The sequence below is a fragment of the Escherichia sp. E4385 genome (assembly GCF_963883145.1).
In the GTDB taxonomy this organism is placed as follows: Bacteria; Pseudomonadota; Gammaproteobacteria; order Enterobacterales; family Enterobacteriaceae; genus Escherichia.
In genome coordinates this window covers 57,672-115,342 of the sequence record NZ_CAWOOJ010000013.1, presented here as the reverse complement: position 1 = coordinate 115,342, position 57,671 = coordinate 57,672, and the positions used below count along the sequence as shown (strand labels likewise).

At 51.1% G+C, this 57,671-nt stretch carries 39 protein-coding genes and 3 pseudogenes (2 of these 42 cut by a window edge); 23 read left to right on the top strand and 19 right to left on the bottom strand.

Features of this window, described 5'->3' with window-relative positions; genetic code table 11:
* The 3 genes from ada to ompC all read right to left on the bottom strand — a co-directional run.
* Positions 1-952 carry the 5' portion of a bifunctional DNA-binding transcriptional regulator/O6-methylguanine-DNA methyltransferase Ada gene (gene ada / locus AACS80_RS12625; RefSeq protein ID WP_135410184.1) on the bottom strand. It extends 113 nt beyond the left edge of the window, so only the first 952 of its 1,065 coding nucleotides appear in the window; it begins with the start codon at positions 950-952; the stop codon falls past the left edge of the window.
* A 73-nt stretch (positions 953-1,025) separates the two neighbouring features.
* The gene (gene apbE, locus AACS80_RS12620; protein ID WP_138183812.1) at positions 1,026-2,081 is read right to left on the bottom strand and encodes an FAD:protein FMN transferase ApbE; all 1,056 of its coding nucleotides are present in this window, start codon (positions 2,079-2,081) and stop codon (positions 1,026-1,028) included.
* Between the two features lie 110 nt (positions 2,082-2,191).
* The gene (gene ompC / locus AACS80_RS12615) at positions 2,192-3,295 is read right to left on the bottom strand and encodes a porin OmpC (RefSeq protein WP_130207146.1); all 1,104 of its coding nucleotides are present in this window, start codon (positions 3,293-3,295) and stop codon (positions 2,192-2,194) included.
* Between the two features lie 736 nt (positions 3,296-4,031).
* On the opposite strand from ompC, the gene rcsD reads away from it, so the two are divergent.
* A complete protein-coding gene (rcsD, locus tag AACS80_RS12610; protein ID WP_135410185.1) occupies positions 4,032-6,704 on the top strand; it encodes a phosphotransferase RcsD in 2,673 nt (890 codons plus the stop codon).
* Between the two features lie 16 nt (positions 6,705-6,720).
* The gene (rcsB, locus tag AACS80_RS12605; RefSeq protein WP_042290573.1) at positions 6,721-7,371 is read left to right on the top strand and encodes a response regulator transcription factor RcsB; all 651 of its coding nucleotides are present in this window, start codon (positions 6,721-6,723) and stop codon (positions 7,369-7,371) included.
* A 172-nt stretch (positions 7,372-7,543) separates the two neighbouring features.
* Here the strand turns inward: rcsB and rcsC are convergent, their stop codons facing one another.
* Positions 7,544-10,393 (bottom strand): two-component system sensor histidine kinase RcsC, encoded by a 2,850-nt coding sequence (gene rcsC / locus AACS80_RS12600; RefSeq protein WP_130260524.1) that lies wholly within the window; start codon positions 10,391-10,393, stop codon positions 7,544-7,546.
* Positions 10,394-10,561: 168 nt separating this feature from the next.
* On the opposite strand from rcsC, the gene atoS reads away from it, so the two are divergent.
* From atoS to atoB, 6 genes are all read left to right on the top strand, one after another.
* Positions 10,562-12,388 (top strand): two-component system sensor histidine kinase AtoS, encoded by a 1,827-nt coding sequence (atoS, locus tag AACS80_RS12595; RefSeq protein ID WP_130207149.1) that lies wholly within the window; start codon positions 10,562-10,564, stop codon positions 12,386-12,388.
* A complete protein-coding gene (gene atoC / locus AACS80_RS12590) occupies positions 12,385-13,770 on the top strand; it encodes an acetoacetate metabolism transcriptional regulator AtoC (RefSeq protein WP_130207150.1) in 1,386 nt (461 codons plus the stop codon). The genes atoS and atoC overlap by 4 nt, the downstream gene beginning before the upstream one ends.
* Positions 13,771-13,964: 194 nt before the next feature.
* Complete coding sequence (gene atoD / locus AACS80_RS12585) at positions 13,965-14,627, top strand: acetate CoA-transferase subunit alpha (protein WP_000850521.1); 663 nt, start codon at positions 13,965-13,967, stop codon at positions 14,625-14,627.
* On the top strand, positions 14,627-15,277 hold the full coding sequence (locus AACS80_RS12580) for a 3-oxoacid CoA-transferase subunit B (protein ID WP_130207151.1): 651 nt from the start codon (positions 14,627-14,629) through the stop codon (positions 15,275-15,277). The genes atoD and AACS80_RS12580 overlap by 1 nt, the downstream gene beginning before the upstream one ends.
* On the top strand, positions 15,274-16,596 hold the full coding sequence (locus AACS80_RS12575; RefSeq protein ID WP_135410186.1) for a TIGR00366 family protein: 1,323 nt from the start codon (positions 15,274-15,276) through the stop codon (positions 16,594-16,596). The genes AACS80_RS12580 and AACS80_RS12575 overlap by 4 nt, the downstream gene beginning before the upstream one ends.
* A 24-nt stretch (positions 16,597-16,620) precedes the next feature.
* A complete protein-coding gene (gene atoB / locus AACS80_RS12570; RefSeq protein WP_135492829.1) occupies positions 16,621-17,805 on the top strand; it encodes an acetyl-CoA acetyltransferase in 1,185 nt (394 codons plus the stop codon).
* 73 nt (positions 17,806-17,878) lie between these two features.
* Here atoB and AACS80_RS12565 read toward each other — a convergent pair whose 3' ends face one another.
* The 6 genes from AACS80_RS12565 to gyrA form a co-directional block, all read right to left on the bottom strand.
* Positions 17,879-18,655: a YfaP family protein gene (locus AACS80_RS12565; protein WP_135410187.1), complete on the bottom strand. Its 777-nt coding sequence runs from the start codon at positions 18,653-18,655 to the stop codon at positions 17,879-17,881.
* Between the two features lie 4 nt (positions 18,656-18,659).
* On the bottom strand, positions 18,660-20,309 hold the full coding sequence (locus AACS80_RS12560; protein ID WP_138183811.1) for a YfaQ family protein: 1,650 nt from the start codon (positions 20,307-20,309) through the stop codon (positions 18,660-18,662).
* Positions 20,310-24,824 (bottom strand): alpha-2-macroglobulin family protein, encoded by a 4,515-nt coding sequence (locus AACS80_RS12555; protein ID WP_205714142.1) that lies wholly within the window; start codon positions 24,822-24,824, stop codon positions 20,310-20,312.
* A 23-nt stretch (positions 24,825-24,847) separates the two neighbouring features.
* Positions 24,848-25,471, bottom strand: a complete 624-nt coding sequence (locus AACS80_RS12550) for a DUF1175 domain-containing protein (protein ID WP_131162018.1) — start codon at positions 25,469-25,471, stop codon at positions 24,848-24,850.
* Positions 25,468-27,156, bottom strand: a complete 1,689-nt coding sequence (locus AACS80_RS12545; RefSeq protein WP_138183810.1) for a DUF2138 domain-containing protein — start codon at positions 27,154-27,156, stop codon at positions 25,468-25,470. The genes AACS80_RS12550 and AACS80_RS12545 overlap by 4 nt, the downstream gene beginning before the upstream one ends.
* Positions 27,157-27,304: 148 nt before the next feature.
* Positions 27,305-29,932 (bottom strand): DNA topoisomerase (ATP-hydrolyzing) subunit A, encoded by a 2,628-nt coding sequence (gene gyrA / locus AACS80_RS12540; protein WP_001281237.1) that lies wholly within the window; start codon positions 29,930-29,932, stop codon positions 27,305-27,307.
* Positions 29,933-30,078: 146 nt separating this feature from the next.
* Here gyrA and ubiG point away from each other — a divergent pair, with 146 nt between their 5' ends.
* Positions 30,079-30,801 (top strand): bifunctional 2-polyprenyl-6-hydroxyphenol methylase/3-demethylubiquinol 3-O-methyltransferase UbiG, encoded by a 723-nt coding sequence (ubiG, locus tag AACS80_RS12535; RefSeq protein WP_130207157.1) that lies wholly within the window; start codon positions 30,079-30,081, stop codon positions 30,799-30,801.
* A 138-nt stretch (positions 30,802-30,939) separates the two neighbouring features.
* Here ubiG and yfaL read toward each other — a convergent pair whose 3' ends face one another.
* The gene (gene yfaL / locus AACS80_RS12530) at positions 30,940-34,680 is read right to left on the bottom strand and encodes an AIDA-I family autotransporter adhesin YfaL/EhaC (RefSeq protein WP_138183809.1); all 3,741 of its coding nucleotides are present in this window, start codon (positions 34,678-34,680) and stop codon (positions 30,940-30,942) included.
* A 688-nt stretch (positions 34,681-35,368) separates the two neighbouring features.
* Here yfaL and nrdA point away from each other — a divergent pair.
* The 3 genes from nrdA (at position 35,369) to yfaE (ending at position 39,194) form a co-directional block, all read left to right on the top strand.
* Positions 35,369-37,654 (top strand): class 1a ribonucleoside-diphosphate reductase subunit alpha, encoded by a 2,286-nt coding sequence (gene nrdA / locus AACS80_RS12525; RefSeq protein WP_130207159.1) that lies wholly within the window; start codon positions 35,369-35,371, stop codon positions 37,652-37,654.
* Between the two features lie 155 nt (positions 37,655-37,809).
* Positions 37,810-38,940, top strand: a complete 1,131-nt coding sequence (gene nrdB, locus AACS80_RS12515) for a class Ia ribonucleoside-diphosphate reductase subunit beta (protein WP_130207160.1) — start codon at positions 37,810-37,812, stop codon at positions 38,938-38,940.
* The gene (gene yfaE / locus AACS80_RS12510) at positions 38,940-39,194 is read left to right on the top strand and encodes a ferredoxin-like diferric-tyrosyl radical cofactor maintenance protein YfaE (RefSeq protein ID WP_130207161.1); all 255 of its coding nucleotides are present in this window, start codon (positions 38,940-38,942) and stop codon (positions 39,192-39,194) included. Before nrdB ends, yfaE begins: the two co-directional genes overlap by 1 nt.
* A 53-nt stretch (positions 39,195-39,247) precedes the next feature.
* On the opposite strand, the pseudogene inaA reads toward yfaE, so the two are convergent.
* The 3 genes and pseudogenes from inaA to glpT form a co-directional block, all read right to left on the bottom strand.
* Positions 39,248-39,897 (bottom strand): annotated as a pseudogene (inaA, locus tag AACS80_RS12505) (lipopolysaccharide kinase InaA).
* Between the two features lie 151 nt (positions 39,898-40,048).
* Positions 40,049-41,128, bottom strand: coding sequence for a glycerophosphodiester phosphodiesterase (gene glpQ / locus AACS80_RS12500; RefSeq protein WP_135410191.1), 1,080 nt, complete (start codon positions 41,126-41,128; stop codon positions 40,049-40,051).
* A gap of 4 nt (positions 41,129-41,132) precedes the next feature.
* Positions 41,133-42,491, bottom strand: coding sequence for a glycerol-3-phosphate transporter (gene glpT, locus AACS80_RS12495; protein WP_064526704.1), 1,359 nt, complete (start codon positions 42,489-42,491; stop codon positions 41,133-41,135).
* Between the two features lie 271 nt (positions 42,492-42,762).
* Here glpT and glpA point away from each other — a divergent pair, with 271 nt between their 5' ends.
* From glpA to AACS80_RS12470, 5 genes are all read left to right on the top strand, one after another.
* Positions 42,763-44,391 (top strand): anaerobic glycerol-3-phosphate dehydrogenase subunit A, encoded by a 1,629-nt coding sequence (gene glpA / locus AACS80_RS12490; protein WP_135410192.1) that lies wholly within the window; start codon positions 42,763-42,765, stop codon positions 44,389-44,391.
* Positions 44,381-45,637, top strand: a complete 1,257-nt coding sequence (gene glpB, locus AACS80_RS12485; RefSeq protein ID WP_135410193.1) for a glycerol-3-phosphate dehydrogenase subunit GlpB — start codon at positions 44,381-44,383, stop codon at positions 45,635-45,637. The genes glpA and glpB overlap by 11 nt, the downstream gene beginning before the upstream one ends.
* Entirely contained in the window at positions 45,637-46,827 is a 1,191-nt protein-coding gene (gene glpC / locus AACS80_RS12480; RefSeq protein ID WP_135407434.1) for an anaerobic glycerol-3-phosphate dehydrogenase subunit GlpC, read from the top strand. The genes glpB and glpC overlap by 1 nt, the downstream gene beginning before the upstream one ends.
* 193 nt (positions 46,828-47,020) lie before the next feature.
* Positions 47,021-47,920: an ISNCY family transposase gene (locus AACS80_RS12475; protein ID WP_135410194.1), complete on the top strand. Its 900-nt coding sequence runs from the start codon at positions 47,021-47,023 to the stop codon at positions 47,918-47,920.
* Positions 47,921-47,932: 12 nt separating this feature from the next.
* Positions 47,933-48,154, top strand: coding sequence for a hypothetical protein (locus AACS80_RS12470; protein WP_135410195.1), 222 nt, complete (start codon positions 47,933-47,935; stop codon positions 48,152-48,154).
* Positions 48,155-48,196: 42 nt separating this feature from the next.
* Here the strand turns inward: AACS80_RS12470 and AACS80_RS12465 are convergent.
* The 4 genes and pseudogenes from AACS80_RS12465 to AACS80_RS12450 all read right to left on the bottom strand — a co-directional run.
* Positions 48,197-48,397 (bottom strand): annotated as a pseudogene (locus AACS80_RS12465) (aldolase/citrate lyase family protein); the annotation flags it as partial.
* Positions 48,396-48,545: pseudogene (locus AACS80_RS12460) on the bottom strand (helix-turn-helix domain-containing protein); the annotation flags it as partial. The pseudogenes AACS80_RS12465 and AACS80_RS12460, both read right to left, overlap by 2 nt.
* Positions 48,546-48,761: 216 nt before the next feature.
* Entirely contained in the window at positions 48,762-49,964 is a 1,203-nt protein-coding gene (locus AACS80_RS12455; protein ID WP_135410196.1) for a nicotinamide mononucleotide deamidase-related protein YfaY, read from the bottom strand.
* A gap of 99 nt (positions 49,965-50,063) precedes the next feature.
* Positions 50,064-50,606 (bottom strand): YfaZ family outer membrane protein, encoded by a 543-nt coding sequence (locus tag AACS80_RS12450; protein ID WP_135492837.1) that lies wholly within the window; start codon positions 50,604-50,606, stop codon positions 50,064-50,066.
* A gap of 279 nt (positions 50,607-50,885) precedes the next feature.
* Here AACS80_RS12450 and nudI point away from each other — a divergent pair, with 279 nt between their 5' ends.
* Positions 50,886-51,311 (top strand): nucleoside triphosphatase NudI, encoded by a 426-nt coding sequence (nudI, locus tag AACS80_RS12445; RefSeq protein ID WP_130207172.1) that lies wholly within the window; start codon positions 50,886-50,888, stop codon positions 51,309-51,311.
* A gap of 38 nt (positions 51,312-51,349) precedes the next feature.
* Here nudI and ais read toward each other — a convergent pair whose 3' ends face one another.
* Positions 51,350-51,952 carry a lipopolysaccharide core heptose(II)-phosphate phosphatase Ais gene (gene ais / locus AACS80_RS12440; RefSeq protein ID WP_130260545.1) on the bottom strand — a complete coding sequence of 201 codons (603 nt, stop codon included), beginning with the start codon at positions 51,950-51,952 and terminating at the stop codon, positions 51,350-51,352.
* A 318-nt stretch (positions 51,953-52,270) separates the two neighbouring features.
* Between ais and arnB the strand changes: the two genes are divergently transcribed.
* The 5 genes in view from arnB to arnT are tightly spaced (at most 3 nt apart) and all read left to right on the top strand, a layout consistent with a single transcriptional unit that may run on beyond the window.
* Positions 52,271-53,410, top strand: coding sequence for a UDP-4-amino-4-deoxy-L-arabinose aminotransferase (gene arnB, locus AACS80_RS12435; RefSeq protein WP_130260546.1), 1,140 nt, complete (start codon positions 52,271-52,273; stop codon positions 53,408-53,410).
* Between the two features lie 3 nt (positions 53,411-53,413).
* A complete protein-coding gene (arnC, locus tag AACS80_RS12430; RefSeq protein WP_130257477.1) occupies positions 53,414-54,382 on the top strand; it encodes an undecaprenyl-phosphate 4-deoxy-4-formamido-L-arabinose transferase in 969 nt (322 codons plus the stop codon).
* Entirely contained in the window at positions 54,382-56,364 is a 1,983-nt protein-coding gene (gene arnA, locus AACS80_RS12425; protein ID WP_130207176.1) for a bifunctional UDP-4-amino-4-deoxy-L-arabinose formyltransferase/UDP-glucuronic acid oxidase ArnA, read from the top strand. Before arnC ends, arnA begins: the two co-directional genes overlap by 1 nt.
* Entirely contained in the window at positions 56,361-57,254 is an 894-nt protein-coding gene (gene arnD, locus AACS80_RS12420; RefSeq protein WP_130207178.1) for a 4-deoxy-4-formamido-L-arabinose-phosphoundecaprenol deformylase, read from the top strand. Before arnA ends, arnD begins: the two co-directional genes overlap by 4 nt.
* On the top strand, positions 57,251-57,671 hold the start of the coding sequence (gene arnT, locus AACS80_RS12415) for a lipid IV(A) 4-amino-4-deoxy-L-arabinosyltransferase (RefSeq protein ID WP_130207180.1). The gene runs 1,232 nt beyond the window's last position; the window shows 421 of its 1,653 coding nt (coding positions 1-421); its start codon is at positions 57,251-57,253; its stop codon lies off the right edge, out of view. Before arnD ends, arnT begins: the two co-directional genes overlap by 4 nt.

Below are 57,671 nucleotides of genomic sequence, written 5' to 3'. Positions count from 1 at the left end.
TAATAGCTAATCTATTGGCGGCGCAGGCACTGGCTACGGCGCGAACGGCTTTTGGTTTGCCAATCGCGTTCGCCAGTTGCTGGTAACTCACCGTTTCGCCACAAGGTATAGTGCGAAGCGCCTGCCAGACTTGTTGTTGAAAAGCGGTGCCGCGAATATCCAGCGGTAACGTCAGCGGCGTATCGCGGTTATTGAGGCTGGCGATAACCTCACGTATATGTTGCTGAAACGTCAGGTCAGCTGGCGCGTTGTCAGCGGCAGGAAACATCTGACGGAGTTCGCTAATCAACGTCCCGTCATCGTCGCCCAGCAGAATCGCGCAAATCCCCCGCTCGCTTTCCGCCACCAGGCAACGCCCCAGTTCACAATCGGCCAGCGCATAACGCACAGCCAGGTTTTCGCCACCGTGACGAAACTGTTTAGCCGTCATACCCAACGTTTCGTCGGCTTTGCGGTAGTAACTGCTGCCGTCGGGGAATCCTGCGTTCAGAATTGCCTGGGTGACACTCTCCCCTTTCGCCAGCGATTCGCGCAAGCGACGAGCGCGCCAGGCCTGTTGCCAGGCTTTTGGCGTCATTCCGGTGGTGGCTTTAAATAAACGATGCAGATGGAATGGACTCATCGCCACCTGGTCGGCTAAGGCTTCCAGCGTTACAGGCGTTTCCTGTTCCAGCAGTCGACACGCGTGGGTGATTTTATCCAACCGGTGTTGCTGGGCATTGGCTTTATCAGGTTGGCAGCGTTTGCAGGGGCGAAATCCGGCAGCAAGCGCTTCGCTGGCATTTGCGTAGAAGGAGACGTTTTCCCGCAAGGCATGTCTCGCGCGGCAAGACGGACGGCAAAAGATACCCGTGGTGCGCACGGCGAAAACGAATTCGCCGTCGGCATTCGGGTCGCGGGCTAAGACCAATTGCCAGCGTTGATCGTCAGTTAAGCGTGTGGCGTTTTTCATAATCAGCTCCCTGGTTAAGGATAGCCTTTAGTCTGCCCGGTCACCATCACGCAAAAACCAACAATCTTGCGCTTTAATTTTTTTCGCTCACCAGGAAACTTTTAAACTGCGGCGACATCCAGGTTTTAAAACTATCGCCTTCTTTGGTGATCATATAAACCGCCAGCCCTTCCCGGCGAACGACTTCTTTGGCTTTCTCTGGCCCGAGCACCATTAGACCTGTATCCCAGGCGTCAGCTTCCAGCGCCGTCGGAGCAATCACCGTCACGGATACCAGATTATGTTCGATAGGTCGTCCGGTTTGCGGATCGATAACATGGGAAAGGCGTTTGCCGTCCAGTTCGTAATAGTTACGGTAGCTGCCAGAGGTGCTGATACCGTGGCCGTTGATATCCACCACCGCCTGAACTGCGTTTTCTTTATCGGTTGGTTTTTGAATCGCCACTCGCCACGGTTGGCCTTCGCCATTCATACCGCGGCTGTTCAGCGCACCACCCACCGACACCAGATAGCGGGAAATCCCTTCCTGCTCCATCAAGCGTGCCAGATGATCGGCTGCATAGCCTTCGCCGACGGTGGAGAGATCGACATATAAATCCGGAAGATCTTTTTGCAGGTACTGCTGATGATACTGATTGATGACCGTCAGGTGCTGTAAGCCGGTTTTGGCTTTCATTGCGTCGATCTGTTCCTGGCTCGGAATTTGTACCGGTTGTTGTTCCGGACCAAAGCCCCACAGATTCACCAGTGGCCCGACAGTAATATCCATCGCGCCATCGGTCTTTGCGCCAATACGTAGCGAAGTGGTGATGATATCGGCCATCGCTTCACTTACCGGCCACGGCGACAAACTTTTCGAGTCGTTAAAGCGCATCAGCGCGGAGTCTTTTTTATAGGTCGAAAGCAGCTGATCGTCAGCGTCCAGCTGGGTCTGAATCTTCTCTTTAAGTTCAGCACTACGTTTGGCGTCAATGCCCGGGATGCTGGCACGCCAGAAGGTTCCCATGGTTTTACCTTCAAGAACAGTCACTTCAGTAGCGTGGGAGTTGGCGGTTTGTGGTTTTTGATCGCAACCGACAAAGAAGAGCGTGGCAGCCAGCAATGCCACGCGGGTAAAGTTTATTTCCATATGTGATTATCCTCATGCGAACGGTCGCAAGAGTACACCAAAAAAACGCGTTTGTACGCTGAAAACAATGAAAAAAGGGCCCGAAGGCCCTTTGTCGATAGAAATCGAAATTAGAACTGGTAAACCAGACCCAGAGCTACGATGTCATCAGTGTTGATGCCAGCAGCGCGGGTGAACTGGTTGTCGTCCAGCAGGTTGATTTTGTAGTCAACGTAGGTGGACATGTTTTTGTTGAAGTAGTAGGTAGCACCAACATCAACATATTTCAGGATATCTTCGTCGTCGTAGTTACGACCAGCAACGACACCCAGGTTTTTACCTTTAGACTGCAGGTATGCTACAGACGGACGCAGACCGAAGTCGAACTGGTACTGAGCAACAGCTTCGAAGTTCTGTGCTTTGTTCGCCCAACCCAGGGAACCTACGCGAGTTGCGTTGTAGGTCTGGGTGTACTGAGCAGCCAGGTAGATGTTGTTAGCGTCGTATTTCAGACCACCAGTGTAGGTTTCAGCACGGTCGCCGTTACCGATGTAAGCAATGCTGTTCTGATCATCAGTACGTTTGGAGCTGGAAACTGCAGCACCGATACCGAAGCCTTCGTAATCATAAGTGATAGAACCGCCGACACCGTCGCCGTTCTGACGCAGAGCGCCACGACCGTTGTTGGTCATGCCTTCGCCGCTTACGCTACCGTTTTTGCCCTGGTACTGAACTGCAAAGTTCAGGCCGTCAACCAGACCGAAGAAGTCGGTGTTACGGTAGGTCGCGAAGCCGTTACCACGCTGCTGCATGAAGTTGTCAGAACCGTAAGTATCGCCACCGAATTCTGGCAGTACGTCGGTCCAGGAAGTTACGTCGTAAACAACGCCGTAGTTACGACCGTAGTCGAAAGAACCGATGTCCTGGAATTTCAGACCAGCAAATGCCACACGGGTCCAGGAGTTGTTTTCGCTTTCCGGAGCGTTGCCCTGGATCTGATATTCCCACTGGCCGTAACCGGTCAGCTGGTCAGTAACCTGAGTTTCACCTTTGAAGCCAAGACGCATGTAGGTCTGGTCGCCATCTACAGACTTGTCGTCAGAGAAATAGTGCAGGCCGTCTACTTTACCGTACAGATCTAATTTGTTGCCGTCTTTGTTGTAAACTTCAGCAGCATTTGCTGCGCCTGCTACCAGCAGAGCTGGGACCAGGAGGGACAGTACTTTAACTTTCATGTTATTAACCCTCTGTTATATGCCTTTATTTGCTTTTTTATGCCACTGCATACTGATTAACCCTCATTAATCAGTCGGCAGGTCCATTCTCCCCAAAAATGCAGAATAATCCAACACGAATATGATACTAAAACTTTTAAGATGTTTCAAATATCCACATAGGTATTTCAAAATGTAAATGTGATGGAACTTTTTCAAATTCTAATGGTTGAGCAAATAACGCACTAAACATCAAGTAAGATTATTTCAACCTTTAAAACAATAACTTAATCTTAAGTCTTTGACCGCACTGAATGTTAAAACAAATTCTTCACTCGCAACTAAAATATCTCTCGCTATCATCATTAACTTTATTTATTACCGTCATTCATTTCTGAATGTCTGTTTACCCCTATTTCGGCCGGATGCATCGCATCCGGTTTTTTTTACCCTTCTTTACACATCTTTTATTTTCCTGTGCTACCGTAGCAAAATTATAACAATCGTTAACTATTTCGTAAAAAACGACAACAATTACCGACAAAATCTATCTGCACTATTTTCCTGATAATTTTCTTCATGCCTGTGGGTTATTTGTACATTAACAACGCATTTGTACATTTATTTACCGCAGCGCAAAATGTGAAATATCGTCGGCTAATGCCTTAACATCAATCAGGTAAGAGTCTGGAATTTCACACTGTACCCTTTATACTGCCCTATCACTTTGCGAAGTTTTAACAGGTCATAAACACGAATGCGTCAGAAAGAGACAACGGCCACGACCCGCTTTTCACTCCTACCGGGGAGCATTACCCGCTTCTTTTTACTGCTGATCATCGTGTTACTGGTGACGATGGGTGTAATGGTACAAAGCGCCGTTAACGCCTGGCTGAAAGATAAAAGCTACCAGATCGTTGATATTACCCATGCCATACAAAAGCGCGTCGATACATGGCGTTATGTGACCTGGCAAATCTACGACAACATTGCCGCGACGGCCTCTACCTCCTCCAGCGAAGGGTTGCAGGAGACACGCCTGAAACAGGATGTCTATTATCTGGAAAAACCGCGCCGCAAAACGGAAGCCCTGATCTTTGGTTCTCACGACAACTCAACGCTTGAAATGACCCAAAGAATGTCCACTTATCTGGACACATTGTGGGGCGCAGAGAATGTACCCTGGTCGATGTACTATCTGAACGGCCAGGATAACAGCCTGGTTTTGATCTCCACCCTACCGCTAAAAGATCTCACCTCGGGATTTAAAGAGTCGACCGTCAGTGACATTGTTGATTCTCGTCGCGCAGAGATGTTGCAGCAGGCCAACGCCCTGGATGAACGCGAAAGTTTTTCTAACCTGCGCCGCCTGGCCTGGCAGAACGGACATTATTTTACCCTGCGCACCACCTTTAACCAGCCGGGGCATCTGGCGACGGTAGTCGCTTTTGATCTGCCTATTAATGATTTGATCCCGCCGGGGATGCCGCTGGATAGTTTCCGTCTGGAGCCAGACGCGACAGCTGCGGGAACCAATAATAATGAGAAAGAAGCGACGGATAGCGTCAGTATCCACTTTAATAGTTCGAAGATTGAAATCTCTTCGGCGCTAAACTCCACGGATATGCGTCTGGTCTGGCAGGTTCCTTATGGCACATTGCTGCTGGATACGTTGCAAAACATTCTCCTGCCGCTGCTGCTGAACATCGGTTTGCTGGCGCTGGCGCTGTTTGGCTATACCACCTTCCGCCATTTCTCTGGCCGCACCACCGAAAGCGTACCCAGCACGGCAGTGAACAATGAACTGCGCGTTTTGCGGGCCATCAATGAAGAGATCGTGTCACTGCTGCCGCTCGGCCTGCTGGTTCACGATCAGGAATCGAATCGCACAGTAATAAGCAACAAAATTGCCGACCACCTGCTGCCGCATTTGAATCTGCAAAACATCACCACTATGGCAGAGCAGCATCAGGGCATCATTCAGGCGACGATCAATAACGAACTGTATGAGATCCGTATGTTCCGCAGCCAGGTCGCGCCGCGTACACAAATCTTCATTATTCGCGATCAAGATCGCGAAGTACTGGTGAACAAGAAACTCAAGCAGGCGCAGCGTCTGTACGAGAAAAATCAGCAAGGCCGGATGGCCTTTATGAAAAATATTGGCGATGCACTAAAAGAACCTGCTCGCTCCCTGGCGGCAAGCGCAGCCAAACTCAACACACCGGAAAGCAAACAACTGGCGAATCAGGCTGATGTGCTGGTGCGCCTGGTCGATGAAATCCAGTTAGCAAATATGCTTGCCGACGATAGCTGGAAAAGCGAGAGCGAGCTTTTCTCCGTGCAGGATTTAATTGATGAAGTCGTGCCTTCCGTGTTGCCAGCCATCAAGCGTAAAGGTTTGCAGCTATTGATTAACAATCATCTAAAAGCACACGATATGCGCTGCGGCGATCGCGATGCCCTACGCCGTATTTTGCTGTTACTGATGCAATATGCTGTCACCTCAACGCAAATGGGGAAAATTACCCTTGAGGTTGACCAGGACGAATCTTCCGAAGAACGTCTGACTTTCCGCATTCTGGACACCGGAGATGGCATAAGCATTCATGAAATGGATAATTTGCACTTCCCGTTCATCAACCAGACCCAAAGCGATCGCTACGGTAAGGCGGATCCGTTAGCATTTTGGTTGAGCGATCAACTGGCGCGCAAGCTAGGCGGTCATTTAAACATCAAAACGCGCGACGAGCTTGGTACACGTTATTCCGTGCATATCAAAATGCCCACTGCGGAACCGGAAGTAGAAGAGGAAGAAGAGCGTTTACTGGATGATGTTAGCGTGATGATGGACATAACTTCCGCAGAAATTCGGAATATTGTCACTCGCCAGTTAGAAAATTGGGGGGCAACCTGCATCACACCGGATGAAAGATTAATTAGTCAAGATTATGATATCTTTTTAACGGATAATCCGTCTAATCTTACTGCCTCTGGCTTGCTTTTAAGCGATGATGAGTCTGGCGTACGGGAAATTGGACCTGGTCAATTGTGCGTCAACTTCAATATGAGCAACGCTATGCAGGAAGCGGTCTTACAATTGATCGAAGTGCAACTGGCGCAGGAAGAGGTGACAGAATCGCCTCTGGGCGGAGATGAAAATGCACAACTCCATGCCAGCGGCTATTATGCGCTCTTTGTAGACACAGTACCGGATGATGTTAAGAGGCTATATACTGAGGCAGCAACCAGTGACTTTGCTGCGTTAGCCCAAACGGCTCATCGTCTGAAAGGCGTGTTTGCCATGCTTAATCTGGTACCCGGCAAGCAGTTATGTGAAACGCTGGAACATCTTATTCGCGAGAAGGATGTCCCAGGAATAGAAAAATACATCAGCGACATTGACAGCTATGTCAAGAGCTTGCTGTAGCAAGGTAGCCTATTACATGAACAATATGAACGTAATTATTGCTGATGACCATCCGATAGTCTTGTTCGGTATTCGCAAATCACTTGAGCAAATCGAGTGGGTGAATGTTGTCGGCGAATTTGAGGACTCTACAGCACTGATCAATAACCTGCCGAAGCTGGATGCGCATGTTTTGATTACCGATCTCTCCATGCCTGGCGATAAATACGGCGATGGCATTACCTTAATCAAGTACATCAAGCGCCACTTCCCAAGTCTGTCGATTATTGTTCTGACCATGAACAACAACCCGGCTATTCTTAGCGCGGTACTGGACCTGGATATCGAAGGGATCGTTCTGAAACAAGGTGCGCCGACCGACCTGCCGAAAGCGCTCGCCGCGCTACAGAAAGGTAAGAAATTTACTCCGGAAAGCGTTTCTCGGCTGTTAGAGAAAATCAGTGCTGGCGGTTACGGTGACAAGCGCCTCTCACCAAAAGAGAGTGAAGTTCTGCGCCTGTTTGCCGAAGGCTTCCTGGTTACCGAGATTGCTAAAAAGCTAAACCGAAGCATTAAAACCATCAGTAGCCAGAAAAAATCCGCAATGATGAAGCTGGGAGTCGAGAACGATATCGCTCTGTTGAATTATCTCTCTTCTGTGACGTTAAGTCCGGCGGATAAAGAGTAATTTCCCGCATTCCCGATAAACTCCGATTACCGGATGCAGCGTAAACACCTTATCCGGCCTACAAATCCCATTATTTCAATGGATTTCGATAATGTAGGCCAGATAAGACGCGTCAGCGTCGCATCTGGCATTTGCACCGATTACCGGATGCAGCGTAAACGCCTTATCCGGCTTACGATTCTCGCGCTTTCCTGACCCTCTCGGCATACATCGTCAGCGTCTGTTTGATGACATCCAACGTCACTGGCTTAGACAGACAGCTATCCATACCGGACTCCAGACACCGCTGTTTCTCTTCAGCCAACGCATTGGCCGTTACCCCTATTACCGGCAACGTCAGTCCCAGCTGGCGGATACGTTGCGTTAACCGATAGCCATCCATATTCGGCATGTTGACATCACTTAACACGATATCAATGTGATTCTTACTAAGAACATTAAGCGCATCAACACCATCATTCGCCGTCTTACACTGATAGCCCAACGAGCCAAGCTGATCGGCCAACAGACGACGGTTAATTGGATGATCGTCCACGACCAGAATCATCATATCGTCGTTATTGCTGACCACTTTGTCGGTCGACGGCAGAGAGTTAGCAGGATCGTCGCTCTCCATTTCTATCAGATAGATGCGCGCCAGCAATGTCGGTAGCTCGTGCGGAGCTGCCACACTGTGTACCCATTCACCAGGCGCTTTCTCAAGAGGGATACCGATATGGCGACGACAGAAAGTCACAACCGCCCTGCCCTGCCATTTTTTACTCATCACATCATCGGTGATCAACACATCTTCGGAAGTCGGCTCCTGCCCTTCGTATGTAGCAACGACTATGCCGCTACGCTGCAAACTGGTTTCAAGGAACTGACAGAGCGACGCATTGCGTACCGCCAGCCAGCAACGTTTACCCGTTAATCCTTCGACACCTTTTTTCTGCGGATACTGCGCGCCATACAGTGGAATACGCACCGCAAACTGGCTGCCCATTCCCGGTTCAGAATCCACCGAGATGTCACCGTCCATCATGCTGATCAGTTTTTCACAAATCGCCAGCCCCAGACCAGTACCCTGGAAGTTACGCTGTACGCCCGTCCCTACCTGGAAGAACGGATCAAATAACCGCACCACTTCTTTAGCTGGAATGCCCACCCCGGTATCGCGTACGCGAATAGAAAGATAATCACCATCAACGCGAACATGCAGAACAATGCAGCCGGTATCGGTAAATTTAATAGCATTACTCAACAGGTTGGAGATCACCTGCTGTAAGCGCATTGGGTCGCCATTGAGCGCCATCGGTACATCTGGCTCAATAAAACAGTACAAACCAAGTTGCTTGCGTACCACCAGCGGCAAATAGTTGGCGGTGATGTGGTTCATGACTTCGCGCGGTGAAAACTCGCGAGGTTCGATTTTCAACTGTTCCGATTCAATCTTCGAGAAATCGAGAATGTCGCTAATAATTTTCAATAACAGGCTGGAAGAGTTATTCATTGCCGTCACCAGACGGTCGACACCTTTTGGTAACTCTTTGGTTTGTAATAGATCCAGGTTGCCGATAATGCCATAAAGCGGCGTTCGCAGTTCGTGGCTGACGGTAGCAAGGAACATCGATTTTGACTGGCTCGCCTGTTCTGCTGCCTGCGCCATTTCTTGCAGCGACTCTTCCATCTTCACACGTGAAGACACATCTACCAGTACGCAAATTGCCACGTTTTCATTACGATAGCGCGAATGAACAAAGCTGATTTGCAGGTTGGTATTGTTACTGGTAAGGACATCGACAAAATTGACCTGCTGGCCACAAATAATTTGCGTCAGCCGTTGGCGATCCTCATGCGTAAGCATGTTGAGATAGGTATGCGCCAGTTCGTTACTCAAAATATTAACGCCATCGACAGTTCGCAAAATGCAGATCCCCACAGGCGCTGAGGCGACTATCTTGCGGTTAAACTGCTCATGCTCTTCCAGTCGCTGGGCGTCACTTTCCGCCGGAATAAAAATACGTCGCTCATACATCCGTGCGAGGGTAAACAATGCAGCACCCGCAATCACGTTCAGCAAAATCGCGTTAAGTATCAACATGCGAATACGTTCCAGCACCTGATCAACAGGCACGGAATAGACAATACTTAGCGAAGACGGCGGTAGATTTTTTTTCAGCACCAGCTCACGGAAACCTGGCGTATAGCCAAACCAGGATCGCTCCTGCATCCAACGCGGTTCGGCTTTAATCTTACTTTCCGGTCCGGTCAGCGAAATCAGGGTATGGCCATTTTCATCAAGAATGGTGACGCCCATCGGCAACGTCCCCGGCAGGAAGAAGTTCTCCATCCGAATTGTCTGTTCTACGCCTAAAAGCGCTTGCAAACGGTTTGCCAGATAAACCGGCGTCAGCGCGTAGAAATATCCCACCCCAGGACGCGGCCCTTCACTGATCCAGAAAAGATTACTGCCACTGTCATCCTGTGGCGCGTTACGATATTTGTTAATGCGTTCATGCAGGGCTTTCAGAGCGGTGTCACGTTCGACGGGCATATCACGCAGGCCAAAGTTAGCCATACAGAGGTTATCGCTGCCGATTAAAAACACGCGGTTGAGATCGTAAGCCGCAGAGAAATTATCGCGCCAGTAGCGCATAAACCACGCCAGTGACTCCAGGGAGCCTCGCCAGGTATTGCTCATTGCGGAACAATCGGAATCAGCAAACAGCGGTTCGAAAACCGGCACATCTGCTTGCGTTTCACGCCCACGCGGAGAAAGCACGCCGTTTTCCACGGATAAGCGATTTTCAGCAATGTACTTCAGCTCTTTCATGACATCAGAGGTGCGCTGAATAAACCGCTGGGCCTGATCGGAGCTCAGATTAAATTCCTGACGAATCTCAGATTCTCGTTGATGTAAAGCGTTGACGATGTAAAACACTGATGAAAAAGCAATCAACAGCCAGATCAATAACGCCAGCGCTCTGAACATGTAGCGCGAGACTTTCAGGGTTGTGCGAAAAGAAGCAAGGTATTTCAAAGGGGCGAAGCTCCGCCTCAGGTGACCGATGGAGTGTGGTTAAGGTAGCGGTAAAAGCGTGTTACCGCAATGTTCTGTCTTCTCTGGAATATGATACACCGCCGAGAAATCATTACCTTAACCCCTGATAATCGTCGTTTGCCTGAAAAACCAACCCGGATACCCAGCATGCACTCTCTGAAGTGGTTGTACCCACGTCGTCTGCGCAACCAGCTCATTATGATGGCAATCCTGATGGTCATCATTCCGACGCTATCTATTGGTTATATCGTAGAAACTGAGGGTCGGTCAGCGGTCTTATCTGAAAAAGAGAAAAAATTAGCGGCAGTTGTGCAGTTGCTGAACGCCGCACTGGAAGAACGCTTTGCGCTTTACCAACATCTGCCTCGTGAGGCACGCATCCAGGCACTGAATCATGAGTTGGCTCCCATCACTGAACGTATTACCCGAGCATTTCCCGGTGTCGGGGCTGGCTATTACCACAAAGGACTGGATGCAATTATCACTTATGCCCCGTCGGCACTCTATCAAAGCAATGTAGGTATTAGCATCACCCCGGATCATCCCGGCAATATCGTTATGCAAACCAACACGCCACAACTCTTTTCCGGCAGGCAAGTCCGCGGCGATATTATGAATTCCATGATCCCAATAGAACGCCAGGGCATCGTGCTTGGTTATATATGGGCGAATGAATTAACGGAGGATATTCGTCGTCAGGCATGGAAAATGGACGTGCGGATAATCATTGTCCTTTCTGCCGGGCTGCTGATTAGTCTGCTGTTGATTGTGCTTTTTTCCCGTCGTTTAAGCGCCAACATCGATATCATCACCGCGGGTCTGTCGACGCTAGCGCAGAATAATCCTACGCAATTGCCACCGCTACCTGGCGAACTAGGGCAAATCAGCCGTTGTGTGAATAACCTTGCCGATGCGCTTCGTGAATCGAAAACACTCAATGACCTGATTATTGAAAATGCCGCCGATGCCGTGATTGCCATTGACCGACAAGGCGATGTGATCACCATGAATCCCGCAGCGGAAGCCATTACCGGATACAAACGTCACGAGCTGGTAGGCCAGCCTTACGCCACGCTATTTGCCAACACCCATTTTTATAGCCCTGTCCTCGATACGCTGGCGCACGGCATTGAACATATGGCACTGGAAATCAGCTATCCCGGACGCGACCGAACCATTGAAATCAGCGCCACCACCAGCCGAATCCATGACGGACATGGCCAAATGATTGGCGCTTTAGTGATTTTTTCCGATCTGACGGCGCGTAAAGAGGGCCAGCGGCGACTGGCGCAGACGGAAAGACTCGCCACCCTGGGGGAACTGATGGCGGGCGTAGCCCATGAAGTGCGCAATCCTCTCACCGCCATCCGGGGTTACGTGCAAATCATTCGCCAACAGACTCCCCAGTCAGAGCACAAGGAATATCTCTCAATTGTGCTGAATGAGATTGATTCCATTAATAAAGTTATTCAGCAGCTTTTGGATTTTTCCCGTCCGCGTAAAAGCCAGTGGCAACAAGTGTATCTCAATGCCTTGATCGAAGAGACGCTGATTCTTGCCCAAACCTCCGGCGTACAGGCACGGATCGACTTTATTACAGAGCTTGATCCTTCACTCACTGCGATCGTGGCAGATCGAGAACTACTCAAGCAGGTAATCCTGAATATGTTGATCAATGCCGTGCAAGCTATCACCGCGCGCGGGGAAATCCGCATTCGCACGTGGATGTATACGGCTAACCAGCAGGCGATCACCATTGAAGACAACGGCTGCGGCATCGACCTGTCACTACAGAGAAAAATCTTTGATCCCTTCTTTACCACCAAAGCGTCCGGTACGGGACTTGGCCTCGCCCTAAGCCAACGAATTATTAATGCGCATCAGGGCGATATACGCGTCGCCAGCCTCCCCGGCTGTGGTGCCACATTTACCCTTATCTTACCGATTGATCCGCAGGAAAATTTGCCCTTATGAATGCTGTTTACCGAATCCTGATTGTCGACGACGAAGAGAATGTGCGTCGTATGTTGTCCACCGCATTTTCTTTGCAGGGTTATGACACTCACTGCGCCAGTAATGGACAAGAAGCCTTGCCCCTTTTCACCCGTGTGCAGCCGGACGTAGTGCTGATGGATATCCGGATGCCGGAAATGGATGGCATCAGCGCGTTAAAAGCGATGCGTGGTCACAACCCTCGTACGCCCGTTGTCCTTATGACTGCGTATGCGGAAGTCGAAACGGCGGTGGAAGCCTTACGCAGCGGTGCGTTTGATTACGTAATCAAACCGTTTGATCTGGATGAACTGAACCTGGTCGTGCAGCGCGCATTACAGCTGCAGTCAATGAAGAAAGAGATTCGCCAGCTACATCAAGCGCTAAGCGCCAGTTGGCAGTGGGGCCACATATTAACTAACAGTCTGGCCATGAAGGAAATCTGCAAGGATACGGCAAAAATCGCCCTCTCCCAGGCCAGCGTATTAGTCAGCGGCGAAAGTGGTACGGGTAAAGAGCTGATCGCCCGGGCGATCCATTACAACTCCCGACGCGCCAATGGGCCATTTATTAAAATTAATTGTGCCGCGCTACCAGAATCCCTGCTTGAAAGCGAACTTTTTGGTCATGAAAAGGGCGCATTTACTGGTGCACAAGCGCTACGTCAGGGGCTTTTTGAGCGTGCCGACAGCGGAACGTTATTCCTGGATGAAATAGGTGAAATGCCATTGGTATTGCAGGCCAAATTATTGCGTATTTTACAGGAAAGGGAATTTGAACGGATTGGTGGTCATCAAACCATCAAAGTCGATATTCGCATTATTGCCGCTACCAATCGTGACCTGGACGCGATGGTAAAAGAAGGGACTTTCCGTGAAGATCTCTTTTATCGCCTTAACGTAATTCATTTAATATTGCCGCCGCTTCGCGAGAGACGTGAAGACATTTCCCTGTTAGCCAACCATTTTCTGCAAAAATTCAGTAGCGAAAACCAGCGCGATATTATCGAAATAGACCCCAGCGCGATGTCGTTGCTCGCCAGCTGGTCGTGGCCAGGCAATATCCGAGAGCTTTCCAACGTCATTGAACGCGCCGTGGTAATGAACTCAGGACCGGTGATTTTTGCAGAAGATCTACCACCACAATTTCGCCAGTCTGTAAGCCTGAATAGCGATGCGAAGAGCACTCCAGTTGGCGAACGCAATCTCAAAGAAGAGATTAAGCGTGAAGAGAAACGGATCATTATTGAAGTGCTGGAGCAACAGGAGGGAAACCGTACCCGCACCGCACTGATGCTCGGTATCAGTCGCCGCGCGTTAATGTACAAACTGCAAGAATACGGTATTGATCCAGCTGGTACGTAAGACAAAAACTGCTATGCAGAAATTTGCACAGTGCGCAAATTTCTGCATAGCAGTGTATTACCTCCTTCCCTCCTTATTTTTTTAATTCCCTTTTTTTCAATACATTAGAAATCGACATCGAATAACTTCATTCTGGCACTCCCCTTGCTATGCCTTCTGTGTACCCACAACGGTGTATTCAAGAGGGATAAAAAATGAAAACAAAATTGATGAGCATAGAGGACGCCGCCAGCTTCTTTCGTGATGGCATGACCATTATGGTTGGTGGTTTTATGGGAATTGGCACGCCTCCCCGCCTCGTTGAGGCATTACTGGAGTCCGGTGTCAGGGATCTGACATTAATCGCCAATGACACGGCATTTATTGATACTGGTACTGGCCCGCTGATCGTCAACGGTCGGGTCAGCAAAGTCATCGCTTCACATATCGGCACCAACCCGGAAACCGGACGGCGTATGATTTCTGGCGAAATGGAGGTCGTTCTCGTACCGCAAGGTACGTTGATTGAGCAAATTCGCTGTGGCGGTGCCGGACTTGGTGGTTTTCTCACCCCAACCGGTGTCGGCACCGTCGTCGAAGAAGGCAAACAAACGCTCACCCTCGATGGCAAAACCTGGTTGCTTGAACGTCCATTGCGGGCAGACCTGGCGTTGATCCGCGCCCACCGTTGCGACGCACTCGGAAACCTCACCTACCAACTCAGCGCCCGCAACTTTAACCCCCTGATTGCTCTCGCAGCAGACATCACGCTGGTGGAACCCGACGAACTGGTCGACACTGGCGAATTGCAACCTGACCACATTGTCACCCCCGGTGCCGTTATCGACCACATCATCATTCCGCAGGAGAGCAAATAATGGACGCAAAACAACGTATTGCGCGCCGCGTGGCGCAGGAACTTTGTGATGGTGACATCGTTAACTTAGGGATCGGTTTACCCACAATGGTCGCCAACTATTTGCCGGAGGGTATTCATATTACTCTGCAATCGGAAAACGGCTTCCTCGGTTTAGGCCCGGTCACAACAGCGCATCCAGATCTGGTTAACGCAGGCGGACAACCGTGTGGCGTTTTACCCGGCGCAGCGATGTTCGACAGCGCGATGTCATTTGCGCTGATTCGTGGTGGTCATATTGATGCCTGTGTACTCGGTGGCTTACAGGTCGATGAACAAGGCAATCTCGCCAACTGGGTCGTGCCAGGAAAAATGGTGCCAGGTATGGGTGGTGCGATGGATCTGGTGACCGGATCGCGCAAAGTGATCATTGCCATGGAACATTGCGCCAAAGATGGTTCAGCAAAAATTTTACGTCAATGCACCATGCCGCTAACCGCGCTTCACGCAGTTCATATACTGGTGACAGAACTGGCGGTGTTCCGCTTTATCGATGGCAAGATGTGGCTCACTGAAATTGCCGAAGGTTGTGATTTAGAAACTGTGCGTGCCAAAACTGAAGCGCAGTTCGCCGTCGCTGATGATCTTTTGCTCCCACAGGGGGCGCTATGATCGGTCGCATCTCGCGTTTTATGACGCGCTTTGTCAGTCGCTGGCTTCCCGATCCCCTGATCTTCGCCATGCTACTGACATTAATCACCTTTGCAGTAGCACTCTGGCTAACGCCACAAACTCCAGTCAGCATGGTGAAGCTCTGGGGCGACGGCTTCTGGAATCTGCTGGCATTCGGGATGCAGATGGCGCTCATCATCGTGACCGGACATGCACTCGCCAGTTCTGGTCCGGTGAAAAGTTTGTTACGTACTGCGGCGTCAGCAGCCAAAACGCCTACCCAAGGGGTCATGCTGGTCACCTTTTTTGGTTCCGTCGCCTGCGTAATCAACTGGGGATTCGGTCTGGTGGTTGGCGCAATGTTTGCTCGCGAAGTTGCACGTCGGGTACCAGGCTCCGACTATCCGTTGTTGATCGCTTGCGCCTACATCGGCTTTCTCACCTGGGGCGGTGGTTTTTCCGGCTCAATGCCGCTACTGGCAGCAACACCGGGGAATCCCGTTGAGCATGTCGCCGGGTTAATTCCGGTCAGCGATACCCTGTTTACTGGCTACAACATCTTTATCACCCTGGCCCTGATTATGGTGATGCCGTTTATCACCCGCATGATGACGCCTAAGCCTTCCGACGTGGTGAGTATCGATCCGAAGCTGTTGTTGGAAGAAGCGGATTTCCAGAAGAAGCTCCCTGCAGACGCCCCACCTTCAGAGAAACTGGAAGAAAGTCGCATCCTGGCGTTGATTATTGGTGCTCTGGGCATTGCTTATCTGGTGCTGTACTTCTCCGAGAAGGGATTCAACATCACCATCAACACCGTCAACCTGATGTTTATGATTGCCGGTCTGTTGTTGCATAAAACGCCGATGGCCTATATGCGGGCGGTAAGTGCGGCTGCGCGCAGTACCGCCGGGATTCTGGTGCAATTCCCCTTCTATGCTGGGATCCAGTTAATGATGGAACACTCCGGCCTCGGTGGCCTGATCACCGAATTTTTCATCAATGTCGCCAACAAAGATACCTTCCCGCTGATGACCTTTTTTAGCTCTGCGCTAATTAACTTCGCCGTGCCTTCTGGCGGTGGACACTGGGTTATTCAGGGGCCATTCGTCCTTCCTGCCGCGCAGGCGTTAGGGGCCGATCTGGGTAAATCAGTCATGGCGATTGCTTACGGTGAACAGTGGATGAACATGGCACAACCGTTCTGGGCGCTACCTGCACTGGCAATAGCCGGGCTCGGTGTCCGAGACATCATGGGCTATTGCATCACCGCCCTGCTCTTTTCCGGCGTCATTTTCGTCATTGGTTTAACGCTGTTCTGACGGCAACTCATAAAAGGAAGAAAAATGAAAAATTGTGTCATCGTCAGTGCGGTACGTACTGCCATCGGTAGCTTTAACGGTTCTCTCGCCTCCACCAGTGCCATCGATTTGGGGGCAACGGTGATTCAAGCCGCCATTAAACGCGCGAGAATCGATTCACAACATATCGATGAAGTGATTATGGGGAACGTGTTGCAAGCCGGGCTGGGGCAAAACCCGGCGCGTCAGGCGCTGCTAAAAAGTGGACTAGCTGAAACGGTGTGCGGATTCACGGTCAACAAAGTGTGTGGTTCAGGTCTGAAAAGCGTGGCGCTTGCCGCACAAGCGATTCAGGCAGGTCAGGCGCAGAGCATCGTGGCGGGTGGAATGGAGAACATGAGTTTAGCGCCCTACTTGCTCGATGCAAAAGCACGCTCTGGTTATCGACTGGGAGACGGACAGATTTATGACGTAATCCTGCGCGATGGCCTGATGTGCGCCACCCACGGTTATCACATGGGGATTACCGCCGAGAACGTTGCCAAAGAGTATGGAATTACCCGTGAAATGCAGGATGAATTGGCGCTACATTCACAGCGTAAAGCGGCAGCCGCCATTGAGTCCGGTGCTTTTACAGCCGAAATCGTCCCGGTAAATGTTGTCACTCGGAAGAAAACCCTCGTCTTCAGTCAAGACGAATTCCCGAAAGCGGATTCTACGACTGAAGCGTTAGGCGCATTACGCCCGGCCTTCGATAAAGCAGGAACAGTCACCGCCGGGAACGCATCTGGTATTAACGACGGTGCTGCCGCTCTGGTGATTATGGAAGAATCTGCAGCACTGGAGGCTGGCCTTAAACCACTGGCACGCATTAAAAGTTATGCCAGCGGCGGCGTGGCCCCCGCGTTGATGGGAATGGGCCCCGTTCCCGCCACGCAAAAAGCGTTACAACTGGCGGAGCTACAACTGGCGGATATTGATCTCATTGAGGCTAATGAAGCGTTTGCTGCACAGTTTCTTGCTGTAGGGAAAACACTGGGCTTTGATCCTGAGAAAGTGAATGTCAACGGTGGTGCCATCGCGCTCGGGCATCCTATCGGTGCCAGTGGTGCTCGTATTCTGGTCACACTATTACATGCAATGCAGGCACGCGATAAAACGCTGGGGCTGGCAACACTGTGCATTGGTGGCGGCCAGGGAATTGCAATGGTGATTGAACGGTTGAATTAACGAACAAAAACGCCCGATAGCGAAAGTTATCGGGCGTTTTCTTGAACATCGGCAGCGAAGGTAACCCCATTAATCACCAGTCAAAACTTTTCACCAGCGTCAGCTCGCCAGCATTACGCATCGGTACAATAAAAGTTTCCTGTTTCTCATTGACCGATCCTTCATCGGTGATCAGTGTCAGTTGGGCGGTAGTTAATTCCGTTTCACTGCGCCCGCCGTAGTAGTTGATATACACCTGATAGCGCCCGTGAATCGGCGCTGGCATGGCGAAAATCTCTGGTCCGTACCCCGTCGTGACATCCATATCCAGTGCACCACTGTTTTTCAGCACCGTGTTACCGTACCAGGCATGTTCACCGTCAGGCGTAACGACATGAAGATCGAGGTCGGTATTATCCGTATCCCACGAGAGAACCAGCCGTAAACGCGCGCGGATCACTCCAGCGCCCGGCGTTGAGTAAAACTGCATTTTTTGTCGGCTTTGCCCATCTGGGCTGATGACCTGCACGCTGTTACTGCCTTCCGTGAAAATATAAGGGCGCGCAAAAGAACCATCTGACTCAATTCTCTGCGGCATACTGGCACCGTTGACCACCAGTCGCCCCTGCTGGACTTTGCCCGCCGCAGCATAATTCTTTATTTTGCCGCGGATCTGAGCTGAGATATTTTGATCATCTGCCATGTTGACGGACGACGCCGGGTAATTGATCGATTGTGAAAAACTGGCATCTTCGCCCTCTGCCGGATTCCAGCCAGAGAGCGGTGCATCAATCTCGACTTCCTGCACACCTTCACTGTGAGCGACAGGCGAAAGCGCCACCAGTAACAACGGAAGAAAAATCTTTCGCATAGCATTAGTCCATTAATAATTGTCGGGTCAGCGTTTCGATATAGTTCTCATCAAGCCCGGTGGGATAACCATCAAAGGCCAGGTGCAGATACTCATGGGTTAAATCCAGCCGATCCTGAAGCGTAAAGAAGTCACGAATAAACAGCCGTTTCTGCTGCCGATCGGTATAGGGGAAACCTGAGACTAAACGACAGACCGCAAACACGTCTGGTTCGTTGTACCCCGTCTCGCCTTGTAATATACGCCGCCACTGCGGCATTTTTTTCGCCAGCCAGGCTTTCGCTTTGGGTAATAACTGGCAGGTTGAGCGTGGCGCTCCCCAGCGGCTAAGGCTGTTGTCGGGATAAGCAAACGCGAGTATCTGGTCGTAACGCTCTCCCTGCCCCGCCTGGGCCGTGGCTTGCCGCCAGGAAAGCGTGCCTTCGGTAGCGCGACTGCCATGATAATGAACCGGATCGCCCGCATAGATGAGATCCTGCGTCCAGGCGGTCATCGTTCGCGCCCCCGTGGTGGCTGGCGAAGCAGAAACACGCTGCGTGGCGCTGCTGTCGGGAATGGTCAGGCAATCGCCTTCCCGATTGGCGTTTTGCTGTAAAAAAGTGCGAATCGCCACGGTCATGGCTTTCGCTGCCTCAGGGGGCGTACTTTTCGCCTCGCGATCCAGAACTCTGGCAACGTACTCTTCACGATCGAGATGCGACTGTAATTTCAGTTTGCCCTTCTCCGTCAGTAACGTCGTCTCACCACGGCTAACAAACGTAATGTGGTTACCATTGGCGAACGTCACACGATAGCGCCCATTGAGCACACCAGGTTTTACTGCCGTCGTGCTCTTTTCCTCAGTGACTTTCTTCAACGGATAGCGAGCAAACAGATCCACCAGTACACATTGCCCGCTGGCAACTTGCGTCGGCACAGGCAAAACCTGATTAAGTACCGTCGCATAACGGGTCAGTACTGTCTTGCTGGTGCCACCACCTGCAACCCACAGCGGCGTGCCATCAGTTAACCATCCGGCAAAACCACCCTGGCGGATTTCCTGTTTATCATCGGCAAACCAGCTCCAGGTTTTCACCCGCACACGACTACCGAGCATAGACGCAACACCGATTTTCGCCTCGTCCAGCACAACATCCAGTAAGACTTCCTGAGCTTTGTTTTGCGCGGGTAAAGTCGCTAATGAATCAAGCAGCGATGTAACGGTTACCGACGTTTCTGGTTTCAGCGTAGAAAGAGATGCTAACCACGCCGGAGCCTGACGCTGTTGCCAGTATTGCCCCCATACATCCGCGCTAATGTGCAACCGCTGCGGTGCAAAATAGAGTCCGCAGGAGCGTACCAGCGCGGTATCGCGCGTTATGCTCTCCCCAGCCTGGCAACAATAAACTTCCTCCGGGGAGTTGCCGCGACACTGGTATGGCTGCTCCGGTTGATGGGTATCCTCCAGCCAGGCGTAAACATACAGTTTCCACAAACTCCCTAACGGCGTGGTGAGCGTGTCAGGTAACGTCGAGACATTTGTCACGCCTGACGACGATAACTGATACAGTTGGTCATGCTGCGCGCCCCGCAGCGCCAGTTGTAACGGCGTCTCCTGTGCAAACGTCGGCAGGGTAACCAGCGTTAATAGCCAAACGACTCTGCGCCAGTTCACTTATTTCACCTGCATTCCGGTCCATTCGCTACCTGCCGCAACGCTTTGCTGCGCAGGTGCATAGGAACGCACATAGCGAGCAGGCGGCAGAACGAATTGCCCTTTTTGCGAGAAGCGCAGCAGATGGCGGAAAGTGACCGTTCCCGTCAGTTCTTTCACCGGCACCATATAGGCCAGTTCGCCCATTTCATTACGCGCTTTTTCCAGCGATTGCCCCTGCTGTTTCGCGGCGTTGGGTTTATTGACCGAAATGCCCCACGTTTTCCGTTCAACATCGGCTCCCGGCGGCAGTGGGACTTCCACCTGACCGTAGCGCAGAACTGCATCCTGCTCGCTGGTAAGCGTGATTTCATCGAGATACAGCGCATCGCTGTTAATCTCATTGCTGGTCACCGGCTGCAACGTAAAACTCATTTCTTCATCACCGGGGATAAGCCGATACAACTGGCGTTCAACGGTCACCGGAATATTACTTTGTTGAGCCGTTTTTGCCGGTTCACGCCAGCGGACCTGCACGTTTTGCGGCGGTAATTCGTCACCAAAAGAGAGAATTTCCGGCACGCCCTGACCAACCCAACGCCAGTATTCGCCCCCTCCGGTTAACTTATGTTTGGCCCATGCACCCGCAGGCACAGGTAATACAACCGGGGACATCGTCGCCATATATTTCGCCAGCCAGTTCATGGCCAGCGCGCGCTCAATAGTGGATTGCTCAGCGGTCAAACCACTTAAAATAGCGGCCGCCTGGGTGGTGTCGCCACCGCTATTGAGCAGCACAACCGTGTGCGCCAGCGGCTGATTGCTGTTTGCCGCTTTATCCCACGCATATTGCTGAACCTGTGGCATCACAGTGGACTTCAACTGCGCTTTTTTCAGCAACGTCATGGTTAAGACGTTTGCCACCGCATCTGCCAGCGGAGATTCCGGTGTATCGAGGATCAAACTGTCATTGATATCGCTGGTGTCTTCCTCAGAGAAATCTTCTGTTTTAGTTCCGCGCCGGGCGATAGCTTCATCCAACCCTTTCAACAACGTTTTGCACGGCAGATTCATCTCCTGCGCCCACGCCAGCACCAGCGCCCGATGCAATAACGGCATGTTATCCGCCTGCTCCGCGTAGCTGTCGAGCATATGTTGCCAGTATTCCGGTTGTTGCGTTACGCCGAGCGCCTGGCTGGCCTGCCAGTCGGCGTACCATGCCCATGCCGTGAGGAATGCATCGCCATTGCCATCTTCACCCCACCAGGTAAAGCGCGCTCCTGGCCCCGCCAGTTGCATCAGCCGCAGACGGTTATCCTGAATCATCTGACGAATGTCGTTAGCGGCGGCACTTTGATGATCGGCAAGCGAACGCCAGGCAAGACTGAGCGGGATCAGACGGCTACCGGTGTTGATCACGCCCCCCCAGGGTTCCTCTATTAACGCATCAAGATTGTTGCGGAAAATCTCCTGCGGTGTTTCGCTACTTTGCAGCCGGATATTACTCGCCTGCTCGGGCAACATCAGCGCGTTATCGCCACCGCCGAGCATGACGTTTTTCTGCTGTTCAACGGGCCAGCTGTTATCAACAAAAGACAGTTTTGTGCTAATGCTGTCCTGCACTTGCCCATTTTGTTGCAGTTCTGCGCTTAACAAGCCAGATTGCTGAATGTTCTGCGCCAGCGAAATATAGTTCGCCCCCTTATGCAGTGTCAGCGTCTGGCGCATCTCGTCGCCCGCAAATTTACTCACCAGCTCTACCGGTTCGTTATCCTGCTGACTGAAGATAAACAGCCCTGCCGCTGGTTTGTCGCCAAGGCGATAGACCAGCGGCATACTCCACTTCATGTAGAGATTTTTTTCCGAACGCAGATAAGCACGCCCCTGCCCGACCAGTCCGTCGCCGTTCATCCCTCGAGCGGTAATGCGCCAGCGCGTTAACGAATCCGGCATCAGGAATGTAAAGTACGCTTTGCCTTGTTTATCCGTGGTTAGCGACGGTATCCATGCCGCGGTATCCACCTCTTCACGCCGTGGACGTTCAAGCATTTTTACTCGCCGCTCGCTGCGGTTAGTCGCGCCAGGCGCAACCGGCTCGCTGGAGAGCGCCTGGTCGTAGCTGATAAATGACAGACTGGAACTGGTGCGTACATTGTTACGTCCCAGCGGATAGAAAAATTTGCCGATACTCGGCGCGATTTCCGGTTGCAGCGCGTAGATCATTTCATCGACCACGCCAACCGTTAGCTGCGCAGAAACAGGTTTACCTTTCAGCGACGAGGTTAATTCGACATTGACCAGTTCACCTGGCTGGTAATGGGTTTTGTCCGTTTTCACCCGGATATCCAGCTGAGGAACGGCAACTTTGATCCCAGCATTCTGAAAACTGTACTGACCGTTACGGGTATACAGCACCGAAAAAGTGATGTTAGGCGCAAAGGAATTGCTCACCGGAACGCGGGCTTCATACTGGGTATCGTTTAAGCGTTGTAGCGTCAGCCAGTTTGCCGGTTGCGATAGCAGCGACTGCTGTTCCACGCGATCGCGTTCCAGCGTCAATAACGCTTCATCAATTGGCTCCGGGAAGGTAATCAGCATCTTCGCGGTTTCGCCTGGCTGGTACAGCGTTTTATCCGCCACGATATCTACCGTACCAGTATGCGCCGTGCTGCCCTTACCGCTGACTGCATGACTTAACCCAGCGAGAATTAAGCCGTCTTTATCGCGCAATGTCAGATTGTAGTTGCCAGGTTTTTCGAAATTAACGGTGAAGGATTTACCGCCTGACGGTAGCTCTCCGCTATGGCTCGTGCGGTCTTCGAGACGCAACCATTCATACGTAACAGGAACCTGTTTTGAAGATTCCAGCGCGGTATAACGGAACACAACCGACTCGCCGCTATTACTGTATTGTGCGGCGGTGCTTAGAGAGTAATGCGCCAGACCGCGTTCAATGAGGATCTCTTTGGTTGTGGTAACACGATATGCCGCGCCGTCGCTGGCGGAGACGGTCAGTAAATAGCGGCTCGGTTTATCTGCTGCGGGAAGATTTAACGCCACATGACCGCTGGCGTCTGAAACTGTTTCACTGCCTTCAAGCGACACAGGGAAGCGCCCGGCATAACGCAAATCGTTACCGACCATCGAAAGTTGTTGGGCGCGCAAACTTAACTGCACGCGGGCATTTTTTACCGGCTCGCCATCCGGGTAGAGCAGTTGCAGTTTGCCGCTGACCGCTTCGCCAGTTTTGAAATCTTTTTTGTCGAGAGCTAAACCAATTTCGAAATGTGGTTTGATGTAGTTTGCCACGCGAAAACTGCTGCTATAGACCTGCTTGCGGTAAGCCAGGCGTAACTCATAACCTCCGGCAACGGCATTTTCTGGCAGGCGGAAACTCCCCTGCCCGCCATTACGCGCATCAAGCGTGACATCGACGGTTTGCAACAGGCTGCCGTTGGCGTCCAGCACTGAAAGCTTCGCCGGTGCGCTGACGATAGGGGATGAATGCAACGGATCGTGAAACTCGCGGCCCATCACTTTAACATCGACACGGTCGCCTGCGCGATATAGCGGGCGATCGGTAAAGATATACAAGCGGGTATTGTAGATTTCGCTTTCGTAGAAGAAGTTCTCGGAGACAAAAACGCCGCCTTCAGCATCCTTACCCAGAATGTATGAACGTTCAGGCGATATATGTTGTAACTGCAAGGTGCCGCTGTCATTGGTGACGCCTCGGGTCATCACGCCAAGACCGTCAGTCCACAGGATTTCTGATCCAGGCTTCGCTTCCCCCTGCTTTTTGCCAGCGGTCCATACCAGAAGCTCGTTACCCGACACTTTACTCAACGCCACGGTATTGGAGACAAACACCACCGTTGTTGCCCGATAACCACCCACCATCGCTTCGACGAGATACAGCCCCGGCTCTTGTTTGCCGAGAGGGATATAGATCTTGCCCGGCTGCGGCGAGATGAAGTTACTGGATGCGCCTTCCAGTTTTACCCCTTGCTGCGGCTCAACCGGTTTTGCCTGCCATAGTGGATAACGGAACTGTTCCACCAGTGGATATTTCTTCAGCGGTGAAAACTGGCTGTTTTGTACATAACGGGAAGGTTTGATGATGGCATTGCCGAGCTGCAATTCCGGTAATGCCTGGGTCACATTCTGCCGTGACTGATAAGAGAAAGAACGCTGCATGACACGGCGAGATTTGCCGTACCAGTTATCCCACAGCCAGGTTAGCGTATTGTTCAGACCGTCACCCAGATACTGCGGTTGTACTACAATGCGGTGCAGGTTTTTCTGCTGACGCAGAAATGCCATCGGATCAGGAATACGATACAGGCGAACATCCACGCCGCCGTACTCTTCCATCTGATAACGTTGATAATCGCGCCCCGGCGCTTCCAGACGTACTTTCGCCTCTTCGCTGCTGCTAAAACTGCTGTCAGCGAGCAAAAAGAACGTTCCCCCGGCTGGCGGCGCATAGTTGCTGGAAGGAAGCGAATCGTCAGCATTAACAAGCCCCGCCCCCACAAGAGACAGGCACAGGCAGGCCGCTATTGCGCCAGAAAATTTAAACGATAAATGCCAATGAAATTGGGATTGGAATCGTTGGGTATCCATCGGGTGTCCTTCCATGTCATAAGTTGTTGCAGACTGACTGCGCGCATTCCGTTGTCAGTTTTCGTGGCGCTTCCGGTGTGGTAGATGACGTAACGCCCCATCCAGACCATTAAGTGCTGGGCATCGCCCTGATCGAAAAAAAACATATCGCCTGGCAGTGCCTGGTTTATGTCCTGGCCAATAAACTGGCTGTTGTACTGAATCAAATTAATCGCGGTCACATAAGGTCCGGTTTTCCCGTTCCCCTGGTTCCAGTTTTGTGCCAGTTGTCGTTGCTCAGGTGTTAGCGTCATTTCTGGCGGTAGATACTGGTTTGACAGACCGTTACTTTTTAGCCATTTGCTATCGTGAACTTTCAGCGACTCGTTCGCTGCAAAGCGCACCAGACCTGCGCAATCCTGCTGATACCAACGTGGGCTTGGCCCCTGGCGTAGCTGTTCCTGCGCAATGCGCACAAACCAGGCACGAAATAGTCCCGATTGTTCGACATTCAGCATTTCGCTATGAGCAACAAAACAACACAGCCAGCAAATCAGTGCCAGCAGTCCACGCCTCATAATGGCTGCCAGTTGATTGGTAACCATTGCCAGGCGGCGCCCGGTTTCATCTGGTCCAGCTTCATGACATAACGAGGCTGTTGCGATAAAGCGTCCAGTTTCGGCATTAATAAAGTTTGTGCGGCGTTATAAAAAACCGGTTCGAGATTCTTCGGCAGACTGGTCAGCGTTTCGTTACGCAGCAGTTTCGCCATTCCTTGTGGATTGATATAGACCGGAACGACGCCATCAGTGGGTATCACATCCACCATTGCCGGGCGGGTTTTATTCAGTGTTTGCAGCGCGTTATTAACCAGCGTGTCATCGAGGGAGAAAAGCAGCGTTTTGTTTTGCATCGCCAGCGACACGCGGAAAAAATAATCCGACATTAATTGATCTGGTTGCGCTGACTGTGATTTCGGATACTGACCGTATCGGGAACTCACTTCGCGACGCCAGATTTGCGCTTCGCCCTGCTGAGTTTGAGTTACCGGTAATACGCCTTCTGGCACTTTGCTTTCACGAGCACCAATATTTTGGGTAAACAGTTTCCCTGGCAATGGCGCCTGTTCGTCAGTGCCATCAAACTGACCAACAAACAGCGGGGTTTGCAGTTTTGAATCCTCATACCAGCACAGCCCGGCGGCACCATCTAATGCCCCATTCAACTTGTCGTTTTCCTGAGCGATTTGTGAGAGCATTTCTTCAGCAATACCGTGCGAGTAAGGCACCGCCACGCAGAAGCTGGCCCCGGCAGGCATACTGCTCCATACCGGCGTAAAATCGAAACTGGCATCCACGCTAGCGGATTCATCATTTAACGCCAGAAAGCTATGCCAGCCGTCGTTGCTCATTTCGAAGCGTACGCCAGCAAAAGAAGGCATTAATCGCTGGTAGCCAAAACCCAGCAAATTTGCACTGACCACGATGCGCTGGCGTACTGGCGTTTTTTCGGCAGCACGCTCTTCCAGACCGAAGCTGGCTTGCCAGCGTTTTTTACCGCTCAACAAATCACTTGCGATCGCCGTGGCTTCGGTATCCTGCTGGTCATCTTTAAACAACATATCCGTGCTGGAAAACACCAGCATCTTGTCCTGATATGTCGCGAACATCAGGGCATTATTGCCGTTATAGCGCAACTGATAAACAGGGATGGTTTCACTATTTAGCTTAATACTACTGATTTCCGTCTTACTTAACTGGCTGTCGCTGGTAGCAGCAAATAGCAATGGCTCCAGCAACTTGCTCAAGCCACTACGCTGGATAAGCACCATATAATGTGAAAGATGGCCTTGTTTATCGTGCCACAGTGCCGCCTGCGCGGGCTGGTCTAAGAGCGACGAAAAGAGCTTATCTTTCAGCGTGAGATCGTGTTCATAGACAATGCGGCGAATACTGCCTTCAATGCCCAGACGATCGGCATGATTCTGATAATAGAAAACGAAATCTTCACTCAGGACATCGTGGAGAAAAGGAATAGTAAGGAGATCTTTGGGAAGCTGGCTTAGAGAGTCGCTATCGAGAAAGAGGTCAGGCTCATTGAGATCGATTTGCAAATTATTGTGCACTACCAGCGGCGACAACGTTTTTTCTGGACCGCTGCCAGTGTATTGCAATGCCCAGACGCCCGCGGAAAGGAGCGCAACAACACCGACACCTACAAGGCCATAAAACTGCCAGCCTTTCGCCTTTTTTTCACCGCTCATTGCCACATTCCTTGTGTATAACCGTCATTTTTGACGAACGAACCCGCCCTTTAGCGCGCCCTAATACGACAAAAGCCCAGACTTTGCAGCCTGGACTTTTCATTTCGAAGAAGGGATGTTTACTCCCTTCGGTCATGAAGCGATGAAATTATTCTTCTTCCGGTTCGTCGTCAACGTCCACTTCCGGAGCGATTTCATCGTCCCCTTCCGCGGCACTGCCGTCGATGGTATCCAGATCTTCTTCGTCAACCGGTTCAGCAACACGCTGCAGACCCACTACGTTTTCATCTTCCGCAGTACGGATGAGGATCACGCCTTGGGTGTTACGGCCAACGATGCTGATTTCCGAAACGCGAGTACGTACCAGCGTACCGGCATCGGTGATCATCATGATCTGGTCGCAATCATCTACCTGCACCGCGCCAACCACTAAACCGTTACGTTCGGTAACCTTGATGGAGATAACCCCTTTCGTCGCACGCGACTTGGTTGGGTATTCCGCCACTGCGGTACGTTTACCATAACCGTTCTGCGTTGCGGTGAGGATGGCGCCATCGCCACGCGGCACGATCAGAGAGACGACTTTATCGCCTTCGCCTAAGCGAATACCGCGAACACCGGTGGTGTTGCAGCCCATCGCACGGACAGAAGACTCTTTAAAGCGCACCACTTTACCTTCGGCGGAGAACAACATTACTTCATCTTCGCCACTGGTCAGGTCAACGCCGATCAGCTCATCGCCTTCAACCAGTTTGATCGCCACTTTACCGGCGGTACGCAGACGGTTGAACTCGGTGAGGACGGTTTTCTTCACAGTACCGTTAGCGGTCGCCATGAAGACTTTCACGCCTTCTTCAAACTCGGTCACCGGCAGGATCGCGGTGATACGTTCGTCCTGCTCCAGCGGCAGCAGGTTGACGATCGGACGACCGCGTGCACCACGAGAGGCTTCCGGCAACTGATAAACTTTCATCGAATAGACACGACCACGGCTGGAGAAGCACAGGATATGATCGTGAGTGTTCGCCACCAGCAGTCGGTCGATAAAGTCTTCTTCTTTAATACGTGCGGCAGATTTACCTTTCCCGCCACGACGCTGCGCTTCGTATTCAGAAAGCGGCTGATACTTCACGTAGCCCTGGTGAGAGAGCGTGACGACGACATCTTCCTGGGTGATCAGATCTTCCAGGTTGATATCTGCGCTGTTGGCGGTGATTTCAGTACGACGTTTGTCACCGAACTGTTCACGAACCAGCTCCAGCTCTTCGCGGATCACTTCCATCAGACGATCGGCGCTGCCAAGAATACGCAGCAGTTCCGCGATCTGATCCAGCAGTTCTTTGTATTCGTCGAGCAGTTTTTCGTGCTCAAGGCCAGTCAGTTTCTGCAAACGCAGATCCAGAATCGCCTGGGCTTGCTGTTCGGTCAGATAGTACAGACCATCGCGCACGCCGAACTCTGGCTCCAGCCATTCCGGACGCGCAGCATCGTCGCCAGCACGTTCCAGCATCGCGGCAACGTTGCCCAGCTGCCACGGATTAGCAACCAGCGCGGTTTTCGCTTCTGCAGGCGTCGGCGCATGACGGATCAGTTCGATGATCGGGTCGATGTTTGCCAGCGCCACGGCCAATGCTTCAAGGATATGCGCACGGTCGCGAGCTTTACGCAGTTCGAAAATGGTACGACGGGTCACCACTTCGCGGCGGTGACGAACAAACGCCGCGATGATGTCTTTCAGGTTCATGATCTTCGGCTGACCATGGTGCAATGCCACCATGTTGATACCGAAAGAAACCTGCAACTGGGTCTGGGAGTAGAGGTTGTTGAGCACCACTTCACCGACCGCATCGCGTTTCACTTCAATCACGATGCGCATGCCGTCTTTGTCAGACTCGTCACGCAGCGCGCTGATGCCTTCCACACGTTTTTCTTTTACCAGTTCCGCAATCTTCTCGATCAGGCGCGCTTTGTTCACCTGATACGGAATTTCGTGGACGATAATGGTTTCACGCCCGGTTTTGGCGTCAACTTCCACTTCTGCGCGAGCGCGGATATACACCTTGCCGCGACCGGTACGGTAAGCTTCTTCAATACCGCGGCGACCGTTAATGATTGCCGCCGTCGGGAAGTCCGGGCCCGGGATGTGTTCCATCAGCCCTTCAATGCTGATGTCTTCATCATCGATATACGCCAGACAACCATTGATGACTTCCGTCAGGTTGTGCGGCGGGATGTTGGTTGCCATACCTACGGCGATACCGGAAGAACCGTTCACCAGCAGGTTAGGAATTTTGGTCGGCATGACGTCAGGAATTTTTTCCGTGCCGTCATAGTTATCAACGAAATCGACCGTCTCTTTTTCGAGATCGGCCATCAGTTCATGGGCAATTTTCGCCAGACGGATTTCCGTATAACGCATTGCCGCCGCAGAGTCGCCGTCGATAGAACCGAAGTTACCCTGACCGTCTACCAGCATATAACGCAGCGAGAATGGCTGCGCCATGCGGACGATCGTGTCATAGACCGCCGAGTCACCATGGGGATGGTATTTACCGATTACGTCACCAACGACACGGGCAGATTTTTTATAGGCTTTGTTCCAGTCATTGCCTAGTACGTTCATGGCGTAAAGTACGCGACGGTGTACCGGCTTCAGGCCATCTCGGACATCTGGCAGCGCACGGCCAACAATGACCGACATCGCATAATCCAGATAGGAGCTCTTCAGCTCTTCCTCAATGTTGACCGGTGTAATTTCTCTCGCAAGGTCGCTCATCTAACCGCTATCCCTCTACTGTATCCCGGATTCAAAGGTCGCAAATTATAACACAGCCGCGCAGATTGAGGTAAACCAATACGCTTTATTCACATCCAATGCCTGATATACTCGATTGTCTTGCCAATTACGGAGTAGAAGTGCCAATGAATGCCGAAAAATCGCCGGTAAACCATAACGTAGACCACGAAGAGATCGCTAAATTTGAAGCCGTCGCCTCCCGCTGGTGGGATCTGGAAGGCGAGTTCAAACCACTGCACCGCATTAACCCGCTGCGTCTGGGCTATATTGCCGAGCGTGCTGGCGGTTTATTTGGCAAAAAGGTGCTCGATGTCGGTTGTGGCGGCGGCATTCTGGCCGAGAGTATGGCGCGCGAAGGCGCGACGGTGACCGGTCTGGATATGGGCTTTGAGCCATTGCAGGTGGCAAAGCTGCACGCGCTGGAAAGCGGTATTCAGGTAGAGTACGTACAGGAAACCGTGGAAGAACACGCGGCAAAACATGCCGGGCAGTATGATGTGGTGACCTGCATGGAGATGCTGGAACACGTTCCCGATCCGCAGTCAGTTGTCAGAGCCTGTGCACAACTGGTAAAACCGGGTGGCGATGTCTTTTTCTCCACGCTTAATCGTAATGGCAAGTCGTGGCTAATGGCGGTGGTCGGCGCTGAATATATTTTGCGCATGGTGCCTAAAGGCACGCACGACGTGAAGAAGTTTATTAAACCGGCAGAATTGCTGGGCTGGGTGGATCAAACCAGTCTAAAAGAGCGCCATATGATCGGGCTGCATTATAACCCGATCACTAATACTTTTAAGCTCGGCCCCGGCGTTGATGTGAACTATATGCTGCACACGCAGAATAAGTAAGGTTGTAGTTGGATTCATCCGGCAACCGTGCCAATGCCTGATGCGACGCTTGGCGCGTCTTATCAGGCCTACAAATGCTCCCGTAGGCCGGATAAGGCGTTTACGCCGCCTCCGGCAACGATGCCGGGCGGACAGCGATTACCATTTCACCGTCATCGACAAAAACCCGGCCGTCTGGGCAAAATCATCGCTTCCTTTCTGCCACGCCACGCTGCCACGCAGCGAAACTCGCTGACTGATATTGCCCGTTACTCCCACTTTTATTTCACCACGCTGCTTCGCCTCATCGTCGCTGATTTGGCTACCATCTTCTTCAATTTCCGTCGAATGGGGATCGTGATAATAATTCAGATCCAACGTTGGCGTGATATGAAGCGCAGTATGCCATTCGCTGTGTAATCCCAGCCGCGTCTGAATATCATCGCCCTGCGATTGTGACACCCGCGCATGGTTAGCGGCGGTAAAATCATCCTGCTGCACGCCCTGATAAATCACCTGCGCCTGCGGTTCAATTAACACACCACGCCCCGGTAACCACTGATAGCCAGCTTCTAGCGAAGCAACGATCCCCGACGAATGGTAATGATCCGCACCATCACCTTGTTCAGAAACATCATTGCTAAACCAGGCATATTGCAGCCAGCTATCCAGCCATGCCCCTTGTTTTTGGCTACCGTGCTGAAACCAGCTTGAGGTCAGCCCAACAGCATAACCGTGGTTCTGGTTATCGGCGCGAGTTCCGGTCATGTTTGAGCGACTGTCCCCCTGATTATCACTGTAGCCACCTACGGCCCCTAGCATCCACTGGCCATCATCGCCCCAGTCTCCGCTTAACAGGTTGCCGCTAAGCTGTACCGTAGAAATGTCTTCATGCTGGGCCAACTGCCCTGCTGCTGTGTAATGATAATCTCCGCCGATAACGCGTAAATTCAGCGTCTGACCATCGCCACCAGCGTGATCGTGTCGCTCCATCATAAACGCCTGATTTGCCGCCCGAAGGTTATTAAAATATCCACCAACTTTGGCATTCAGCACAGGCTGATAAGCGGGTGTTGGGTCGGGCTCAGGCGTGGGATCGGGAGTCGGATCCGGATCGGGCGGTGGCGTCGGAGTGACTTTTTGCGAGCGCAGATACCAGTCATTATCATCTTCCACCAACGTATAGTCGTAAGCGCCCATATTGACGTAGCCGCTGCCCGCCAGACTAAACTGCGCATTGTTTTGAAATTGCGTGGGATCGGCTGTGAAATCAATCACTTTAATGCCTGTAGATGTCGGCTCACCAATCCCGGTAATGGGGTTAACCACCACGGTCGTGTTGCCAGCAGTATTACCGTTCAACACCAGTTGGTCGCTTGCTGAGTCATCGCCGTTTAATTCGCTATCGAGCAGTAGCGTACCGCCGCCGGTATAATCACCGTTTACCGTCAGCGTATCGCCAGCGACGCCATTTTGCAGGCTAACCGCACCGGACGTATTGGTCAGATCACCATTAACCGTCACGTCTGAAAGATAAGTCAGACTGTCGGTTTCCAGGTTGGTATTAAGCTCACCTGTCAACATCACACCATCGGTGGCATTCACCAACGTACCGTCGCCGTTAAACAGCGAGGCATCCAGTGCGGCGGAAGTATCCTGCCCGGTCAGGCGCAAAACAGTACCATCGCTGATGTCGATAGTGCCGCTGGAAGTAACATCAATAGACTGAATATCCTGATCCGCACCAGTCTCGAACGTCGCCCCATCACCGACCCACAGCGATGATGCATAAGGAAAGATATCCACAGCATCGCCTTTCAACGTGCCTTCTTCCACTCGCACCGCCGACTGCGCCGTGCCACTGGCAGTCAGTTCCAACGTTCCTGCACCGGTTTTCGTCAGTGTGGTTCCCGCGTCCTGCTGCTGCCCGCTGCTGTCAGCCATCAGTGCGCCCCACTGCGTGTCTACACCCGCATCCACCATCACTTCACCATCGGCGCGCATTTCGATATCACGTCCGTGGCCTGCCGCATCTGAACGCGTGTCAACGTTGGAGTTAATCTCCATCGTGCTATCTTGTTGATTATCAGTAAAGATAACCTGGCGGTTATAGTGGGTATCACCAAGCTGAGAGTTGTCGCTCACCACCAGCGTACCGGAAGCGATTTGTGTTGTGCCGAGGTATTGATTGTCATTTGCCAGGCTGACCTGCCCGTCACCTGCATCCACCACCACATAAACACCATTATTCCCGTCATCGCCAATATGCAGATCGTCGCCACCGTAAAGATCGACAACATCCTGCTGACCAATCACCGTACCGTCGCTGCCACTGATTTCCAGACCATCGTTCTCTGACGTACCGCTCTGCCAGGTAGTAAAATCGGAGAGATCCAATACGCCGCCATTTAACACGATGGACTGCGGATCGTCTTGCATCTCCGCAAGATCCGTGGCGTTACCCGAAAGCGAGAGGATTGCGCCATCTTCCACCACAATATCGCCGGTCAGCGCCATCGACTGCGCACCCGCCAGTACATAACTCCCGTTTTCAGCAATAGTCAGTTGCCCTTCCCCCTGAATAGTTCCGGCAAAACCGCCCTGGTTGACGGTAACATTGCCGCCAGCGTCAATATTTAAAGTGCCATTCTGAAAACCCGTTAACGAATGTACAAATGTTTGCTGAGTCGAACCGACGTTAAGTTCTGCCTGATTATCTGTTTGTCCGATACTACCAACGCTCAAGCCATAGCAATTTTGTGGATTACTTTGGCACTGACTGTCACCGACATTCATCAGCGAATTATTCCGCCCTAGCGTGACTTCACCGTTTTTAATTCTCATCTCGCCGGTAAAATAATTGTTATCAGCGTTAAGCACCAGTTCGCCCGCTCCGGCTTTGGTAATAACGCCCGTCCCCGCAATGGAGTCGATAGTCCCATCATTTTTTGTACTGCCAATGATCAAGGTTTTATCAGCCGCAACATCAAAACGGATTTCACTTGCCCCTGTATACAGAAAGCCTCCAGCTGCTGCCGAAGCGTCTTCACCATAAGCGGATGCGCTGTTATTCACATCTACTAATACGCCCCCGTTCTGGCTGTAGCTGTCATCAACAGCGATATCAATAAGATAAGGAGAAGTCGTGCTACTGGTATAAATTGCGCCACCATAACCTTCAGCAGTGTTATTTATGAACGAAGTATTGTTAATAATGGTAAATCCTGATGGGTGTGTTTTATCGCTATTATTATCAGTAATATCGATGGCTCCACCATCACCATCACTGTAACTTGTTGATGTATATGCCTGATTATTATCAAAAACAGTGTTATTTAAGTAGACATTATTATTAATCGAATAGATTGCGCCACCTTTACCATCATTAGCAACATTATCCGTAAATACAGCATTGGTAATGCTAAGATCAATATCACCAGCGTCATTTGTTCCCGCAGAGTAGATCGCCCCTCCATACCCTCCAGCGATGTTATTATCAAAAATAACCTGAGTAAGGTTCAGCGTTGAGTTTTCTTTTGCAAAGATAGCTCCGCCATTATTATATTCACCGCTCACGGCATTATTTTCAAACAGAGTCATCCCTGTTCCGTCTTGTGCTGATAATGTGAAATCAGCATCTTGTTGTAAAAATACCGCGCCTCCACTGGCATCATTTGCCATAGAGGAAAAAACAAGCCATTGCCCGTCAGCAACATTCCAGGTCTGTGTACTACCTGAAAGACTTTGATAGCTGGCCCGACAACTGGCAGTCACGTTAACACCCTGACATGAAGCCAGAACCTGCGACGCGGCGTTTGCACGCGTAAACACGCAAGCAACGACGGCTGGGATAATTAATAGATATCCTTTCCTGATAAAAACAATCCGTTTTTTATTCATAATCTGACAGCCTGTGAGAAATAACACGCCATCATTAAAAGACATATTGTGATTGTAGATAATGATTAATTGTAAATAAGAAACATTTAAAACATATATACTAAAATAATACCTTCTAAAAGAAATAAATTATTCCTTTTGATACTGACCAAATTATGAAATAACAATAATTAAAACACATTAAACTGATTAATTCGTTTCTTGTTTACCTGGAATAATCAACATAACAAACTTTTATTTCACATCTGTTGATTAAAAAATACCTGTTCCGTGAACCGCAGCCATTTACATTCGCTCACATCATAAACATAACATTAAGTGCCGACGTTATATGAATTTGTGATGGCATCAATTTTCACCACACCTGACAAAAGCACAACAAATAACCTGGATCAATAATTATCTTAAATTGAGCGTTCAAGAAATCACCGAACGGTTATTTTTAACAAATTTTTCTCTTCCCATTGACTTTCCCGGACACCTTGTCTGACCTAAGGTACGCGGAAGTCGCTTTTTCCTTCCTGAGTTATCCACAAAGTTATGCACTTGCAAGAGGGCCGTTTTCACACTATCTTGCAGTGAATCCCAAACATACCCCCTATATATAGTGTTCGTTGCAGCTTTCCTTACTACAGGTAGTTGCCGTGAAACTATTGCGGAAAGAATTCCAAAAACAGGTACGACATACATGAATCAGAATCTGCTGGTGACAAAGCGCGACGGTAGCACAGAGCGCATCAATCTCGACAAAATCCATCGCGTTCTGGACTGGGCGGCAGAAGGACTGCATAACGTTTCGATTTCCCAGGTCGAGCTGCGCTCCCATATTCAGTTTTATGACGGAATCAAGACCTCCGACATCCACGAAACTATTATCAAGGCTGCCGCTGATCTGATCTCCCGTGATGCACCGGACTATCAGTATCTCGCCGCGCGCCTGGCAATTTTCCACCTGCGTAAAAAAGCCTACGGCCAGTTTGAGCCGCCTGCGCTGTACGACCACGTGGTTAAAATGGTCGAGATGGGCAAATACGATAATCATCTGCTGGAAGACTACACGGAAGAAGAGTTCAAGCAGATGGACACGTTTATCGTTCACGACCGTGATATGACCTTCTCTTATGCTGCCGTTAAGCAACTGGAAGGCAAATATCTGGTACAGAACCGCGTGACCGGCGAAATCTACGAGAGCGCACAGTTCCTCTATATTCTGGTTGCTGCGTGCCTGTTCTCGAACTACCCGCGCGAAACGCGTCTGCAATACGTGAAGCGTTTTTACGACGCGGTTTCCACATTTAAAATTTCGCTGCCGACGCCAATCATGTCCGGCGTGCGTACCCCGACTCGCCAGTTCAGCTCCTGCGTGCTGATCGAGTGCGGCGACAGCCTGGATTCCATTAACGCGACCTCCAGCGCGATTGTGAAATACGTTTCCCAGCGTGCGGGGATCGGCATCAACGCCGGGCGTATTCGTGCACTGGGTAGCCCGATTCGTGGCGGTGAAGCGTTCCATACCGGCTGCATTCCGTTCTACAAACATTTCCAGACGGCGGTGAAATCCTGCTCCCAGGGCGGCGTGCGCGGCGGTGCGGCAACGCTGTTCTACCCAATCTGGCATCTGGAAGTGGAAAGCCTGCTGGTGTTGAAAAACAACCGTGGTGTAGAAGGCAACCGCGTGCGTCATATGGACTACGGGGTACAAATCAACAAACTGATGTATACCCGTCTGCTGAAAGGTGAAGATATCACCCTGTTCAGCCCGTCCGACGTACCGGGGCTGTACGACGCATTCTTCGCCGATCAGGAAGAGTTTGAGCGCCTGTACACCAAATATGAGAAAGACGACAGCATCCGCAAACAGCGCGTGAAAGCGGTTGAGCTGTTCTCACTGATGATGCAGGAACGTGCGTCGACTGGTCGTATCTATATTCAGAACGTTGACCACTGCAATACCCATAGCCCGTTTGATCCGGCCATCGCGCCAGTGCGCCAGTCTAACCTGTGCCTGGAAATCGCTCTGCCGACCAAACCGCTGAATGACGTTAACGACGAAAACGGTGAAATCGCGCTGTGTACGCTTTCGGCTTTCAACCTGGGGGCAATTAACAGCCTGGATGAACTGGAAGAGTTGGCCGTTCTGGCGGTACGCGCACTCGACGCGCTGCTGGATTATCAGGATTACCCGATCCCGGCAGCCAAACGTGGAGCGATGGGTCGTCGTACACTGGGTATTGGTGTGATCAACTTCGCTTACTATCTGGCGAAGCACGGTAAACGCTACTCCGACGGCAGCGCCAACAACCTGACGCATAAAACCTTCGAAGCCATTCAGTATTACCTGCTGAAAGCATCTAATGAGCTGGCGAAAGAGCAAGGCGCGTGCCCGTGGTTTAACGAAACCACCTATGCGAAAGGGATCCTGCCGATCGATACCTATAAGAAAGATCTGGATGCCATCGCTAATGAGCCGCTGCATTACGACTGGGAAGCATTGCGTGAGTCGATCAAAACTTACGGCCTGCGTAACTCTACACTGTCAGCGCTGATGCCTTCCGAGACCTCTTCGCAGATCTCTAATGCTACTAACGGCATTGAACCGCCGCGCGGTTATGTCAGCATTAAAGCGTCGAAAGACGGTATTCTGCGCCAGGTCGTTCCAGACTACGAACACCTGCACGATGCCTATGAACTGCTGTGGGAAATGCCGGGTAACGATGGTTATCTGCAACTGGTTGGTATCATGCAGAAATTTATCGATCAGTCGATCTCTGCGAATACTAACTACGATCCGTCACGCTTCCCGTCAGGAAAAGTGCCGATGCAGCAGTTGCTGAAAGACCTGCTCACCGCCTACAAATTCGGGGTCAAAACGCTGTATTATCAGAACACCCGTGACGGCGCAGAAGATGCGCAGGACGATCTGGTGCCGTCAATCCAGGACGATGGCTGCGAAAGCGGCGCATGTAAGATCTGATATTGAGATGCCGGATGTGGCGTAAAATGTCTTATCCGGCCTACGTCTCGAATTTTGTAGGCCTGATAAAACGCGCCAGCGTCGCATCAGGCTCTGGATGCCGGATGCGGCGTAAAATGCCTTATCCGGCATTAAACTCCCAACAGGACATATTCATGGCATATACCACATTTTCACAGACGAAGAATGATCAGCTCAAAGAACCGATGTTCTTTGGTCAGCCGGTCAACGTGGCCCGCTACGATCAGCAAAAATATGAAATCTTCGAAAAGCTGATCGAAAAGCAGCTCTCTTTCTTCTGGCGTCCGGAAGAAGTTGACGTCTCTCGCGACCGTATCGATTATCAGGCACTGCCTGAACACGAAAAGCACATTTTTATCAGCAACCTGAAGTACCAGACGTTGCTCGATTCCATTCAGGGTCGTAGTCCGAACGTGGCACTGCTGCCGCTAATTTCTATTCCGGAACTGGAAACCTGGGTAGAAACGTGGGCATTTTCAGAAACGATTCACTCTCGTTCTTATACCCATATCATTCGTAATATCGTTAACGATCCGTCTGTTGTATTCGACGATATCGTCACCAACGAACAGATCCAGAAACGCGCGGAAGGCATTTCCCGCTATTACGATGAACTGATCGAGATGACCAGTTACTGGCATTTGCTGGGCGAAGGCACCCACACCGTCAACGGTAAAACCGTGACCGTTAGCCTGCGCGAGCTGAAGAAAAAACTTTATCTCTGCCTGATGAGCGTTAACGCGCTGGAAGCCATTCGTTTCTACGTCAGCTTTGCTTGTTCCTTTGCCTTTGCAGAACGCGAACTGATGGAAGGTAACGCCAAGATTATTCGCCTGATTGCCCGTGACGAAGCCCTGCACCTGACCGGTACTCAGCATATGCTGAATCTACTGCGCAGCGGCGCGGATGATCCGGAAATGGCGGAAATAGCCGAAGAGTGTAAGCAAGAGTGCTATGAGCTGTTTGTTCAGGCGGCACAGCAGGAGAAAGACTGGGCGGATTATCTGTTCCGTGACGGTTCGATGATTGGTCTGAACAAGGACATTCTCTGCCAGTACGTCGAGTACATCACCAACATCCGCATGCAAGCTGTCGGTTTGGATCTGCCGTTCCAGACACGTTCCAACCCGATCCCGTGGATCAATACCTGGCTGGTGTCGGATAACGTGCAGGTTGCCCCACAGGAAGTTGAGGTGAGTTCTTATCTGGTCGGTCAAATTGACTCGGAAGTGGACACCGACGATTTGAGTAACTTCCAGCTCTGATGACCCGCGTTACCTTGCGCATCACTGGCACACAACTGCTGTGCCAGGATGAACACCCTTCCCTTCTGGCGGCGCTGGAATCCCATAATGTGGCGGTTGAGTACCAGTGTCGCGAAGGCTACTGCGGCTCCTGTCGCACTCGCCTGGTTGCAGGTCAGGTTGACTGGATTGCCGAACCGTTAGCCTTTATTCAGCCAGGGGAGATTTTGCCCTGTTGTTGCCGGGCAAAAGGCGATATTGAAATAGAGTTGTGATCGGGTACTAGTGCCAGATGCGACGCTTATGTGTCTTATCTGGCCTACAACGATTACATGGCGTAGTAATACGCTTTCACCTGCTCCCAGTCGTCGGGAGGAATGGGAGATAAATACTTCTCCAGTTGGGCGAAATCATGCTGAGCTGCTTTTTGACGACGCAATCGGCGGCGACTTTTTTCCAGATCAAGAAACCCCGCTTCCGCCACACCCTCCGTTTTCACATAAATATGACGAACGTAGCAACAGCCATGCTGACGCTTGACGCTATGCATTTTTTAAACGCTTGTGCCACCGCGTGTAGCATTGCTTCACGCACATCGTCTGGGTAAGGGGTAATAGCATGTTGTGTATACCAGTCTGCAATACTGATGAAACCGGTCATATCCTCGGTAACCAGTAGCGCCCGCCATTCCCCTTCTCGTTTGATTGCTTCACCAAATACGATTTTCGGCACGATAACGCCCGCGCGCTCCAAATCGTTTATCACCTCAATCTCCCGCACAATCGTCGGGCGTCCAAAGGGATAGCGCAGCGAATGAAAGAGATGCTGAGTCATACGCTTCACATAAAGCTTTTTACCATCGCGCTCTACACACTGCACACCACTCATACCATTGCGTCGATAATTGGGTTCTTCGACCCAGTCTCCTGTGGTCGCCCACCAACGTTCAAATTGTTCGTCTTCCGTTCCTGACACCATTACTTACCATCCGGCACTATGTGCACGTTAATTATCAGGATGGAAATATAAAGTGTTGCCTTAAGAAATCCTTAAGATTTTTGTGTACAAAAATGGACTTGTTACAGAAGCAAAGCGGCATTCCGGGCAGACCGGAATGCCGAAGGTGAGATTATTTCTGTTGTTGCAGGAAGGTAACCGCTTTATCCGGGAAGTCAGTGAACAAACCGTTCACTCCGGCTTTGTTATACAAAATGTCATAAAGCTGATTCACATTCGTTGTGTAGGCCGGTAGCTTGTCGGCCCGCACGGTATAAGGATGCACCACCAGCTTATTCTGCTGTGCATCTTTTACCATTCCGGTAAGCTTGATATTACCCGGCTGCGATGTCTCATCAATCACCATATGGTAATCCGGGCCAATACCATCAGCATATTCCGCTACCTGTTTCATGGCACCCGGCTTGAACATCCAGTCATAGCTGTAATTAACCCAGCTTCCGTCCGGTTGTTTCTGCTGAGTTTCGTTCCAGTCGGTATAGGCAATCAGCTGTACCAGGTTGAGGTCCATACCCATTTTAGGTTCCAGCTCATTCTTAATACGCTTCAGTTCATCAGCATCAAAGCATTGCAGATAAACCTTATCATCCTTACCGGTGTAGCCATATTTCTTCAGCACTTCCAGGGTTTTTGCCGCAATATCCTTCCCTTCCTGATGATGGAACCACGGCGCTTTAATCTCTGGATAGATACCAATATTTTTCCCGGTCGAATGGTTTAGCCCCTGAACAAATTCAATTTCCTCTTCGAAAGTGTGCACCCGGAAGTCAGATTTACCCATCGGGAAACGCCCGGGAAAAGTCTGCACTTTTTTACCGTTTTCAATATCGAAGCCTTCAGTGAATTTTAAAGACTTAATTTCATCCAGTGTAAAATCTATCGCGTAGTAACGGCCATCTTTACGCGCCCGATCCGGGAAACGATCGGCAACATCGGTTACCCGGTCAAGATAGTGGTCATGCAGAACGACCAGATGGTCGTCCTTCGTCATCACCAAATCCTGTTCCAGATAATCGGCCCCCTGCGCATACGCCATCGCCTTTGCAGGCAGCGTATGCTCCGGCAAATAACCACTGGCGCCGCGATGGGCAATCACTATTTTCTCACTGTTATCCGCCGCCATTGCACTGCTTCCCATGACCATAGTGCTCATCATGATCGCCATGCTAAGGTTTTTCAGCGTCAATTTCATGCCATTAGCCTCCGTTGCGTTTTTGCTGTAATTCCTGATGGCGACGTTTTTCGCCAATCATCACGACAATTAACAAGATAACCGCCAGGATGCTGCCGCCAATCATCACCATGAAGCCGCCATCCCAGCCAAAGTAGTCAACGGTGTAGCCGACAATCGCGCTTGCCGCTACGGAGCCACCAAGGTAACCAAACAGTCCGGTAAAGCCCGCCGCCGTACCTGCCGCTTTCTTCGGCGCCAGTTCCAGCGCGTGCAGACCAATCAGCATGACTGGGCCGTAGATCAGGAAGCCGATAACAATCATACAAATCATATCGACAGTTGGGTTGCCTGCCGGGTTCATCCAGTAAACTATGGTGGCGATAGTCACCAGAGTCATAAAGAAGACGCCAGTTGCCCCACGGTTACCACGGAAGACTTTATCTGACATCCAGCCGCACAGCAGAGTGCCTGGAATGCCCGCATACTCATAGAAGAAGTAGGCCCAGGAGGATTTATCCAGCGCGAAGTGTTTCACCTCTTTCAGGTAAGTCGGTGACCAGTCGAGGATACCGTAGCGCAGCAGATAGACGAACACGTTGGCGATGGCGATGTACCACAGCAGTTTATTCGGCAGCACGTACTGCATGAAGATCTGTTTCGCGGTCAGTTCCTGTTCCGCTTTTTCGTTATAGTCGTCCGGGTAATCATTTTTGTACTCTTCGATCGGCGGCAGGCCACAAGATTGTGGGGTATCGCGCATCATCGCAAAGGCGAACAGAGCCACCAGAATGGCACAGAAAGCCGGCATATAAAGCGCCGCGTGCCAGTCATTAAACCAGGCCATCCCCAGCAGGAACAGCAGCGGCGGAATACCACCACCGACGTTATGCGCACAGTTCCACACCGACACAATGCCGCCACGTTCTTTCTGCGACCACCAGTGCACCATAGTACGACCGCACGGCGGCCATCCCATCCCCTGGAACCAACCGCAGAGGAACAGCAGCACAAACATCACCGCAATGCTCGATGTCGCCCACGGTACAAAGCCCATAAAAAGCATAACTGCCGCAGCAAGAATCAGACCTGCCGGCAGGAAAACGCGCGGATTCGAGCGGTCCGACACTGACCCCATGATGAATTTGGAAAATCCGTAGGCAATTGAGATCCCTGAAAGGGCAAAACCTAAATCACCACGTGAGAACCCCTGCTCCACCAGGTAGGGCATCGCGAGAGCAAAGTTCTTACGAACCAAATAGTAAGCGGCATAACCAAAGAATATCCCCAGGAAAATTTGCCAGCGTAATCGACGGTAAGTCGGGTCGATCTCCGCAGCAGGTAAGCGCGCCTTGTGTGGCGCTGGTTTAAAAATACTCAACATTTATAGCCTCCGTGGCCGTGGTCTTATTTATGATTAACAGCCTGATTCAATGGAAGAACCTGCCGTTTCTTGAGTTGCCGCGATGTTAATTAATCATTCATTCCATGAATGTGAATTACCGCACACATTATTAAATAAGATTTGCAAAATGTTCAAAATGACGCATGAAATCATGTTTCACTTTCGAATTATGAGCGATTATGCGCGAAATCAAACAATCTATGTTTTTTCTGTGGCTAAATGAGACAAAACGAACTTTTGAGGGATAACAATGAAAACTCGCGATTCGCAAACAAGTGACGTGATTATCATTGGCGGCGGCGCAACGGGAGCCGGGATTGCCCGCGACTGTGCCCTGCGCGGGCTGAAAGTGATTTTGGTTGAACGCCACGACATCGCAACGGGAGCCACCGGGCGTAACCACGGTCTGCTGCACAGCGGCGCACGCTATGCGGTTACCGATGCGGAATCGGCCCGCGAATGTATTAGTGAAAACCAGATTTTAAAACGCATTGCGCGTCACTGTGTCGAACCAACCAACGGCCTGTTTATCACCCTGCCGGAAGATGATCTCTCCTTCCAGGCGACTTTTATTCGTGCTTGCGAAGAGGCTGGAATCAGTGCTGAAGCCATTGATCCGCAGCAAGCACGCATTATCGAACCTTCCGTTAACCCGGCACTGATTGGCGCGGTAAAAGTTCCGGATGGCACCGTTGACCCATTCCGGCTGACCGCAGCGAACATGCTCGATGCAAAAGAACATGGTGCCGTTATCCTTACCGCTCATGAAGTCACGGGACTAATTCGTGAAGGCGCGACGGTGTGCGGTGTTCGTGTACGTAATCATCTCACCGGCGAAACTCAGGCACTCCATGCGCCAGTGGTGGTTAACGCCGCTGGGATCTGGGGGCAACATATTGCCGAATATGCCGATCTGCGCATTCGTATGTTCCCGGCGAAAGGATCTCTGCTGATCATGGACCACCGCATTAATCAGCATGTGATCAACCGCTGCCGTAAACCTTCCGACGCCGATATTCTGGTGCCTGGCGATACCATTTCGCTGATTGGCACCACCTCTTTACGCATTAATTACGATGAGATAGACGATAACCGAGTGACGGCAGAAGAAGTGGATATTCTGCTGCGTGAAGGGGAAAAACTGGCCCCCGTTATGGCGAAAACGCGCATTTTGCGGGCCTACTCTGGCGTGCGCCCGTTGGTTGCCAGCGATGACGACCCGAGCGGCCGTAACGTCAGTCGTGGCATCGTGCTGCTCGACCATGCCGAACGCGATGGCCTGGACGGATTTATCACCATCACCGGCGGCAAACTGATGACCTATCGTCTGATGGCGGAATGGGCTACGGATGCCGTCTGCCGCAAGCTGGGCAACACGCGCCCCTGTACGACCGCCGATCTGGCACTTCCTGGTTCACAGGAACCTGCTGAAGTCACCTTACGTAAAGTCATTTCCCTTCCTGCCCCACTACGCGGCTCTGCGGTTTACCGTCATGGCGATCGCACACCCGCCTGGTTAAGTGAAGGCCGTTTGCATCGCAGTCTGGTGTGTGAGTGTGAAGCCGTTACCGCTGGCGAAGTACAGTACGCGGTAGAAAATCTAAACGTGAATAGCCTGTTAGATTTACGCCGTCGCACCCGTGTGGGGATGGGCACCTGCCAGGGCGAGCTCTGCGCCTGCCGCGCCGCTGGGCTGCTGCAACGCTTTAACGTCACCACCTCCGCGCAATCTATCGAACAACTTTCCACCTTCCTTAACGAACGCTGGAAAGGTGTGCAGCCCATTGCATGGGGAGACGCATTGCGCGAAAGCGAATTTACCCGCTGGGTTTATCAGGGACTGTGTGGTCTGGAGAAGGAGCAGAAAGATGCGATTTGATACTGTCATTATGGGCGGCGGTCTTGCCGGATTACTCTGCGGCCTGCGATTGCAAAAACACGGTCTGCGCTGTGCCATTGTCACCCGTGGACAGAGCGCTCTGCATTTCTCATCCGGATCGCTGGACTTACTGAGCCACCTGCCAGACGGTCAGCCGGTGGCAGACATTCATGCAGGGCTGGAGTCTTTGTGCCATCAGGCACCTGCCCACCCTTACAGTCTTCTCGGCCCACAACGCGTACTGGATCTCGCTTGTCAGGCGCAGACATTAATTGCGGAAAGCGGCGCGCAATTGCAGGGCAGCGTGGAACTGGCCCATCAGCGCGTTACCCCGCTCGGCACTTTGCGTTCGACCTGGTTAAGTTCGCCAGAAGTTCCCGTCTGGCCGCTACCCGCGAAGAAGATATGTGTAGTGGGGATAAGCGGTCTGATGGATTTTCAGGCACATCTTGCGGCGGCTTCGTTGCGCGAACTGGATCTTTCGGTTGAAACTGCTGAAATTGAACTGCCGGAACTGGATGTGTTACGCAATAACGCCACCGAGTTTCGCGCGGTGAATATCGCCCGTTTCCTTGATAACGAAGAAAACTGGCCGCTGTTAATTGATGCACTAATCCCTGTCGCCAATACCTGTGAAATGATCCTGATGCCCGCCAGCTTCGGCCTGGCCGATGACAAACTGTGGCGCTGGCTGAATGAAAAACTACCTTGCTCACTGATGCTTTTGCCAACGCTGCCGCCTTCCGTGCTGGGTATTCGTCTGCAAAACCAGTTACAGCGCCAGTTTGTACGCCAGGGCGGCGTGTGGATGCCGGGCGATGAAGTGAAAAAAGTCACCTGTAAAAACGGCGTGGTGAGTGAAATCTGGACCCGCAATCACGCCGACATCCCGCTGCGTCCACGTTTCGCGGTTCTCGCCAGCGGCAGTTTCTTTAGCGGCGGGCTGGTGGCAGAACGCGACGGCATTCGCGAACCAATTCTCGGCCTTGATGTACTGCAAACCCCCACGCGGGGTGAGTGGTATAGAAGTGACTTTTTTGCTGCGCAACCGTGGCAACAGTTCGGCGTAACCACTGACGAGGCGCTACGCCCGTCGCAGGCTAGTCAAACAGTAGAGAACTTGTTTGCCATCGGTTCGGTGCTGGGCGGATTTGATCCCATCGCCCAGGGATGCGGCGGCGGTGTCTGTGCCGTCAGTGCTTTACATGCCGCTCAACAGATTGCCCAACGCGCAGGAGGCCAATAATGAACGATACCAGCTTCGAAAATTGCATTAAGTGCACCGTCTGCACCACCGCCTGCCCGGTGAGCCGGGTGAATCCCGGCTATCCAGGGCCAAAACAAGCCGGGCCGGATGGCGAGCGTCTGCGTCTGAAAGATGGCGCACTGTATGACGAGGCGCTGAAATATTGCATCAACTGCAAACGTTGCGAAGTCGCCTGCCCGTCCGATGTGAAGATTGGCGATATCATCCAGCGCGCACGAGCGAAATATGACACCACGCGTCCCTCGCTGCGTAACTTCGTTTTAAGTCATACCGATCTGATGGGCAGCGTTTCCACGCCGTTCGCGCCAATCGTCAACACCGCAACTTCACTGAAACCGGTGCGGCAACTGCTTGATGCGGCGTTAAAAATCGATCATCGCCGCACGCTACCGAAATACTCCTTCGGCACGTTCCGTCGCTGGTATCGCAGCGTAGCGGCCCAGCAAGCGCAGTATAAAGACCAGGTCGCCTTTTTCCACGGCTGCTTCGTCAACTACAACCATCCGCAACTGGGTAAAGATTTAATTAAAGTGCTCAACGCGATGGGAACGGGAGTGCAATTACTCAGCAAAGAAAAATGCTGCGGTGTACCACTGATCGCCAACGGCTTTACCGATAAAGCACGTAAACAGGCAATTACGAATGTAGAGTCGATCCGCGAAGCTGTGGGAGTAAAAGGCATTCCGGTGATTGCCACCTCCTCAACCTGTACATTTGCCCTGCGCGACGAATACCCGGAAGTGCTGAATGTCGACAACAAAGGCTTGCGCGATCATATTGAACTGGCGACCCGCTGGCTGTGGCGCAAGCTGGACGAAGGCAAAACGTTACCGCTGAAACCGCTGCCGCTGAAAGTGGTTTATCACACTCCGTGCCATATGGAAAAAATGGGCTGGACGCTCTACACCCTGGAACTGTTGCGTAAGATCCCAGGGCTTGAGCTGACAGTGCTGGATTCCCAGTGCTGCGGTATTGCGGGTACTTACGGTTTCAAAAAAGAGAACTATCCCACCTCACAAGCCATCGGCGCACCACTGTTCCGCCAGATAGAAGAGAGCGGCGCAGATCTGGTCGTTACCGACTGCGAAACCTGCAAATGGCAGATTGAGATGTCCACAAGCCTTCGCTGCGAGCATCCGATCACACTGTTGGCAAAAGCGCTGGCTTAAGCGCCCTTCTGATGCCCGATGAGTTCATGGCTTATCGGGCATTTTTGCGTGCACGGTTCCGGACCCAATGTATGCGTTGCATCGCAGTAAAAATACTTCTGAAAACGTCTCGCAAAGGCTAAAACTGGCAGATGCCATCGGCCTGCGATCCCCGTAATGTCCCGTCATCATAAAAATCAGGTGACGGACAACCATGACCGAATCAACAACCTCCTCCCCGCATGATGCGGTGTTTAAAACGTTTATGTTCTCACCCGAAACTGCGCGGGATTTTCTGGAAATACATCTGCCGGAACCGCTGAGAAAACTTTGCAATCTGCAAACTTTAAGGCTGGAGCCCACCAGTTTTATTGAAAAAAGTTTATGCGCTTACTACTCGGATGTTTTGTGGTCGGTAGAAACCACCGACGGCGAAGGTTATATCTACTGCGTGATTGAGCATCAGAGTACTGCGGAAAAAAACATGGCCTTTCGACTGATGCGTTATGCCACTGCCGTCATGCAGCGCCATCTGGACAAAGGCTATGACAGAGTCCCTCTGGTAGTGCCAATGCTGTTTTATCACGGCGAAACCTCACCCTACCCATATTCACTTAACTGGCTGGATGAATTTGACGACCCGCAGCTTGCCCGGCAGTTGTACACCGAAGCTTTTCCGTTGGTGGATATCACCATCGTACCTGACGATGAGATCATGCAACATCGGCGTATAGCTCTGCTGGAACTGATTCAAAAGCATATTCGCGAGCGCGATTTAATCGGTCTGGTCGACAGGATCACCACGCTTTTGGTTAGGGGCTTCACTAATGACAGCCAGGTGCAAACGCTGTTTAATTATCTGCTGCAATGCGGCGATACCTCCCGTTTCACCCGCTTTATTCAGGAGATTGCCGAACGTTCACCACTACAAAAGGAGAGATTGATGACTATTGCTGAACGGCTGCGGCAGGAAGGACACCAAATTGGCTGGCAGGAGGGCATGCATGAACAAGCCATTAAAATTGCTTTGCGCATGCTGGAACAGGGCTTTGAACGTGAGATTGTGCTGGCGACAACCCAACTCACTGATGCTGATATTCCGAACTGTCATTAAAAGGAGAGATTGATGACTATTGCTGAACGGCTACGGCAGGAAGGGCACCAAATTGGCTGGCAGGAAGGCAAGATTGAAGGCTGGCAAGAAGGTAAATTAGAAGGTTTGCAGGAAGGCATGCATGAACAAGCCATTAAAATTGCCTTGCGAATGCTGGAACAGGGCATCGATCGTGACCTGGTACTCGCAACCACCCAGCTAAACGAAGCCGATCTGACAGTGAAAAACCACTAACTAACATACAGGCCCACAGGTAATCCCTATGGGCCTTTGATATTAATAACTTCCTGTTATGCGTGGCCCATTTTTGCCTGATTTAAATATCGCCAGTCGTTGATCCAGGGCATCGCTATAGAGCATCGTGTCAACGCCAACAGCGACAAAGTTCGCTCCCCACGCCAAACATTGCTGCGCCATATCAGGAGCCACAGCCAGAAAACCAGCCGCTTTACCCGCAGCGCGGATCCGATGAATGCTTAAGTTCGTTAAGCAGCAGATAGGCCGTGCTTTTCGGGATCCCCAATGTGTCAATGATCGTTGCAGCACTACAAGGGCCAATGCGGGCAATCAGATTGAGAATATCAATAGCCCGTGTCAGGGCGGGTACTTTGCTTGATTCCAACATACTGGACTCCAGTCTTAGATACTGGAATCAGTCTCGTCGCTCAGGGTGAGTAAAATTGTGAAGCGCATCAAATCCCGTTTCTCGTCCAGCGGACTGGAGAAATTACGCACAAATTTGTGAATCAGCGCACGGATTTTTTCTTATTGAGTGCAACAGGTTGGACAAATTTGCGGGAGGGGAATGTGCCGGTGCAGTAAACCGGCACAGAATGACTGATCAGACGGATAAGGTCATGGACTCAACAACCTCAATCCAGCCGTGCTCGCTGGCGATGTCCTGACTGTTCAGCCAACGGCGCAGCATATTCAACGCCATCATTGCACACACTTCCTGACGAATAGCCAGACTGTAGCGCGTAGTGCTGAAATGTACGCGCAGAGCATAAGTGCCGTCCGGCGTGGCTAGCGCAAAGTTGAGATATTCGTTCTCGAACCCCGAAACAGCCAGTGCCAGCCCGGCAAAATGGTTGGCCCGCCGTTCTGTAATCCAGTGCGCGGTTTGTGCCAGAGTCTCTTCCTGTGAAGGAACCACTTCACACGCCAGCAATGGCGCACCTGCGCGAGAAAGTTGCAAAGCCAATAAACCACCGGTGAATTGCTCACTCAACGTCAGGCTGAACTGGCGGTTTTGCAATTCGCGACTGATCTGCGCGGGCAGTCCTTCGGTGCCTTCGTAAATCACGCTCTGTCCGGCAACACGTTTAACGTCCAGCCACAGTTTTTCCATCGCCTGTTGCTCGCTTGCCGGTCCGGTCAGCTTCAGTTCAATTATCGGCATCGAGGAGCGATAGCCCATTGTTACGCCCGGCGGCAGTTGTAGAGTGTCCAGGCTTTGTGCCAGATCGCTTTCCGAACGACCAAAGGTAGTCAAACGCAGACAAACCGGCGGCTGCGGTAAAGAAAAACGCTCGCGCAGGCGCGGCAGGATTTCGTGCTCGACCATCACCTTAAATTCTGACGGTACGCCGGGGGTAAAGAACATCAGGCAACGATTAAGCTGCACGGCAAAACCACAGGCGGTGCCTACGGGGTTATTGATGAACTCGGCACTCGCTGGCAATTCTGCCTGTTTACGGTTGCTCGGCGCCATCACGCGACCACGTTCGCGGAAATAACGTTCCATCTCTTTAAGCCAGGCTTCATGTAGCACCAGACCTTCACCTTTTGCTGTCGCAGCAGCGAGCGCGCTTAAATCATCGCTGGTTGGCCCCAGTCCGCCGTTGACGATCAGCACACCGGCGTGCTGACTGCGCTCTCGAAGAATGGTGACTAAATCTTCAAGGTTATCGCCTACCGTATTACGGCGAGATAGCGGCAAGCCCTGATGAAAGAAAAAGTCGGCCAGCCAGGCTGCATTCGTGTCAACGATTTGCCCGTGTAACACCTCATCCCCGGTGGATAGCATTTCCACTTTTAACATGGTTATCTCCTGCTTTTGTTATCGAATCACTATAACGCAAAGGGAGATAAGGCGTAGTAAGAAACTGAATGGCGCGACAGAACGCCGCGCCGGAAGGTATCAGAAGCTGGCGTTAACCCCGACATAAGGGCCGTCAGCCACGGCATTATCGCGATTGCCGTCTTTCCCCGACAGGTTCAGATAACGGTAGCCTGCCTCAATACTGACTGGACGCATAACGGTATAACGCGCGCCAGCATTCGCTTCTTCATAACTTTGAATACCGCTGGAGAGCGAATCCGGAGAGTAATAATACTCGCCAAACAGACGGAAGCTGTCGCCAATTTGCCACTGCAAACCACCACCGACTGCTGCCGCGTAGCCTTCATCGCCGTAATTCGGGTTGGTATAAACACCTTTCCCACCTACAGTTGCCATTAACGGCCCCAGAGGAAGATTCAGGCCCAACCCCACGCCCGCGACATCACCGTCGTCGTCGTTATGTGTCCAGTTACCGCTTAACGCCAGTCCCGTAGACTCGGTCCCGAAACCGACGCCAATATTGGTGTATTCCTTACCTGCCTGGCCGCTGATGCTTATCGCATTTGCCGATGCAGAAACCAACAGCATTCCAGCCAGAACTGGTAGCGCAAATTTTTTCATTTTTACCTTTTTCCGCAAGAAGATAATCAACATTCCCCAAAGCTGCGGGATTGTACTGCCTGACGCAGAGGATTCAATGCGTGAAAAAAGCGATCTGCTAACTTATTGTAACTAAATACGTCTTTAATAATTTAACGCCGAAAAAATAAACATGATTTACGTTATAAACCAAAATAATAATCAGCGCAGTTATCATCGCAAAAGAGACTAATGTCACTTTCGCATATTTCTGAGTTGCCGTATTCTCTTGGTTTATTTTCGATTATAAGGAACATCCCTGTGCGACAACGGACTATTGTTTGCCCTTTGATTCAAAATGATGGTGCTTATCTGCTATGCAAAATGGCTGACGATCGCGGCGTTTTCCCGGGTCAATGGGCGCTTTCGGGTGGTGGCGTGGAACCTGGCGAACGTATTGAAGAAGCATTACGCCGTGAAATCAGAGAAGAGTTAGGCGAGCAACTGATTCTTACCGACATCACTCCGTGGACTTTCAGCGATGACATTCGCACTAAGACATATGCAGATGGTCGTAAGGAAGAGATTTATATGATTTACCTGATCTTTGATTGTGTTTCTGCCAACCGTGAAGTGAAAATAAACGAAGAGTTTCAGGAATACGCGTGGGTAAAACCTGAAGATCTGGCGCAATACGATTTGAATGTTGCGACCAAGAAAACATTACGTTTGAAGGGTCTTCTGTGATAGTGATGACAGCCATTACTGGCTGTCAGATTCAAAGATCAGTGATTGACAAATTCCCCATCCAGTAAAACTTTACCGTTTTCCACATGCATCACCAGTCCATCCAGATAATCTGGTTTAAATGTCACGTTACGTTTATCTTTCGCGATATACGTCAGACAGTGATTGTGGGTGAAGATAACAATATTTTTATCAGGCGCTTTACTTTGTAAGTCTTTAATTGCGCTATAAATCTCATTACTACATTGTAGCAGTCGTTTATCTACCGTCAGTTTTTTGCCCGCAGAAAACCAGGTTGCCGACTGAATAGTCCGAACGGTATTACTGGAATAAAGATCGAAATCAGGGATATCTGCGCTGAAGGCTTTGCCCAGTTCACGCGCATCCTGAGAGCCATTTACCGTAATACCTGTTTTGTCTGACAAGCATTGATTGGAGGAACGATCGCAGCGTTCTCCATGGCGAAACAGAACCACCACCGGATGCTGCTGCGCCAGCCTGGCCAACGTTTTATTGTCGATTCGTGGTAACCCATTGCTACTCCAGGCTGCATGACTACCCAACCCGGCAATTACAGCAAGCACCAGTAAAATGAAGATATATTTTTTAGACTTCATCGAAGTCCGACAAAAAGCTAACACTTAAGCTCCACCTATAGACACGCGTAGCCAGCTAAATGACCGTGAAAAAAAATAACATTTTCACCGGAAAATAGGGGCTGGGGATAGTATTAAAACATTACGATGCACGCAAAATGCCTTAAATCTTGTCAAATGAAAAGCCTGAAAAAGATAAAAAAACGAAAAAAACTAATATTTAAGTACTATATTAGTTCCTTAAGGTTAAATTAATATTCTACCCTTAGAATTTTACGCCAAATGGCAAAATACATATAACGCTCCCTATAACCAATATTAGTGAATAGATGGGAAAAGTATTCAATGGCCGAAGGAATAATAATGTCAGATTTTTTGCCCTTTTCACGTCCGGCAATGGGTGTGGAAGAACTCGCTGCGGTTAAAGATGTTCTCGAATCTGGATGGATCACCACAGGTCCGAAGAATCAGGCGCTTGAACAAGCCTTTTGCCAGTTGACGGGAAACCAACATGCCATCGCGGTCAGTTCAGCCACAGCCGGAATGCATATTACGCTGATGGCGCTGGAGATAGGTGCTGGCGATGAAGTGATCACGCCTTCTCTGACCTGGGTATCAACTCTTAATATGATTTCTTTGTTGGGCGCTACGCCGGTAATGGTAGATGTCGATCGCGATATGCTGATGGTCACGCCTGAAGCGATCGAAGCAGCCATTACGCCGCGTACCAAAGCCATCATTCCAGTGCATTATGCCGGTGCGCCAGCAGATATTGACGCCATTCGCGCCATTGGCGAACGTTACGGTATCGCGGTTATTGAAGATGCCGCCCATGCCGTCGGTACGTATTACAAAGGCCGACATATTGGTGCGAAAGGTACTGCTATTTTTTCGTTTCACGCCATCAAAAATATTACCTGTGCAGAAGGCGGCCTGATTGTTACTGATGATGAAAACCTCGCCCGCCAGCTACGGATGCTGAAATTTCATGGTCTGGGCGTCGATGCATATGACAGACAAACCTGGGGCCGTGCACCGCAGGCAGAAGTATTAACGCCAGGCTATAAGTACAATCTGACCGATATTAACGCCGCGATTGCCCTGACACAGTTAGCCAAATTAGAGCAACTCAACACCCGTCGTCGGGAAATTGCCCTGCAATATCAGCAAGCACTGGCAGCTCTCCCGTTCCAGCCTTTAAGCCTTCCCGCATGGCCGCACATTCACGCCTGGCATCTGTTTATTATTCGTGTTGATGAACAACGTTGTGGTATCAGCCGCGATGCGTTGATGGAAGCGTTAAAAGAAAAAGGCATTGGCACCGGGTTACATTTCCGCGCCGCTCACACGCAAAAATATTATCGCGAGCGTTTTCCCACACTGTCGTTACCGAATACCGAATGGAACAGCGAACGCATCTGTTCGTTGCCGCTTTTTCCAGATATGACCACCGCCGATGCCGACCGCGTCATCGCTGCCCTTCAGCAACTCGCAGGACAATAAGCCATGTTTGAAATCCACCCTGTTAAGAAAGTCTCGGTGGTTATTCCCGTCTATAACGAGCAGGAAAGCTTACCGGAATTAATCAGGCGCACCACCGCAGCCTGTGAATCGCTGGGGAAAGAGTATGAGATCCTGCTGATTGATGACGGCAGTAGCGATAATTCCGCACAAATGCTCGTCGATGCCTCACAAGCAGAGGGCAGCCACATCGTGTCTATTTTGCTTAATCGTAATTACGGACAGCATTCGGCGATCATGGCAGGTTTCAGCCACGTTACCGGCGACTTAATTATTACCCTCGATGCCGATCTCCAGAATCCGCCAGAGGAGATCCCCCGTCTGGTAGAAAAAGCCGATGAAGGTTACGACGTGGTGGGTACTGTACGCCAGAATCGCCAGGATACCTGGTTTCGTAAAACGGCATCGAAGATGATTAATCGACTTATTCAGCGCACCACCGGCAAAGCGATGGGCGACTATGGCTGTATGTTACGCGCCTATCGCCGTCATATTATCGATGCCATGTTGCACTGCCATGAACGCAGCACCTTTATCCCGATTCTGGCGAATATCTTCGCTCGCCGCGCCATTGAAATTCCGGTACATCATGCCGAGCGTGAGTATGGCGAATCTAAATACAGCTTTATGCGCCTGATTAATTTGATGTACGACCTGGTGACCTGCCTCACGACCACACCGCTACGTATGCTGAGTCTTCTCGGCAGCGTGATTGCGATTGGGGGTTTCAGCATTGCGGTACTGCTGGTGATTTTACGCCTGACCTTCGGACCACAATGGGCCGCGGAAGGCGTCTTTATGCTATTTGCCGTGCTGTTTACTTTTATTGGCGCTCAGTTTATCGGCATGGGATTGCTCGGTGAATATATTGGCAGGATCTACACCGATGTCCGCGCCCGCCCCCGCTATTTTGTTCAGCAAGTTATCCGTCCATCCAGCAAGGAAAATGAATAATGAAAACCGTCGTTTTTGCCTACCACGATATGGGATGCCTCGGTATTGAAGCCCTGCTGGCTGCCGGTTACGAAATTAGCGCCATTTTTACCCATACTGATAATCCTGGCGAAAAAGCCTTTTATGGTTCGGTCGCTCGCCTGGCGGCGGAAAGAGGCATTCCGGTTTACGCGCCGGATAACATTAATCATCCGCTGTGGGTGGAACGCATTGCCCAACTGTCACCAGAGGTGATTTTCTCTTTTTATTATCGCCATCTCATTAGCGATGAGATTTTACAGCTCGCTCCCGCAGGTGCATTTAATCTGCATGGTTCGCTGTTACCAAAATATCGTGGTCGCGCGCCGCTGAACTGGGTGCTGGTGAACGGTGAAACGGAAACGGGCGTTACATTGCACCGAATGGTTAAACGTGCCGATGCCGGGGCCATTGTTGCCCAACTGCGCGTTGCCATTGCGCCAGATGATATCGCCATTACGCTGCATCATAAATTGTGCCATGCCGCGCGTCAGTTGCTGGAACAGACGTTACCCGCCATTAAACACGGTAAGATTCTGGAAATAGCCCAACGCGAGAACGAAGCCACCTGTTTTGGTCGCAGAACACCAGAAGACAGCTTCCTCGAGTGGCACAAACCGGCAGCCGTATTGCATAACATGGTCCGCGCCGTCGCCGATCCGTGGCCGGGTGCCTTCAGCTATGTTGGTAATCAAAAATTTACCGTCTGGTCGTCACGCGTACATCCTCATACATCCGCAGCGCAGCCGGGAAGCGTGATTTCTGTTGCGCCGTTGCTGATTGCCTGTGGCGATGGCGCGCTGGAAATCGTCACCGGACAAGCGGGCGACGGCATTACTATGCAGGGCTCACAATTAGCGCAGACACTGGGCCTGGTGCAAGGTTCACGCTTGAATAGCCAGCCTGCCTGTGCCGCCCGACGCCGTACCCGGGTACTCATCCTCGGGGTGAATGGCTTTATCGGTAACCATTTGACAGAACGCCTGCTGCGTGAAGATCACTATGAAGTTTACGGTCTGGATATTGGCAGCGACGCGATAAGCCGTTTTCTGAATCATCCGCATTTTCATTTTGTTGAAGGCGATATCAGCATTCATTCCGAATGGATTGAGTATCACGTCAAAAAATGTGATGTCGTGTTGCCGCTGGTGGCGATAGCCACGCCGATTGAATATACCCGCAACCCGCTACGCGTATTTGAACTCGATTTTGAAGAGAATCTGCGCATTATCCGTTACTGCGTGAAGTACCGTAAGCGAATCATCTTCCCGTCGACTTCAGAAGTTTATGGGATGTGTAGCGATAAATACTTCGATGAAGACCATTCTAATTTAATCGTCGGCCCGGTGAATAAACCACGCTGGATTTATTCAGTATCAAAACAATTACTTGATCGGGTGATCTGGGCCTATGGCGAAAAAGAGGGGTTGCAGTTCACCCTCTTCCGCCCGTTTAACTGGATGGGGCCACGACTGGATAACCTTAATGCTGCGCGAATTGGTAGCTCACGCGCTATTACGCAACTCATTCTCAATCTGGTGGAAGGTTCACCGATTAAGCTGATTGATGGCGGAAAACAAAAACGCTGCTTTACTGATATTCGGGATGGTATCGAGGCGTTATACCGCATTATCGAAAATGCGGGAAATCGCTGCGACGGCGAAATTATCAACATTGGCAATCCTGATAACGAAGCGAGTATTGAAGAGCTCGGCGAGATGCTGCTGGCGAGCTTCGAAAAACATCCACTGCGCCATCACTTCCCACCGTTTGCGGGCTTTCGCGTGGTAGAAAGTAGCAGCTACTACGGCAAAGGATATCAGGACGTAGAGCATCGTAAACCGAGCATCCGCAATGCCCGCCGTTGCCTCGGCTGGGAACCGAAAATTGATATGCAGGAAACCATCGATGAGACGCTGGATTTCTTCCTGCGCACTGTCGATCTTACGGATAAGTCATCATGACCAAAGTAGGTTTACGTATTGATGTCGATACTTTTCGTGGCACCCGCGAAGGGGTGCCACGTCTGCTGGAAACCTTAAGTAAGCATAATATTCAGGCCAGCATTTTTTTCAGCGTCGGCCCGGACAATATGGGCCGCCATCTCTGGCGACTGGTGAAGCCCCAGTTTTTGTGGAAGATGCTGCGCTCAAACGCGGCATCGCTTTATGGCTGGGATATTTTACTGGCAGGTACGGCATGGCCAGGAAAAGAGATTGGTCATGCCAATGCCGATATCATTCGTGAAGCGGCTAAATACCACGAAGTCGGCCTGCACGCCTGGGATCACCACGCCTGGCAAGCCCATAGCGGCAACTGGGATCGGCAAACAATGGTAGACGATATTGCCCGCGGCCTTCGTACCCTGGAAGAGATTATCGGCCAACCGATAACCTGCTCCGCTGCCGCTGGCTGGCGTGCCGACCAACAGGTGATCGAAGCAAAAGAAGCGTTCCATTTGCGCTACAACAGCGATTGTCGTGGGGCGATGCCGTTTCGTCCCTTGCTCGAATCAGGAAAACCTGGCACTGCACAAATTCCAGTGACATTACCTACCTGGGATGAAGTGATTGGCCGGGATGTGAAAGCGCAAGATTTTAACGGCTGGCTACTCAACCGCATCCTGCGAGATAAAGGGACGCCGGTTTATACCATCCATGCTGAAGTTGAAGGTTGTGCTTATCATCCTGATTTTGTTGATCTCCTGAAGCGTGCCGCCCGTGAAGGCATTACGTTTTGTCCATTAGGCGAGCTGCTGCCGGAGACGTTGCCGCTCGGACATGTGGTGCGTGGAAGAATCGCTGGACGTGAAGGCTGGCTGGGTTGCCAACAAGTTGCGGGAACTCGTCCATGAAATCCATTCGCTATTACGCAGCATTCTTTGCGTTTATTACCGTCTATTATCTCTTGCCGATTAATTATCGCCTGCTCTGGCAACCTGATGAAACGCGGTATGCGGAAATCAGTCGGGAAATGCTGGCTTCCGGCGACTGGATTGTGCCCCATCTGTTAGGGCTACGTTATTTCGAAAAACCGATTGCCGGATACTGGATTAACAGCATTGGGCAATGGCTATTTGGCGCGAATAACTTTGGTGTGCGAGCAGGTGTTATCTTTGCGACTCTGTTAACCGCCGCGCTGGTGACCTGGTTTACTCTGCGCTTATGGCGCGATAAACGTCTGGCACTACTCGCCGCTGTGATTTATCTCTCGCTGCTTATTGTCTACGCCATCGGCACTTACGCCGTGCTCGATCCGTTTATTGCATTCT

Excerpts from the sequence above, each read along its gene's own strand:
- apbE (WP_138183812.1), bottom strand. The coding sequence starts at position 2,081 with ATGGAAATAAACTTTACCCGCGTGGCATTGCTGGCTGCCACGCTCTTC.
- ompC (WP_130207146.1), bottom strand. The coding sequence starts at position 3,295 with ATGAAAGTTAAAGTACTGTCCCTCCTGGTCCCAGCTCTGCTGGTAGCA.
- rcsD (WP_135410185.1), top strand. The coding sequence starts at position 4,032 with ATGCGTCAGAAAGAGACAACGGCCACGACCCGCTTTTCACTCCTACCG.
- rcsB (WP_042290573.1), top strand. The coding sequence starts at position 6,721 with ATGAACAATATGAACGTAATTATTGCTGATGACCATCCGATAGTCTTG.
- atoS (WP_130207149.1), top strand. The coding sequence starts at position 10,562 with ATGCACTCTCTGAAGTGGTTGTACCCACGTCGTCTGCGCAACCAGCTC.
- atoC (WP_130207150.1), top strand. The coding sequence starts at position 12,385 with ATGAATGCTGTTTACCGAATCCTGATTGTCGACGACGAAGAGAATGTG.
- atoD (WP_000850521.1), top strand. The coding sequence starts at position 13,965 with ATGAAAACAAAATTGATGAGCATAGAGGACGCCGCCAGCTTCTTTCGT.
- AACS80_RS12580 (WP_130207151.1), top strand. The coding sequence starts at position 14,627 with ATGGACGCAAAACAACGTATTGCGCGCCGCGTGGCGCAGGAACTTTGT.
- AACS80_RS12575 (WP_135410186.1), top strand. The coding sequence starts at position 15,274 with ATGATCGGTCGCATCTCGCGTTTTATGACGCGCTTTGTCAGTCGCTGG.
- atoB (WP_135492829.1), top strand. The coding sequence starts at position 16,621 with ATGAAAAATTGTGTCATCGTCAGTGCGGTACGTACTGCCATCGGTAGC.
- AACS80_RS12565 (WP_135410187.1), bottom strand. The coding sequence starts at position 18,655 with ATGCGAAAGATTTTTCTTCCGTTGTTACTGGTGGCGCTTTCGCCTGTC.
- AACS80_RS12550 (WP_131162018.1), bottom strand. The coding sequence starts at position 25,471 with ATGAGGCGTGGACTGCTGGCACTGATTTGCTGGCTGTGTTGTTTTGTT.
- AACS80_RS12545 (WP_138183810.1), bottom strand. The coding sequence starts at position 27,156 with ATGAGCGGTGAAAAAAAGGCGAAAGGCTGGCAGTTTTATGGCCTTGTA.
- gyrA (WP_001281237.1), bottom strand. The coding sequence starts at position 29,932 with ATGAGCGACCTTGCGAGAGAAATTACACCGGTCAACATTGAGGAAGAG.
- ubiG (WP_130207157.1), top strand. The coding sequence starts at position 30,079 with ATGAATGCCGAAAAATCGCCGGTAAACCATAACGTAGACCACGAAGAG.
- yfaL (WP_138183809.1), bottom strand. The coding sequence starts at position 34,680 with ATGAATAAAAAACGGATTGTTTTTATCAGGAAAGGATATCTATTAATT.
- nrdA (WP_130207159.1), top strand. The coding sequence starts at position 35,369 with ATGAATCAGAATCTGCTGGTGACAAAGCGCGACGGTAGCACAGAGCGC.
- nrdB (WP_130207160.1), top strand. The coding sequence starts at position 37,810 with ATGGCATATACCACATTTTCACAGACGAAGAATGATCAGCTCAAAGAA.
- yfaE (WP_130207161.1), top strand. The coding sequence starts at position 38,940 with ATGACCCGCGTTACCTTGCGCATCACTGGCACACAACTGCTGTGCCAG.
- glpQ (WP_135410191.1), bottom strand. The coding sequence starts at position 41,128 with ATGAAATTGACGCTGAAAAACCTTAGCATGGCGATCATGATGAGCACT.
- glpT (WP_064526704.1), bottom strand. The coding sequence starts at position 42,491 with ATGTTGAGTATTTTTAAACCAGCGCCACACAAGGCGCGCTTACCTGCT.
- glpA (WP_135410192.1), top strand. The coding sequence starts at position 42,763 with ATGAAAACTCGCGATTCGCAAACAAGTGACGTGATTATCATTGGCGGC.
- glpB (WP_135410193.1), top strand. The coding sequence starts at position 44,381 with ATGCGATTTGATACTGTCATTATGGGCGGCGGTCTTGCCGGATTACTC.
- glpC (WP_135407434.1), top strand. The coding sequence starts at position 45,637 with ATGAACGATACCAGCTTCGAAAATTGCATTAAGTGCACCGTCTGCACC.
- AACS80_RS12475 (WP_135410194.1), top strand. The coding sequence starts at position 47,021 with ATGACCGAATCAACAACCTCCTCCCCGCATGATGCGGTGTTTAAAACG.
- AACS80_RS12470 (WP_135410195.1), top strand. The coding sequence starts at position 47,933 with ATGACTATTGCTGAACGGCTACGGCAGGAAGGGCACCAAATTGGCTGG.
- AACS80_RS12455 (WP_135410196.1), bottom strand. The coding sequence starts at position 49,964 with ATGTTAAAAGTGGAAATGCTATCCACCGGGGATGAGGTGTTACACGGG.
- AACS80_RS12450 (WP_135492837.1), bottom strand. The coding sequence starts at position 50,606 with ATGAAAAAATTTGCGCTACCAGTTCTGGCTGGAATGCTGTTGGTTTCT.
- arnB (WP_130260546.1), top strand. The coding sequence starts at position 52,271 with ATGTCAGATTTTTTGCCCTTTTCACGTCCGGCAATGGGTGTGGAAGAA.
- arnC (WP_130257477.1), top strand. The coding sequence starts at position 53,414 with ATGTTTGAAATCCACCCTGTTAAGAAAGTCTCGGTGGTTATTCCCGTC.
- arnA (WP_130207176.1), top strand. The coding sequence starts at position 54,382 with ATGAAAACCGTCGTTTTTGCCTACCACGATATGGGATGCCTCGGTATT.
- arnD (WP_130207178.1), top strand. The coding sequence starts at position 56,361 with ATGACCAAAGTAGGTTTACGTATTGATGTCGATACTTTTCGTGGCACC.